This window comes from Sphingobium wenxiniae, from assembly GCF_007830065.1.
GTDB lineage: Bacteria > Pseudomonadota > Alphaproteobacteria > Sphingomonadales > Sphingomonadaceae > Sphingobium > Sphingobium wenxiniae.
In genome coordinates this window covers 1-57075 of sequence record NZ_VLKK01000002.1, presented here as the reverse complement: position 1 = coordinate 57075, position 57075 = coordinate 1, and the positions used below count along the sequence as shown (strand labels likewise).

52 protein-coding genes are annotated in these 57075 nt (G+C 64.4%); 24 read left to right on the top strand and 28 right to left on the bottom strand.

Translation table 11 applies throughout. The annotated features are described in order from the left end of the window. Window positions 1-28 precede the first annotated feature (28 nt). The 3 genes from IQ35_RS02695 to IQ35_RS02685 are packed head-to-tail and all read right to left on the bottom strand — an operon-like array spanning window position 29 to window position 4788. Window positions 29-1717 carry a GMC family oxidoreductase gene (locus IQ35_RS02695; RefSeq protein ID WP_145071906.1) on the bottom strand — a complete coding sequence of 563 codons (1689 nt, stop codon included), beginning with the start codon at window positions 1715-1717 and terminating at the stop codon, window positions 29-31. A 10-nt stretch (window positions 1718-1727) separates the two neighbouring features. Beyond that, window positions 1728-3119 (bottom strand): FAD-binding oxidoreductase, encoded by a 1392-nt coding sequence (locus IQ35_RS02690; RefSeq protein ID WP_145071905.1) that lies wholly within the window; start codon window positions 3117-3119, stop codon window positions 1728-1730. 7 nt (window positions 3120-3126) lie between these two features. Then, window positions 3127-4788 carry a thiamine pyrophosphate-binding protein gene (locus IQ35_RS02685; RefSeq protein ID WP_145071904.1) on the bottom strand — a complete coding sequence of 554 codons (1662 nt, stop codon included), beginning with the start codon at window positions 4786-4788 and terminating at the stop codon, window positions 3127-3129. A gap of 475 nt (window positions 4789-5263) precedes the next feature. Here IQ35_RS02685 and IQ35_RS02680 point away from each other — a divergent pair, with 475 nt between their 5' ends. From IQ35_RS02680 to IQ35_RS02635, 10 genes are all read left to right on the top strand, one after another. Then, window positions 5264-6307, top strand: a complete 1044-nt coding sequence (locus tag IQ35_RS02680) for a hypothetical protein (RefSeq protein WP_158636568.1) — start codon at window positions 5264-5266, stop codon at window positions 6305-6307. Then, window positions 6304-7431: a phosphotransferase family protein gene (locus IQ35_RS02675; RefSeq protein ID WP_021246071.1), complete on the top strand. Its 1128-nt coding sequence runs from the start codon at window positions 6304-6306 to the stop codon at window positions 7429-7431. The genes IQ35_RS02680 and IQ35_RS02675 overlap by 4 nt, the downstream gene beginning before the upstream one ends. Window positions 7432-7622: 191 nt before the next feature. Beyond that, window positions 7623-8498 (top strand): TauD/TfdA dioxygenase family protein, encoded by an 876-nt coding sequence (locus IQ35_RS02670; protein ID WP_021246072.1) that lies wholly within the window; start codon window positions 7623-7625, stop codon window positions 8496-8498. Next, complete coding sequence (locus tag IQ35_RS02665; RefSeq protein WP_158636567.1) at window positions 8498-9877, top strand: FadR/GntR family transcriptional regulator; 1380 nt, start codon at window positions 8498-8500, stop codon at window positions 9875-9877. Before IQ35_RS02670 ends, IQ35_RS02665 begins: the two co-directional genes overlap by 1 nt. A gap of 315 nt (window positions 9878-10192) precedes the next feature. Then, a complete protein-coding gene (locus IQ35_RS02660) occupies window positions 10193-11191 on the top strand; it encodes an NADPH:quinone oxidoreductase family protein (protein WP_236614799.1) in 999 nt (332 codons plus the stop codon). A gap of 16 nt (window positions 11192-11207) precedes the next feature. Next, window positions 11208-11546: an enoyl-CoA hydratase/isomerase family protein gene (locus IQ35_RS02655; RefSeq protein WP_145071901.1), complete on the top strand. Its 339-nt coding sequence runs from the start codon at window positions 11208-11210 to the stop codon at window positions 11544-11546. Then, window positions 11539-11919, top strand: a complete 381-nt coding sequence (locus IQ35_RS02650) for a carboxymuconolactone decarboxylase family protein (protein WP_145071900.1) — start codon at window positions 11539-11541, stop codon at window positions 11917-11919. The genes IQ35_RS02655 and IQ35_RS02650 overlap by 8 nt, the downstream gene beginning before the upstream one ends. Beyond that, entirely contained in the window at window positions 11919-12854 is a 936-nt protein-coding gene (locus IQ35_RS02645; RefSeq protein WP_021246077.1) for an NAD(P)H-dependent flavin oxidoreductase, read from the top strand. The genes IQ35_RS02650 and IQ35_RS02645 overlap by 1 nt, the downstream gene beginning before the upstream one ends. Continuing rightward, window positions 12851-13648 (top strand): tyrosine-protein phosphatase, encoded by a 798-nt coding sequence (locus IQ35_RS02640; RefSeq protein ID WP_145071899.1) that lies wholly within the window; start codon window positions 12851-12853, stop codon window positions 13646-13648. Before IQ35_RS02645 ends, IQ35_RS02640 begins: the two co-directional genes overlap by 4 nt. Beyond that, window positions 13645-14379, top strand: coding sequence for an enoyl-CoA hydratase/isomerase family protein (locus IQ35_RS02635; RefSeq protein ID WP_021246079.1), 735 nt, complete (start codon window positions 13645-13647; stop codon window positions 14377-14379). The genes IQ35_RS02640 and IQ35_RS02635 overlap by 4 nt, the downstream gene beginning before the upstream one ends. A 142-nt stretch (window positions 14380-14521) precedes the next feature. Here IQ35_RS02635 and IQ35_RS02630 read toward each other — a convergent pair whose 3' ends face one another. Beyond that, on the bottom strand, window positions 14522-15841 hold the full coding sequence (locus tag IQ35_RS02630) for an amidohydrolase family protein (protein WP_021246080.1): 1320 nt from the start codon (window positions 15839-15841) through the stop codon (window positions 14522-14524). Window positions 15842-15924: 83 nt separating this feature from the next. Then, window positions 15925-17124: an amidohydrolase family protein gene (locus tag IQ35_RS02625; protein ID WP_021246081.1), complete on the bottom strand. Its 1200-nt coding sequence runs from the start codon at window positions 17122-17124 to the stop codon at window positions 15925-15927. Between the two features lie 250 nt (window positions 17125-17374). On the opposite strand from IQ35_RS02625, the gene IQ35_RS02620 reads away from it, so the two are divergent. Then, window positions 17375-18178 (top strand): crotonase/enoyl-CoA hydratase family protein, encoded by an 804-nt coding sequence (locus IQ35_RS02620; RefSeq protein WP_021246082.1) that lies wholly within the window; start codon window positions 17375-17377, stop codon window positions 18176-18178. 77 nt (window positions 18179-18255) lie between these two features. Here the strand turns inward: IQ35_RS02620 and IQ35_RS02615 are convergent, their stop codons facing one another. Together IQ35_RS02615 and IQ35_RS02610 are read right to left on the bottom strand one after the other, a co-directional pair. Continuing rightward, window positions 18256-19392, bottom strand: a complete 1137-nt coding sequence (locus IQ35_RS02615) for an acyl-CoA dehydrogenase family protein (protein WP_021246083.1) — start codon at window positions 19390-19392, stop codon at window positions 18256-18258. Between the two features lie 23 nt (window positions 19393-19415). Beyond that, complete coding sequence (locus IQ35_RS02610) at window positions 19416-20618, bottom strand: acyl-CoA dehydrogenase family protein (protein ID WP_031291758.1); 1203 nt, start codon at window positions 20616-20618, stop codon at window positions 19416-19418. 336 nt (window positions 20619-20954) lie between these two features. On the opposite strand from IQ35_RS02610, the gene IQ35_RS02605 reads away from it, so the two are divergent. After that, window positions 20955-22016, top strand: coding sequence for a DUF2889 domain-containing protein (locus tag IQ35_RS02605; RefSeq protein WP_145071898.1), 1062 nt, complete (start codon window positions 20955-20957; stop codon window positions 22014-22016). Next, the gene (locus IQ35_RS02600; RefSeq protein ID WP_021246086.1) at window positions 22013-22786 is read left to right on the top strand and encodes an SDR family oxidoreductase; all 774 of its coding nucleotides are present in this window, start codon (window positions 22013-22015) and stop codon (window positions 22784-22786) included. Before IQ35_RS02605 ends, IQ35_RS02600 begins: the two co-directional genes overlap by 4 nt. A 49-nt stretch (window positions 22787-22835) precedes the next feature. Here IQ35_RS02600 and IQ35_RS02595 read toward each other — a convergent pair whose 3' ends face one another. From IQ35_RS02595 to IQ35_RS21020, 5 genes are all read right to left on the bottom strand, one after another. Continuing rightward, window positions 22836-23066 (bottom strand): biotin/lipoyl-containing protein, encoded by a 231-nt coding sequence (locus IQ35_RS02595; RefSeq protein WP_021246087.1) that lies wholly within the window; start codon window positions 23064-23066, stop codon window positions 22836-22838. 9 nt (window positions 23067-23075) lie between these two features. Then, window positions 23076-24098, bottom strand: a complete 1023-nt coding sequence (locus IQ35_RS02590) for an alpha-ketoacid dehydrogenase subunit beta (protein ID WP_021246088.1) — start codon at window positions 24096-24098, stop codon at window positions 23076-23078. Further along, window positions 24095-25099 (bottom strand): thiamine pyrophosphate-dependent dehydrogenase E1 component subunit alpha, encoded by a 1005-nt coding sequence (locus tag IQ35_RS02585; protein ID WP_031291763.1) that lies wholly within the window; start codon window positions 25097-25099, stop codon window positions 24095-24097. The genes IQ35_RS02590 and IQ35_RS02585 overlap by 4 nt, the downstream gene beginning before the upstream one ends. 189 nt (window positions 25100-25288) lie before the next feature. Beyond that, on the bottom strand, window positions 25289-26077 hold the full coding sequence (locus tag IQ35_RS02580) for an SDR family oxidoreductase (protein WP_021246090.1): 789 nt from the start codon (window positions 26075-26077) through the stop codon (window positions 25289-25291). A 30-nt stretch (window positions 26078-26107) separates the two neighbouring features. Next, on the bottom strand, window positions 26108-26263 hold the full coding sequence (locus IQ35_RS21020) for a hypothetical protein (protein ID WP_158636566.1): 156 nt from the start codon (window positions 26261-26263) through the stop codon (window positions 26108-26110). Between the two features lie 152 nt (window positions 26264-26415). On the opposite strand from IQ35_RS21020, the gene IQ35_RS02575 reads away from it, so the two are divergent. From IQ35_RS02575 to IQ35_RS02555, 5 genes are all read left to right on the top strand, one after another. Beyond that, a complete protein-coding gene (locus IQ35_RS02575; protein ID WP_021246092.1) occupies window positions 26416-27027 on the top strand; it encodes a TetR/AcrR family transcriptional regulator in 612 nt (203 codons plus the stop codon). Between the two features lie 58 nt (window positions 27028-27085). After that, window positions 27086-28468 (top strand): aromatic ring-hydroxylating oxygenase subunit alpha, encoded by a 1383-nt coding sequence (locus IQ35_RS02570; protein WP_145071897.1) that lies wholly within the window; start codon window positions 27086-27088, stop codon window positions 28466-28468. Beyond that, a complete protein-coding gene (locus IQ35_RS02565) occupies window positions 28465-30168 on the top strand; it encodes an FAD-binding protein (RefSeq protein ID WP_145071896.1) in 1704 nt (567 codons plus the stop codon). Before IQ35_RS02570 ends, IQ35_RS02565 begins: the two co-directional genes overlap by 4 nt. A 47-nt stretch (window positions 30169-30215) precedes the next feature. Next, window positions 30216-31379, top strand: a complete 1164-nt coding sequence (locus IQ35_RS02560) for an oxidoreductase (protein WP_021246095.1) — start codon at window positions 30216-30218, stop codon at window positions 31377-31379. 152 nt (window positions 31380-31531) lie between these two features. Next, window positions 31532-32266: a FadR/GntR family transcriptional regulator gene (locus tag IQ35_RS02555; protein WP_145071895.1), complete on the top strand. Its 735-nt coding sequence runs from the start codon at window positions 31532-31534 to the stop codon at window positions 32264-32266. 28 nt (window positions 32267-32294) lie between these two features. Here the strand turns inward: IQ35_RS02555 and IQ35_RS02550 are convergent, their stop codons facing one another. Both IQ35_RS02550 and IQ35_RS02545 read right to left on the bottom strand, forming a co-directional pair. After that, a complete protein-coding gene (locus IQ35_RS02550; protein ID WP_145071894.1) occupies window positions 32295-32921 on the bottom strand; it encodes a cysteine hydrolase family protein in 627 nt (208 codons plus the stop codon). Between the two features lie 224 nt (window positions 32922-33145). After that, entirely contained in the window at window positions 33146-33817 is a 672-nt protein-coding gene (locus IQ35_RS02545; RefSeq protein WP_145071893.1) for a TetR/AcrR family transcriptional regulator, read from the bottom strand. A 146-nt stretch (window positions 33818-33963) separates the two neighbouring features. On the opposite strand from IQ35_RS02545, the gene IQ35_RS02540 reads away from it, so the two are divergent. From IQ35_RS02540 to IQ35_RS02530, 3 genes are all read left to right on the top strand, one after another. Continuing rightward, window positions 33964-35172 carry a cytochrome P450 gene (locus IQ35_RS02540; RefSeq protein ID WP_021246099.1) on the top strand — a complete coding sequence of 403 codons (1209 nt, stop codon included), beginning with the start codon at window positions 33964-33966 and terminating at the stop codon, window positions 35170-35172. A 62-nt stretch (window positions 35173-35234) separates the two neighbouring features. After that, on the top strand, window positions 35235-36143 hold the full coding sequence (locus IQ35_RS02535) for an alpha/beta fold hydrolase (protein WP_021246100.1): 909 nt from the start codon (window positions 35235-35237) through the stop codon (window positions 36141-36143). A 16-nt stretch (window positions 36144-36159) separates the two neighbouring features. Then, complete coding sequence (locus IQ35_RS02530) at window positions 36160-36912, top strand: PH domain-containing protein (RefSeq protein WP_145071892.1); 753 nt, start codon at window positions 36160-36162, stop codon at window positions 36910-36912. A 174-nt stretch (window positions 36913-37086) separates the two neighbouring features. Here the strand turns inward: IQ35_RS02530 and IQ35_RS02525 are convergent, their stop codons facing one another. The 4 genes from IQ35_RS02525 to IQ35_RS02510 all read right to left on the bottom strand — a co-directional run bounded on the left by IQ35_RS02525 (window position 37087) and on the right by IQ35_RS02510 (window position 40417). Then, window positions 37087-37830 (bottom strand): SDR family oxidoreductase, encoded by a 744-nt coding sequence (locus IQ35_RS02525; RefSeq protein WP_158636565.1) that lies wholly within the window; start codon window positions 37828-37830, stop codon window positions 37087-37089. 135 nt (window positions 37831-37965) lie between these two features. Next, window positions 37966-39156, bottom strand: a complete 1191-nt coding sequence (locus tag IQ35_RS02520; RefSeq protein WP_145071890.1) for a thiolase family protein — start codon at window positions 39154-39156, stop codon at window positions 37966-37968. Between the two features lie 4 nt (window positions 39157-39160). Further along, entirely contained in the window at window positions 39161-39577 is a 417-nt protein-coding gene (locus tag IQ35_RS02515) for a Zn-ribbon domain-containing OB-fold protein (RefSeq protein WP_145071889.1), read from the bottom strand. An 84-nt stretch (window positions 39578-39661) separates the two neighbouring features. Next, a complete protein-coding gene (locus IQ35_RS02510; RefSeq protein WP_145071888.1) occupies window positions 39662-40417 on the bottom strand; it encodes a FadR/GntR family transcriptional regulator in 756 nt (251 codons plus the stop codon). 197 nt (window positions 40418-40614) lie between these two features. Here IQ35_RS02510 and IQ35_RS02505 point away from each other — a divergent pair, with 197 nt between their 5' ends. Next, complete coding sequence (locus tag IQ35_RS02505; RefSeq protein WP_145071887.1) at window positions 40615-42015, top strand: aldehyde dehydrogenase family protein; 1401 nt, start codon at window positions 40615-40617, stop codon at window positions 42013-42015. A gap of 78 nt (window positions 42016-42093) precedes the next feature. Here the strand turns inward: IQ35_RS02505 and IQ35_RS02500 are convergent, their stop codons facing one another. Both IQ35_RS02500 and IQ35_RS02495 read right to left on the bottom strand, forming a co-directional pair. Then, window positions 42094-44142 carry a 3-hydroxyacyl-CoA dehydrogenase NAD-binding domain-containing protein gene (locus IQ35_RS02500; protein ID WP_145071886.1) on the bottom strand — a complete coding sequence of 683 codons (2049 nt, stop codon included), beginning with the start codon at window positions 44140-44142 and terminating at the stop codon, window positions 42094-42096. A 31-nt stretch (window positions 44143-44173) separates the two neighbouring features. Next, window positions 44174-44941 carry an enoyl-CoA hydratase gene (locus tag IQ35_RS02495; RefSeq protein ID WP_158636564.1) on the bottom strand — a complete coding sequence of 256 codons (768 nt, stop codon included), beginning with the start codon at window positions 44939-44941 and terminating at the stop codon, window positions 44174-44176. Window positions 44942-45123: 182 nt separating this feature from the next. Between IQ35_RS02495 and IQ35_RS02490 the strand changes: the two genes are divergently transcribed. Beyond that, window positions 45124-46275: an epoxide hydrolase family protein gene (locus IQ35_RS02490; protein WP_021246109.1), complete on the top strand. Its 1152-nt coding sequence runs from the start codon at window positions 45124-45126 to the stop codon at window positions 46273-46275. A 153-nt stretch (window positions 46276-46428) separates the two neighbouring features. On the opposite strand, the gene IQ35_RS02485 is transcribed toward IQ35_RS02490, so the two are convergent. Then, the gene (locus IQ35_RS02485) at window positions 46429-47898 is read right to left on the bottom strand and encodes an aldehyde dehydrogenase family protein (protein ID WP_145071884.1); all 1470 of its coding nucleotides are present in this window, start codon (window positions 47896-47898) and stop codon (window positions 46429-46431) included. 318 nt (window positions 47899-48216) lie between these two features. Here IQ35_RS02485 and IQ35_RS02480 point away from each other — a divergent pair, with 318 nt between their 5' ends. Beyond that, window positions 48217-48720: a 2,4'-dihydroxyacetophenone dioxygenase family protein gene (locus tag IQ35_RS02480; RefSeq protein WP_021246111.1), complete on the top strand. Its 504-nt coding sequence runs from the start codon at window positions 48217-48219 to the stop codon at window positions 48718-48720. Between the two features lie 51 nt (window positions 48721-48771). Here the strand turns inward: IQ35_RS02480 and IQ35_RS02475 are convergent, their stop codons facing one another. The 7 genes from IQ35_RS02475 to IQ35_RS02445 all read right to left on the bottom strand — a co-directional run. Beyond that, window positions 48772-50592, bottom strand: coding sequence for a response regulator (locus IQ35_RS02475; protein ID WP_145071883.1), 1821 nt, complete (start codon window positions 50590-50592; stop codon window positions 48772-48774). Next, entirely contained in the window at window positions 50582-51457 is an 876-nt protein-coding gene (locus IQ35_RS02470) for a CheR family methyltransferase (protein WP_145071882.1), read from the bottom strand. The genes IQ35_RS02475 and IQ35_RS02470 overlap by 11 nt, the downstream gene beginning before the upstream one ends. Then, window positions 51442-54525, bottom strand: coding sequence for a response regulator (locus IQ35_RS02465; RefSeq protein WP_145072054.1), 3084 nt, complete (start codon window positions 54523-54525; stop codon window positions 51442-51444). The genes IQ35_RS02470 and IQ35_RS02465 overlap by 16 nt, the downstream gene beginning before the upstream one ends. A 303-nt stretch (window positions 54526-54828) precedes the next feature. Beyond that, entirely contained in the window at window positions 54829-55434 is a 606-nt protein-coding gene (locus tag IQ35_RS02460) for a helix-turn-helix transcriptional regulator (RefSeq protein WP_021246115.1), read from the bottom strand. Between the two features lie 113 nt (window positions 55435-55547). Further along, a complete protein-coding gene (locus IQ35_RS02455; protein WP_158636563.1) occupies window positions 55548-56408 on the bottom strand; it encodes a sulfotransferase domain-containing protein in 861 nt (286 codons plus the stop codon). 157 nt (window positions 56409-56565) lie between these two features. Further along, window positions 56566-56850 (bottom strand): hypothetical protein, encoded by a 285-nt coding sequence (locus tag IQ35_RS02450; protein ID WP_145071880.1) that lies wholly within the window; start codon window positions 56848-56850, stop codon window positions 56566-56568. Window positions 56851-56855: 5 nt separating this feature from the next. Further along, a partial coding sequence (locus IQ35_RS02445; protein WP_158636562.1) for an ATP-binding protein occupies window positions 56856-57075 on the bottom strand: 220 nt, incomplete at its 5' end.

The window sequence follows — 57075 nt, the reverse complement described above, 5'->3', positions numbered from 1 at the left end:
ATGCCGGGATCGTGGCGGCCTGCCTGGATCAGCCTTCGTCCAATATCGTCTGCGCCATTTTTTCCGCCAGCATGATGGTGGGAATATTGGTGTTGCCGCCGGTGATCGACGGGAAGGCGGAGGCGTCCGCCACGCGCAATCCCGCGATGCCCTTGACCCGGCCATCGGGGAGCAGGGGCGCCATGCGGTCGTCCGGCGCCCCCATCCGGCAGGAGCAAGTCGCATGCCAGACGCCCGCGACGGCCGAGCGGATGAACGCCTCCAGCTTCGCGTCGTCGGTCATCAGCGTGGCGAGCGTGTCGCCCTCCATCACCGCGCGTTCGAGAAACTGCCGGCGCATCCACGCCGGACCGTCGAGGAACAGTGCCGCGATCCGGGTGAGGATGCGGTTCTTCAGGTTGATCGTGCCGATCTGCCGCACCTTCTCGCTATAGCTGGCGGGGAACGGGTCGGAGATCGCATCGGCCATCAGCGGCGACATATGGACCGCCGCCATGCGGCGAAAGCCCGCCATCAGCCGTTCGACATCGCGGCTGTCGGACAGCAGGCTGAAATCGACCGAAGCGGGCGCGGCGGGGTCGGCGGACACCAGCCACACCCGCCCGTCTTCCGACATCGGCCGGTTGATCCAGATGGCGAGCGTGCCGAGCCGCTCGCCCACCGCGTGCCATGCCGCCTTGGTGGACACGATGCCGGTCATGTCGCCGGCCGGATACCGGGCCGCGTCGGTGGAGAAGCGCAGTCCCAGCGTGATGTGCCGCCGCTCGCCCCGCAGGCGAGAGGCGGGCGGCAGGAAACTGGCGATCGCGACCGAAGGATGGTCGGACAGGCCCCGTCCCACGCCGGGCTGGTCGGCACGCACATCGATGCCGATTTCGCGCAGATCGGCCGCCGGGCCGATGCCTGCGCGCAGCAATATTGCCGGCGTGAACAACGCGCCGGCGCACAGGATGACGGTATTGCCCGCGATATCCTCGCCCCGCACCCGCACGCCGGTGACGCGCGCGCCGTCGAACAGCAGGCTCTCGACCGTGGCGTCCGTGCGGATCGTCAGGTTCTTGCGCGCGCGCACCGCGGGCGTCAGCCACGCCATGGCGACACTCACCCGATGGTCGTCTATGTTGGAAATGGTCGTCGGATAGTGGCCGTCCTCGAACTGGCCGTTCTGGTCGGCGAGGAAGGGCAGCCCTGCTTCGGTCAGGGCGGCCGAGAACGCCTTGGCCTGGCCGGGCCAGCGGTCGACCGGGACGCGGCGGATCGGGAGCGGCCCGTCATTTCCGTGCAGCGATCCGCTGAAATCCCGGTCGTTCTCCAGCTTGCGGAAATAGGGCAGGACATCGTCCCAGCCCCAGCCGGCCGCGCCGCGCCTGACCCATTCCTCATAGTCCCATGGCACGCCGCGATTGGCCATCTGCCCATTGATCGCCGAACTGCCGCCCAGAACCCTGCCCTGTTCGTAGCGGCGCAGCGGCGGGGACGCGCCCGGCGGATTGTTGCCGCGCGGCGCAACCGTCACGCGCCTGTCCGTCCACACGAAGCGCGCGTCGAGATAGGCGCTGCCCGGATAGCTGTCGAGAATGGTGGCGGGCTCCTTGCCCGGCGGCGTATCGGGGCCGGCTTCCAGCAGGAGAACGGTGTTGGCGCTCCGTTCGGACAGGCGGCTCGCCATGACGGCGCCCGAGGACCCGCCCCCGACGATGATGTGGCTATATGTCATGCGGGGCTGCTCAGTCGAATATCTTGCCGGGATTGAGTATGTTCAGCGGATCGAAGGCGCGCTTGACCGTCCGCATGGCTTCCACGGCGCCCTCACCGAACTCGACCGGCGCCCACTTCTTCTTGGCGAGGCCCATGCCGTGCTCGCCCGAACAGGTGCCGTCCATGCGGATCGCGCGCTCGATCAGCCGGTCCATGAACCGATGCGCCTGCTCCTGTTCCCTGTCGCTCTTGGGGTCGAGTAGCAGCAGGACGTGAAAGTTGCCATCGCCGACATGGCCGGAGATGGGGCCGGGGAAATCCACCTTTTCAAGGTCGGCATGGGTTTCGCTCAAACATTCGGCCAGCCGGGAGATCGGGACCGTGACGTCGGTGGCCAGGACGAGGCTGCCGGGGCGGGCGTGCAGCGACGACGCGCCGTTATTGTGGCGCGCGGTCCATATCTGCTCCCGCTCGCCGCGATCGGTCGCAAAGACGAAGCCCTGGCCGCCGAAATCCCGCGCCACGCCTTCCATCAGATCGGCATGGGCGCGGTTTGCCTCCGGCACGCCGTCGAACTCGATGAAGAGGTGCGGCAGATTGGGCAGGCCGAGATTCATATATCCGTTGCAATATTCGATCTGGAGCGCGTCCATGATCTCGATCTTGGCTATGGGCACGCCTAGCTGGATGGTCGCGATCACCGTGTTCATCGCTGCTTCCAGGTCCGGAAAGGCGCAGGTCGCGGCCATGATCGTCTCGGGTATGCCCTGAAGACGCAGCGTCACCTCGGTAATCACGCCCAGCGTACCCGCCGCGCCGACGAACAGATGGGTGAGGTCGTAACCCGCCGCCGACTTGCGCGCCCGCCCGCCCGTCCTGATGACCTCGCCATTGGCGAGAACCACGGTAAGGCCCAGCACCTGTTCCCGCATGGTGCCGTAGCGGATCGCCGTGGTGCCCGACGCGCGCAGGCTGGCCATGCCGCCGATGGAGGCATGGGGGCAGGCATCGATGGGAAAGAACAGGCCCGTGTCGCGCAAATAGCTGTTGAGCCCATCGCGCGTGATCCCGGCCTGCACCGTGCAGTCCTGATCCTCCGCCGACAGCCGCAGCACCGCGTCCATCCGCGACAGGTCCAGCGAGATTCCCCCAAGCAGCGCGGCCGTATTGCCGTCGACGGACGTGCCCGCGCCCCAGGGGATCAAAGGCATGCCATGGTCGCGACACAGGCGCAGCGCCTCCACGATCTCCTGCGTCGTGCTGGCATAGAGCACCCCGTCGGTCGGCAGGCGGATGCCGCTGCTGTTGCCGTGCAGGCCGCACACGCTGGCGGAGGTGGTGAACCGATCGCCGAATGCCGTGGCGAAGGCGGCGACACCGGCGCTGTGGTCGGGGCGGGGCGGAAAGGACAGGTCGGTCATGGCTGCGTCACTGATCCTCGAAACCGACCGGCATCAACAGGGCGTTGGGACCGTTGGCCGAATCCGCCCATGCCTCCTCCACCGCGGCGCGCAGGTCGTCATCCGGCGACAGGCGGCGGCAGGGTATGCCAAAGCCCCGGATCATCTCCGCCAGATCCGGGCCTGTCTCGCGCATGTCCATGTTGAGATAGCCGGGCTTTTGCGGACTGGCGTCGCGTCCCAGCTCCGCGAGATATTGCCGTTCATAATTACGGGTCGAACCATAGCCGTGATTGTCGAGAACGATCAGCGTGACGGGCAGGTTCATCGCCTTCAGCGTCCACAGGCCCGCCATGCCGAACCGCACGCTGCCATCGCCCAGAACGCATGTCACCGGCTCGCCCGAGGCCAGTGCAATGCCTGCCGCCGCGCCGGTCGCCCAGCCCAGCGACGCGCCGTTGGTCCCGGCATAGCGCCGCCCGTCCCTTGCGGTCTGCGCATTTATGACGAAGCCCGATGCCATGACCGATTCGTCCACCAGCCAGCCGCGCTCCATGGCGTCATGGAGCGGCGCGACGCATTTTTCAAAGCCGTCGAACAGGCGGGCCAGGGCATTGCCGGGCCGCCGCGCGGCCACCCTGGGCACGCACCAGTCGGCCCGCGCGGCGATCAGCGTCGCGGCCGGCGGCGCCGCGTCGAGAGCTTCCAGCAGGGTGGCGGTGAAAACGGCCGGATCGCTCGCCGATATCCAGTCGAAACGGCGCATCGCCTCCAGCCGCTTGGGATCGACATTCACCTGCGCCACGAAGCGCGCCTTGGCGAAATACTCGCCCTTGCGCGGGCTTGCCTCGGTCATCGCCCGGGTGCCGAGCAGCAGCACCACGTCGGCATCTGGCTCAAGGCCCGACATCGCCATGCCGCCCCGGCAATGGCTGTGCCCCGGTGCGATGCCCAATGCGTCGATCAGGCCGCTTTCGTAGACAACCGGGATGTTGTGGCGCTCGGCCAGCTGTTCGAGCGCCTGCGCGCCGCCGAGCCTGCGCACCTGTCCGCCCACCACGATCAGCGGACGCTCGGCGGTGCGCAACTGATCGGCCACGGCGCCGACATCGGGCACGGACGGCGCGCCATGGCTCGAATAGCGTTCCGTCTTGACCGGGGCGGGATCCCGCAACACATCCTCGCACATCGACAGGAAGACGGGACCGCCCGGCGTCCCTTCCGCCACGCGCTTGGCATGTTCCAGCCAACTGCGCGGCGACGCGCCCTTGGTCAGTTCATGCGCCAACCGGGTGAAGGGCTTGACCAGAGGCACTGTGTCGCCTTCGCAATAGGCGCCCAGCTCCGTGCGCGCGGTCGATACCTGCTGCGAGGACAGCAGGATCAGCGGTGAATCGTCGCGTCCGGCATTGTAGATGTTGGCGAGCCCGTTGGCGGTGCCCGGCAGCATGTAGAGCATTGCCATCGCCGAGCCCTTCACGCGCGCATAGCCGTCCGCCGCGGCCACCGTCACCGATTCGTGGATGGTGGGCACGAAGGTGATGTCGGTCCTTTGCAAAGTATGGAAGATCGAGACGAGCTGGCTGCCCGGAAGCCCGAATATATGGTCGTAGCCATGGTCGACCATGAAATCGACGATCTCGTGGGCGCCGGTTTTTCCAGGCGTCGCCTGCGTCTCTCCGTTTTCCATATTCAGTCCTTATGGTGTGCAGGCCGGTCGGCCGGGCAGGTAATTAACCCAATTGCCTTAATTATGCCGAGGTCAGGGGAGATGAGTCAACCAGTCCGACGGGACAACATAGGTGAGATGATATCTTGTCCATCCGGCACGCTGTCCTTTCGGCTTGTCCATGGCGATCGTCATATCAGGCATATAGGTTCCCATAATGCTGTCGCGGGCGTGCCGGGCGAGGCATTATGGGGCAACGGCGTCCAAGCCGCTTGGAAGCCCGCCGTAATCGCCAGGGCTATCATACGCCGCCTGCTGCTGCGCTTTCTATTGCTTACCCGATGCCGCCCCCTTATGGGTGACGAGACCCTAGGTATCCACTTATGGATAACAGTTGAGGTGGCGGCGGGGCGCGCAATACCGGCTATCCCCAACCCACGCGAATGACAAAAAGCCTGGCCTGTGGAGTCAGGAAAGGAGAGTATAAGAGATGGTCGTGACAGATTTATCACTCGGTTTTGATCCCGCGCGTGAGCGCATGATGGCCGAGTCGACCGGGCAATATCGTTTCGCCGAGAATGTGATGTTCGCGCTGAGCGATCCGGCGCTGGGCATCTCCATGTGGCTGCATCTGGGCACCTGGCCGGACGATTTCGGCATTTGGGAAGATTATGTGCAGTTGCACCTGCCGAACAATCAGGGGACGCTCTGGTCGAAATCCTACATGCGCGTTCCGGCGGATATGCGTCCGGCCGGCCCCAATCTGCGGGCCCAGTGCCTGGAGCCGTGGAAGCGCTGGCGGCTGACCTATGACGGCATCGCCTATCGGACCGCGCCAGAGGCGCTGCGGACGGGCTTCGCTCAGGACGGCGCGCGCGAGATCCTCGGGTTCGATTTGCAACTCGACATGGCGGGTCCGGTATGGGACGCCCATTCATCGGCGGAAAGCAAGCATGGCGGCGGATCGATGGCCGATCAGGCCTGGGCCAAGGATCATTATCAGCAACTCTATACGGTGAGCGGCACGATCACGATCGACGGCGAGACGAAGCCTTTCAACGGCACGGGCGTGCGCGACCATTCGCGCGGCCAGCGCGGTGTCAGGATGGACCAGTTCGCGGGCCACGCGCTGATAAGCGCACTCTACCCGAGCGGCAAGGGTTTCGGCATGCAGCGCATGTGGAACCCGGAGGGCAAGGTCACGCTCGACACCGCCTTCGTTTATATCGACGGACGCTATGAATTTGCGAGCGTCGTTGAGTGCCCGCGCCTGGGACGGGAACTGCAATATGCGGGAGAAAAGCTGAAATTGGTGCTGCGATCCGACATTGGCGAACATCATTTTGAGGGCGAGGTCGTGCATTCGGGCTTCTCGACCATGGCCGATGAGATGCAGGGCCTGAATATCGGGGCGAAACCGGACAATCCCACCGGCTATTTCGTACCCGCCTTCGCACGCTGGACATGGGACGGGGAGGAAGCCATCGGCCTCACGGAGCGATCCGAACGCGCCTTCCGCAATCCCCCGGTGGTCGCATGATCGAGTCCCGGGAGGGGCGCGGCATCGCCGTGCCGATCAGGGCCGTGACGCTCGGCATGGAGGAAACCAGGGCTGGCCTGACCCGCTGGCTGGCGGAGCGGTTCGACGCGCCCGATCTTGCCATCACCGCGATGAAATCGCCGGAATCCGCCGGCGTCAACAATGAGACGCTGATCTTGTCGGTCTCCGGCTCCTCGCCGGAATTACAGGATGTCGCCGGCCTGGTCGTCCGTCTGGAACCCAGGACCAGCCTGTTCACCGCCGTCGACATTTCCCTGCATCATCGCATCTATGACCTGTTGCAGGGCGAACCGAGCGTGCCGACGCCGCGCGTCTTCGGCTTCGAGGAAGATGAGAGCATCGTGGGCCGGCGCTTTTTCGTGATGGAAAAGCTGGAGGGCCTCATACCCGCCGACAATCCGCCTTATCACCAGTCCGGTTGGCTGGCGGACATGGATGAGCAGGAGCGGGCGAAGCTGTGGACGGATGCCATCCGGACCATGGCGCGGTTCCATCAGTTGCCGGCCGAACGGTTCCAGTTCCTCAAGGAGCATGGGATCGGCACGGCGCGGCAGCAGATGGATTATGCGCGCCGCTATTATGACCACGCGCGCGGTGAGCGCGACTATCCAGTCCTGGAGCAGGCCTGGGAATGGCTTGAGGCCAATTTCCCGCAGGCGCCGGCGGAGGGTTTTTCCTGGGGCGACGCGCGGTGCACGAACATGCTGTTCCAGGGCACGCGCTGCGTCGGCGTGCTGGACTGGGATATGGTGAGCCTGGCCGGGGCGGAATGCGATCTTGGCTGGTGGCTGCTCCATGATTGGGTGGGCAGCGTCGGGGTCGGACGTCTCAGCGGGCTGCACGGTCCGGCGGAGACGCTGCGCATCTGGGAGGAAGCCGTCGGCCGAGAGGCGCGGGACATGGAATTCTGGTTGATGTTCAACCTGTTCCGGCTTGGCGGCATCATGATCCTCCTTAAGGCCTTCCTGATTGAAGGCGGCACGCCGGCCGAGGCCGTGGCCGATATCGACCGGCGCAATCCGGCCATATCGATCCTGCAATCGCGCTTTGGCACGGGCGATCCTCTCGATATGGGCACATGGGCTGACATCTCTCCCCTATGATCGCGGCGCATCGGCAAACGGCCGCATGCGCTCCGTTCGCGCGCGTATGATGATTTTATAATAGGATCATAAAAAGAAGGCGGCATCCCGTATTTTCATGGATATCGCCGATTGAAGGAGTTTATCATACAAATCCTCTTGCATGCTACGCGATATTGGTATCATATTATCGCGGAAGGAGAGAATGTCCCATGCACATCGCCAAGCTGCACCCGCATTTCGCCGCCGAGGTCACGGGGCTGACGCTGACCACTAATCTGCCTGACGCCGTGATCGAAGCGCTCAAGGACGCTCTGGAGGAATATGCGGTCATCGTGATCCGCGACCAGCAGGCACTGACCGACGATGTGCAGATCGAATTCTGCAAGCGTTTCGGCGCGCTGCAACGGTCGATCACCGTGCATCGCGAGGATACCGCGCGGCGGCTCAAGCGCGACGAACTCAGCGACATCTCCAATGTCGACGAGAAGGGCGAGCGGATGAGCGCCGACGACAAGCGGCGGCTGTTGCAGAAGCCCGCGCGCCTCTGGCATTCGGACAACAGCTTCCGCAGCCCGCCCGGCCTCTACACCTTCCTGGCCGCGAAGATCGTGCCCCCGGAGGGAGGAAATACCGAATTTGCCGACATGCGCGCTGCCTATGATGCGCTGGACGACCGGATGCGGCGGCGGATCGCCGGGCTACAGGTGCGCCATTCGCTCGGCTGGTCGCGCGAGCAGGCGGGAGCCCCCCCGCTCAGCGAGAGCGAGAAGGCGAACATTCCCGAATCGGTGCAGCCGCTCGTGCGGTTCCATCCGAAGAGCGGGCGCACCAGCCTCTATCTGTCCTCGCATGGGCGCGACGTGCTGGGCATGAGCGATCCGGAGGGGCGGGCGCTGCTCGCCGAACTGACCGCTTTTGCGACCCGGCCGGAATTCGTCTACAGCCATAAATGGCGCGAAGGCGACCTCGTCATCTGGGACAATCGCGACACCATGCATCGCGCGACGCCCTTTCCCGAGGACAGATACCGGCGCGACATGCGGCGCACCAGCGTGGAAGACGATCAGGTCGCGATCGCAGGCTGATGGCGGGCGGCGCCGCGAAACTCGGTGAACAGGTGGCGGCGCGGCTGGAATCGGTGATCCGCTCCAACGCCTGGCCGGCGGGACATTATCTGGGTCATGAGGAGCAGCTTTCGCGGGATTTCGGCACCAGCCGGTCGGTGATCCGCGAAGCCATCGCCATCGCCGAATGGAATGGGGTGGTGGAGAGCCGCCGGGGCCGCGAAGGCGGCCTTTATGTTCGCGAGCGCGCGCTGGACCCAGCCATTGCGCTGCTGCGCAACTATCTTTTCCTGAGCGGCGCGGACCTTCCCAGCCTGCTGCGCGCGCGGCGGCTGATCGAGGGACGCATCCTGGAACTGGCGACGGAGCGCATAGAGGCCGACGACGCGGCCGGGCTTGCCGGGTTGCTCGCCGATCCCGCATCCCCGCGGGACGACAGGGTTCATCTGAGCCGCCTCAAGCAGATCGTCGACCGGATGAGCGAGCTTGCCGACGCGCCCTTGCTGCGGTTGTTCGGCGGCGCGCTGCGGCATTGTTATGTCGACCGCGTCCGCACGACCACTCTGGACGACGGCGCCTATCTGCGGGCGAGCCGCGCCGTGGCAAAGTGCCGTATGCTGCAAATCCAGGCCATTCTCGACTATGATCGCGGCGCGGTGCGCGACCTTCAGACGCGCGCCATGGATATATGGGAGGCATTCGCCGCGGAGCTTTCACCCGCCCGGCTGAGCGGCGCGGCCATTGTGGATCGCCTGACGGCGACGGGAAACGGCGCCCTCATTTATGAGTTCGTCCAACCGGCAAAAAAAGCCGAGGCGGTCGCCCGCGCCATTGCGCAGATGATCGCGAACCGGAGCCTGGACGTGGGCGAGAGGCTGGGAACGGAGGCGGAATTGCTCGCGGATTTCGGGGTCAGCCGCCGTGTCTTTCGGGAAGGCGTGCGCATCCTCGAACGCTTCGGCATCGTCGAGCCGGGGCGCGGCAAGCTGGGCGGCCTGATGGTCGGCAGTCCGCGCCGGGACATGCTGATCGCCTCGCTAGGCGGTAATGTTCCTGCTCTGGCCGAAACCGCGGTGCGGGATGATGGGCTTCTGCCGATGCTGCTGACCGATGCGGTCCGCGCCCTCGTCGCGCAGGACGAATGCCGCCGGGACGCCTTCGTCCGCGCGGTCGGAGCGGCGCAACCGCCATCGGCGTCCGGGCTTGCACGGCTCGTCGCGATTCATGCTCCCGACGCTTTGACGGGATGCCTGATCGAGATCACGCTTGATTGCGGCCGCCGGTCCGATGAGGGGAGGCTGGACAGGCGGCAGCTATCGGCCCTGCTCAACGCCATAGGGAGCGCGGATCGCTTCGCCGCTCCCCGGATGCTCCGGGGACTCTGTCCGCCAGCGGCTTAGATATCGACGCGATTGGCGAGATCCGACCCGTCATCCTATTCCTATGGACTTTCTGTCCTGATTGGATAACTGTCTAATGAATAGAGGATAATTTGGTCAATCAAGCGGCCTCGCGGCACGATCAGCCGGTGGCGGATGTGGAATTGGCCTGCCTGCCCGCCGCCGAGCTGCCTTCGCGGAGGCGGGCAGAGTGATTCCTATTCATCATCCTTGCGATGGGCTTTCGGATGGGCAGGCGGATGCCCGCTTGTTATCCGCCGAGAGGGATTATCGGTCGGCGGAGTCGACCGATCGGCTAAGCGATAAGGTTTTCCCATGATACCTGAAACCAGAATGCGGACGATCAGCGCGGATACGCTTGGCCCACCGGATCATTATACGATGGTCGAGCAGCCGATGCCGAATCCCGGCGGCAACCAGATTCTCGTTCGCGTGCATGCCGCGAGCCTCGGTTATGCGGACGTGCTGCTGGCGGCAGGCGGCTATCAGGTGAAACCCCCTCTGCCTTTCGTGCCGGGAACCGAAGCGAGCGGCACGGTCGTTGCGGCCGGCCCCGGAGTTGCCGGCATCGCGACGGGGGACAAGGTTGTCGTGGCGCGTTTCGGCGGATGCCTCGCCGACCATATCCTTGCCGGAAGGGACGAGGTCTTTCCGATGCCGGAGGGCATGAGCTTCGAGCAGGCGTCCAGCTATCGCTCCAACTATTCGACGGCCTTGCACGCGCTGAAGGATCGGGCCGCGCTCGGGGCCGGCGAAACGCTGCTGGTGCTGGGCGCGGCGGGCGGTGTGGGAACCGCCGCCGTGCAGATCGGCAAGCGTCTGGGAGCACGGGTGATCGCGGGAGCCTCCAGCGAGGCGAAGCGCGCCTTCGCCCGCGCGCAGGGCGCCGACGACGTGCTTGACTACAGCGTCGGCAACTGGCGCGATTCGCTCAAGGCGCTGACCGGCGGGCGCGGCGTCGATGTCGTGTTCGATCCGGTCGGCGGCATCTTGTTCGAACCGGCCTTCCGCAGTCTGGCGTGGGGCGGGCGGCATCTCGTGATCGGCTTTGCGGGCGGCGACATTCCGCGCCTGCCCGCCAATCTGCCGCTGCTCAAGGGTGCTGCCCTGGTGGGGGTCGACATCCGGCAATTCCATATCAAGGAGCCTGACAAGGCGCTCGCCAATGACGAACAGATTGCCCGCTGGTGCGCGGACGGACTGCATCCCCCGGTCGGCAGCATCTTCGACTTTGCCGATTTCCGGGCGGCGATGACGGCCGCGTCGAAGGGCGCTTCGCTCGGTAAGGTCGTCATCCGCATCGGTCAGGATTGAGGGCAGGAGGACAAGCATGGCAGCGGTCGAATTTTCCACGCCCGGGCCGGGCATCGGCGTGATCACTCTCAATCGGCCGGAGCGGATGAATGCGATCAACCGGGAGTGGATCGACGATTTTCACGCCATATGCGATGCGCTGGTCAATGATCGATCCGCCCATGCGGTGGTGTTGACGGGGGCGGGGAAGGGGTTTTGCAGCGGCTTCGACCTAAAGGCACCGCATGAGTTTCCGGAAGAGCCTGGCGGCAGCGTCGCCGCGGCGAGTCCGGACTTTCAGGAAAGGCTGGCGAGCATTCCGGAAAAGATGCTGCGCGCCCCCCCGTTTTTCGAACTGAGAGGCAGCTATGGGTGATTTCAGCTTTTCCCCGGAGAATCCCGAGCGCGCCGCGCGCGGCGATGCGATGGTGCAGGCCCTGCTCGGCATGGAGGCCCTGCCGCCCGTGACGCCCCTGCGCGCAGCGGGCCGCGATTTCGTCTTTTCGGAAGTGTGGAGCCGTCCGGGCCTCGACCGCCGTTCGCGATTATGGATAACCTTGGCCTGCGTCTGCGCCGCTCGTTCGCCGATCGCCATGCAGACCTATGTGCGCGCCGCCTTGCGTGCGGGCGACGTGACCATGCCGGAACTGCGCGAATTCGCGCTGCATTTCGCGGTCTTCCAAGGTTTTCCCAAGGGCGCGGAAGTCGACGCGATGCTGGACGGGCTGGAAACCGAGGCGGCGGGCTGATGCCGATCCCCGCCCCCCTGCTGCCCAATCTGAAGGTGCCCGTCGTGGCCGCGCCGATGCTGATCGCGTCGAGCGCACGGCTTGTCATAGAGACTTGCCGGGCAGGCGCGATCGGCACCTTTCCCGCGCTCAACGCCCGGTCGGCTGACGAATATGAGGGCTGGCTCGGGGAGATTGAACAGGCGCGCGGGCCGGACGATGCGGCCTTCGGCGTCAACCTGATCGTCGCGAAGATCAACACCCGCCTCGCCGACGACCTGGCCGTCACGGTGCGGCGCCGTGTTCCGCTCGTCATCACGTCATTCGGCGCGGACCGGGAAGTCGTGAAAGCGGTGCACGACTATGGCGGGCTCGTCTTCCACGATGCGGCGAGCGCGCGTCATGTCGAGATCGCGGCGGAGGCGGGGGTCGACGGCATCATCCTGCTGACCGGCGGGGCGGGCGGCCATACCGGCTTCCTCAATCCATTCGCGTTTCTGGCTGATGCGCGCAAACGATATGACGGCGCGCTCCTGCTGGCGGGGGGGCTGTCGACCGGGCGCGATGTCGCCGCCGCGATTGTCGCGGGCGCGGATTTCGCATATATGGGAACGCGCTTCCTCGCAACGGACGAGGCGAATGTCGATCGGGACCACCGTTCGATGATCGTGGAAGCAGGCGCATCGGACGTGACCGCGACGGCCGCCATGAGCGGAACGCCCGCCTCCTTCCTCAATGCGTCGCTGCGTCGTCACGGCCTTGATCCCAAGGCGCTCGATCTGCGTCATCCAAAGCTGGATGCCGCGCCGGACGGATCGCCTGTCAGGCCGTGGAAGGAAATCTGGTCGGCGGGGCAGGGCGTGGCGGGGATCGACGACATACTGCCCGCCGGAAAACTCGTCGAGCGTCTGGCGCGGGACTATCGCGCCGCCATTTCAGGAGTGACATTGCCATGACCACCCTTTGGGAACGGGTGCTGAAGCTGGATGCCGTCCACAATTTTCGCGATTATGGCGGATGGCGTGCGGCGGACGGCGCCCGCGTCGCCACCGGCAGGCTGTTCCGCTCCGCCCATCATGCGCACGCGACCGAAGGCGATGTCGAAAGGATCGGCCGCCTCGGCATCCTGACCGTCACCGACCTGCGCCATCCCGAGGAGCAGCGGGAGGAACCGAGCGCCTGGATCGGCAAGCTCGCCTTCGGCGTGATCGAGGAGCCGGAGGAAGATCAGGGCGTCAAGGGTGAGGCGCCGCATATCGCCGCCTTCCGCAACAGCGATTTCAGCCCCCAGTCGATGCGGGCGTTCATGATCACGCACTATGGCGAAATGCCTTATGATCCGCGCCATGTCGCCATGTTCCGCCGCTATTTCGACGCGCTGGCGTCGCAGGATGGCGGCATCCTCATCCACTGTGCGGCGGGCAAGGACCGGACCGGCATCCTGGCGGCGCTGACCCATCATGTCCTGGGCGTCCATCCCGACGATGCGCTGGAAGATTATCTGCTGAGCAACGAGGCGGGCAACATCGCCAAGCGGCTGCCCCGTCTGCGCCGCAACATGGAGAAAAGATACAACCGGGTCATCGCCGAGGAGGCCATGCACGCGCTGCTGACCGTGGAGGAAGCCTATATCGCACGCTGCTGGGCGGCGCTGGGGGAGAAATCCGGCTCGGTCGACGCCTATCTGACCGACATGCTCGGCGTGGACGAAGGCAAGCGCCGGCTTATCCGCGAAAAGCTGCTGTCATGAATATGACGGAAACGACGATGGCGGATGGTATCGCTATCATTCGCCTGGACCGGCCCAAGGTTCTCAACGCCATCAACGAAGCGATGGTGGACGAGATCGAGGATGCGCTGGATCGCTTCGAGGAAGACGCGGCTGTCCGCGCGCTGGTGATCATAGGCACCGGCCGCGCCTTCTGCGTCGGTTCCGACCTCAAGGAAGGCGGCGGCGATCCCGATGCGCGGATCGCGCGGATGCATCGTCTCATGCTGCGGCTTATCGCCTATCCGAAGGTCAGCGTAGCGGCGTTCAACGGGTTGGCATTGGGCGGCGGGCTGGAGATCGGAATGGCCTGCACCTTCCGCGTCGCCGCGCCGGACGCCCGCCTGGGATTGCCGGAAGTCACCCATGCGCTGATGCCCGCCTATGGCGGCACCCAGTTGCTCCCCCGGCTGGTGGGCGTCGGCCGCGCCTTGCACATGGCGTTGACCGGCGAAATGATCGATGCCGCGCGGGCGGAAGCGATTGGCCTGGTCAACGGCGTGGCGGAGGATGTGCAGGCGGCCGCCGTCGCGCTGGCGGATCGCTGCTCGCGCGGCGGCAGGGCCGCGCAGTCGGAAATCCGGCGCGCGATGCTCGGCGGTCTCGACCTGCCGCTTTCAGAGGGTCTTGCGCTGGAGGCGGAGGGGGCGTCCCGCGTCGCGGCGAGCGAGGAGGCGCAGGCGGCTGTCGCTGCGTTCGCCGTCAGGCACTGATCGGTGCCTGACCGGCTCGGCCGTCGCCAGGAAGCGGCCGCCGCTCACGACCGTGCTTATGGTAGAGCGCCCCGTATCGAGCTTGACGTTCCCATCTCGCTCATACGGGCGCGCGGCCTTTCAGGCCGGAATGTGCGGTCGATCAGGCTTCGACTTTTTCGTTGCTCTTGGCATTGACCGACGCGAACATCGCCAGGATATCGCCCGACGTGACGGGGCGCGGTTCGGCGCCTTTCTCCACCGGTGCCGCGCCGGCGAGCGCCACTTCGTCCGTGTTCACATGACCGGCCTGCGCGCGTAACGCCTTTACGGTGCAATTTTCGCGGCCGCCCATCTTGTCGAATGCATCGTAATTGTAGAATTTCAGAGCATTGAGATGCGTAACCTTGTCGATCTGCGCGTCGGACAGATGTTTGACGGTGTCGTAGAGATGTTCCGGAACGCGCGGCCACTGCGTGTCGGAATGCGGATAGTCGCATTCATAGGCCACGATATCCTCACCGACCGCACCTAGATTATCGAGACCGAATTTGTCCTCGATGAAGCAGGTCAGAAAATGTTCGCGGAAGATTTCGGTCGGAGTCTTGCCCCCGAAATTGGCGTGCGTCCAAGCCTTGTGATGATTGTGCGTATATTCCGCACGCTCGAGGAAATAGGGAATCCAGCCGATGCCCCCTTCCGACAGCGATATCTTCAGCGGATATTGATGCAGCGCCTGAAGGTGCAGCCAGTCGGCTGCGGAATTGACGATGGAGATCGGCATGGTCGTGATCCACGCCTCGATCGGCGTCAGCGGCGAGGCATGGGGCGCCTGCGCGCCCGAGCCGATATGGATGTTGATGACGACTTCATTGTCGGCGCAGGCCTTCCACATCGGCGCCCAATGCGCGTCGTGAATGCTCGGCTGCCCCTTGGCGGTGGGATTGTCGGAAAAGGTGATGGAGTGACAGCCCTTCTTCGCCACGCGCTCGATCTCGGCGACGGTCGCGGGGATATCCCAATAGGGGAGGATAGCATTGGGGATGTTGCGGCCGGGATAGGACCCGCACCATTCGTCGATATGCCAGTCATTATAGGCCGACACCAGGATGCGGGCGGTTTCCTTGTTCTCGAAGCTCAGGAACAGGCCGCCGTCGAAGGTGACGATGCTGGGGAAGTTGAGCGACGTCAGGATGCCGTTGACGTTCATGTCCTCTATGCGCGCGTCTATGTTGTAGACGCCCTTGCGCATCTGGTCGAGCGCGACCGGCTCCATCCCATATTCTTCCTTGGGCCGGCCGACCACGGCGTTGAGTCCGCCCTGCGCCGCGCGCCGGCCTTCGAACACCCAATAGTCCGAACCGTCCGGGTCGCGCAGCATCTTGGGCGCGAGATGCTTGTGCTGGACGCTCAGATGCCCATCCCACATATCGCCCGGCTCGACGATGTGATCGTCAACGCTGACGATGATCAGATCTTCCATTTTCATAACAGGCTGCCTCTCTATTTGTTCTTTTACGCGGTCCGGCCTCTATCCCGCCCGCCGAGGCGGGCGGGTAGCTATAGTCACGCCGCTTCGTCGCGCGCTCCTTCAAGCAGGCCCTTCAGATTGCTGTGGAAGACCCGCTTGATCTCATTATCGTTGTAGGTAGGGAATTCTTTCACATACTCCAGCGGATCGGCCAGGCCTTCCGGATGCGGGTAGTCGCTGCCGAACAGGATGCGATTGGCCGGCACGCATTTCTTCAGCTCTTCCGTATCGTCCTCGTAAAAGGGCGCGACGAAGATGTGGCGGCGGAAAGTCTCGTGCGGATGCTCCTTGAAGGATTTGGGCATCTGACCATAGACATGGTTGAGGCGATAGAAGAGCGGCGCGACCCAGCTCGCCCCGTTTTCGACCGACACCACACGCAGGTTCGGATGGCGCGCGAACACGCCATGGCAAATCAGCGCCGATAGCGAATCGGCGACTGCGCGGCCGAGCGTGTCGAGCGTCAGCTTGTGCGGATCGTTCTGGAAGGCGACGAATTCCGTACCGCCGCCGGACCACATGCGGTTGATCACGTCATAGCCCGAATCGGATGCATGGAGGTTGACGAAAATTCCCGCCTCGGCAACCCGCGCCCAGAAAGGATCGAACTCAGGATAGCCGAAGGAGCGCGTCACGCCGCGGCTGTTCGGCACAGGCGCGGGGCGGACGCCGATGGTGCGAGCGCCGGCCTTCATCACGAATTCCAACTCGGCAATGGCGGCGTCGATGTCGGCCAGGTTGATCATCGGCACGGAGAACAGGCGGTTCTCGCGGGCGAAACCCCACTCCTCACGCGTCCACATGTTGAGCGAGTGGAACAAGGCCGCCATCACTTGCGGCTTGTGATTCAGGCGGTCCTCGATGACCGAGGCAAGCGTCGGGAACACCAGGCACGCATGCACCCCCTGCCGGTCCATGAGCGCGATTCGGCCGTCGCCTGAACGCCATTCGGCCGGAGGACGGAGCGGTTCGCCCGCGAGTTCGCGCATCGTCAGGCCTTCCACATTGGCGCCGCGATACCATTTTTCGTGCGTGCCGGGGGCGGCTACGACCTCGAAGGTCGGATTCGGGATATATTCGGACAGCATCCCTCCGATGACGAGTTTCGTGCGATTGCCCTTCTTCACGAAATAAAAGTCATCCTGGAATTCTTTCGGCAGGTGGCGGGTGAACGCCTCCTCAGGCTCGTACAGATGATGGTCGGCATCATATACGGTGTAGGGCAGGGTAGCCATAGCGTCTCTCCTCGGCAGCATGACCCTGGGCGTGATTCACAAGATTCGCAGGGTCTGTCTGAAATTACATAATGCAATCCTCATTTGTCGAGGACACCAGCGAAAACAGGGCGGACCCGTGCATTTATCCCGATGGTGATCGAATGGTCTCCGGCCGCGACGGATGCGCCTGCGGAATGTTGCGGACCGGCGCGAACTGGCGCATGAGGCGCTATCGGCGGTTTAGCCGGATCAGCCATGGGGAAAGCATTTGGGCGACTATGTGAAAATAGAGCGGCAAGGCCGCATCGCGATCCTGACTCTCAATCATCCCGACACGATGAACGCCATCGCGGAGCATGAGGATTGCAGCGATCTGGTTAACGCGCTGGAGAGCCTGAACGAAGACGAATCCGTCAGCGTAGGCATCCTCACCGGGGCGGGACGGGCCTTTTCGGCGGGCGGCAATCTGCAAAGCATGAAGGATCGCAACGGTATCGGTCCGCTGGACACGCCGCTGGGCACCCGATCCAACTATCGCCGCGGCGTGCAGAAGATTTCGCGCGCCTTCTACGAAAGCGAAATTCCCTTGATCGCCGCGGTGAACGGCTTTGCCATCGGGCTGGGCAATGATCTGGCCTGTTTCTGCGACATGCGCATCGCCGCGGACACGGCGAAATTCGCGGCGGGCTTCATCAAGATGGGTCTGGTGCCCGGCGACGGCGGCGCCTGGGCATTGCCGCGCGCCGTGGGTTATGCCCGCGCTGCTGAGATGCTGTTCACCGGCGATACGCTGAGCGCGCAGGAAGCGCTTGAATTCGGCCTGGTGTCCCGCGTCGTACCGGCGGAATCGCTGATGGACGAAGCGCTCAAGCTTGCGAAGCGGGTCGCGGCAAATCCGCCGCGCTCGCTGCGTGTCGCCAAGCGGCTGCTCATCGATGCGCAGGCCATGCGCCTGACGGAGGTGCTGGAAATGTCGGCCGCGCTACAGGCGCTCGTGCATGAAACGCCCGATCATCATGAAGCGATCGATGCGTTCCTGAGCAAGCGCAGTCCGGAGTTCACGGGCGCCTGAATAGGGCGGCGGAGCCGGGCCGCATTCCTGTGGCACGGTTCCGCTGCTCCTGTTCGTGACGCTGTTTCGCGGGCTTTTTATGCGTCGGCGCGATCGAACATATGGACGGCCAGACGCCGCACATGATGGTCGATGTCCCCGAACAGCTTTTCCAGCGCCAGCAGGCGGCGGTAGTAATGGCTGACGATATATTCGTCGGTCACGCCGTAGCCGCCATGCAACTGGATGCCGGACCGCGACACGAGTTGCGCGGCCGTTCCTACCAGTACCTTCGCGGCCGAGACGGCGGCTTGCCGGTCCTCCGGTGAGGCGTCGAGATGGGCGAGGGCGTAATAGACCATCGAGCGCGCCTGATGGGTGGACACGAACATGTCGGCCATGATGTGCTGCAAGGCCTGGAACTTGCCGATCGGCTGGCCGAATTGCTTGCGCTCCTTGATATATTCCGCGCTGACATCGTTGCAGCCTTCCATCGCGCCGACGGCCTGCGCCATCAGCGCTATCGCGGCCCGGTCGCTCGCTTCCGACAGCAATGTCTCCGCCGCGCTGCCGCTCGCGATCAGCGCGCCGGCATCGACTTGCACGCCGTCCAGAAACAGGTCGGACGCGGCCGCGCCGTCAACCAGCGCATAGCTCTCGTCGCTGATTCCGCTTGCATCGCGAGGCGCGAGGAACAGCCCCATGCTGCCGTCATCCAGCGTGGCGGAGACGATGATATGCGTGGCGGAGGGGGCATCAAGCACCAGCATCTTCCTGCCCGTGAGCGCAAAGCCGTTGCCCGACGGCACAGCCTGGGTCGATCGCGCGCCGCCGTCGCCGAACCGCTCGCCCGGCTCGCCATGCGCCAGCGCGATCCGCGCCGCTCCGGTCGCGACCTGGCCGAGCAGCGCGTTGCGCGCATCCTCATCGGCCAGGGCGCCGACGATATGACCGCCGACCACCACGGTGCTGACATAGGGTTCGACCGCCAGGCCGCGGCCCAGCGCGGTCGACAGGACGACGACATCCTCAAGCCCGCAGCCAAGTCCGCCGGCATCCTCTGGAATGGGCAGCGCAAGCCAGCCCAGTTCAGCGAACTGCGCCCAGTTCTTCTCATTCAGGCCGTTTGCGATCGTGCGCTGATGGCGGATATCCTCCAGCGTATAGGTGTCGGCGATCAGTTTGCCGGCGCTGTCGAGCAGCATCTGCTGCATGTCGGAATAGTTGAAATCCATGGAATCTGACCCGTCCTGTTCGTTCAGAGGCCGAAGGCCGCCTTGGCGATGATGTTCTTCTGTACCTGCTTGGCGCCGCCGAAGATCGTGGCGGCGCGCGTCAGCAAGGCCATGTTGGTCCGGTTCACCACATGGTCCGGCCACAGGGTGCCGGCGTCGCTCAGCAGATCGTGCACCGAATAGACGCGCAGCGACTTCTCCCCGATCAGGTCGACCTGCGCCTCGGTGATGGCGTGTTGCAGTTCGGACCCGCGCACCTTGAGCACCGAGGATGCGGCCGCGGTGCCATAGGTGAACTCCTCGTCGGCGAGCACGCGCAGCACCGACCATTCCAGCGCCGTGAGTTCCGCCTGAATCGCGGCCAGTCGGGCGCGAAAGGCCGGATCCTGTGCGATCGGGTTGCCGTTCAACTTTTCCGCTCGGGCCATGTCGAGGAGACGGCGCATCTCGCGCTTGTTCCAGAAGATATAGGAACTGCCCGTCCGCTCACCCTCCAGCAGCATCTTGGCATAGGTCCAGCCCTTGCCCGCCTCGCCGATCAGGTTGCCGGCCGGGACCTCGACATTTTCGAGGAACACCTCGCACAGATGATGCTCGTCATTGTTGATCTGCGGGATCGTGCGCACGGTGATGCCCGGCGTCTTCATGTCGACCAGCAGAAAGCTCATGCCCAGTTGCGGCTTGCACGTCGTGTCGGTCTTGACCAGGAAGAAGCCCCAGTCGGCCTCATGAGCGCCGCTGGTCCAGATCTTCTGCCCATTGATGACATATTTGTCGCCGACGAGATCGGCGCGCGTACGCAGCGAGGCGAGGTCGGAACCGGACCCAGGTTCGGAGAAGCCCTGCGCCCAGGAGACATCGCCGTGACGCATGAGAGGCAGGAAATGGTCCTTCTGCTCCTGCGAGCCCAGCTTGTAGATGATCGGCCCGATCATATGGAGCGTGTTGAAGGACAGGGGCGGTGCAAAGCCCTTGTAGAGTTCATCCTCGAACACGAAACTCTTCATCGCGTTCCAGCCGCAGCCGCCCAGTTCCACGGGCCAGGAATAGACCTGCCAGCCCTTCTTGGCCAATATCTTGGCCCAGGCCCTCTCATCGTCATGACTGCAAAAGATCGATCCGGCCGCCATCTGCCGGGCCTTCATGTCCTCGGGCAGATTGTCCCGCACGAATGCGCGGACCTCCTCGCGAAAGGCCTGCAGTTCCGGGTCCAGTTCAAAATGCATCGCAAATCTCCAAAGCGATCCCGCGCGCTCTATCGCATTCTGCATCGAGCGCCCTTGTCCTCTGCCGTTATCGCAAGCATGATCTGGCGGCCGGGGCAAGCGGTCCTTTCGATGCCATCATATCCGACAGCCGCGTCATCATATGAGCGATGGGAAACGCGGCATTGCTGAATTAGCTTATCGAACGGATGGTGTCGTGCCACTGCTTGGCGACACGACCGACGGGCCGGCGGTCAGCGCCCCGGCCGGCCAGCCGCAGGGACGGCGGCAGACCGGCCATCGGCGTTCGGCCCAAGGGTCGGCCATCTCATCGTCCCCGGGAGAACGAAAGTTTCCATGAACGATACGGATTTGCCCATAGTCAATGGACCGGCGCCGCCGACGCCGCCGCGCGCGCGCTTCTCCATCCGTCGCACATCGACCATCGATACGACCTGGCCGGACGGCCGGGAGGCGCCGATGGTCCAGCATGGCCGCGCGCGCGACCTGATGACCCTTGCCGACGTGGACGCCCCCCTGATCCTGGGAGAGGACCGTTTCACGGCGCGGCTCAGCAGCGCGCGGGAGATACTCGCGATTTCGTCCGATGCGGCGCGGCCCGGTATCGAGCGGCTGGTCGGGGCTCGGGCGGGCGGGCAGCTTCGTGCCGCCATCATCGAGGCGCTTCCCGAAGAGCGCGCGGCCGGCACGCCGCTATACCTGCTGCTCGACGACATAGCCGGCTCCAGCCTGGTCGCGGGATGGGCCTGGTCCCACTGGCTTCCCGACTGGGAGGAGGCGTTTATGAAAGAACCCGGCGCACGCGAGCGGCGCATGCGCATGGCTGGGGTCTGCCTTGGGTTCCGCCCCGGCTCCTCCGCCCTGTCCGAGGGCGATTCCCGGCCGCAGCAAAATTCCATGCCGGTGGAACCGCTGGACGATGGGCGCGACGCTTTCTCCTGGCATGTCCTGGCGGCGCAGGAGGGGCCTGCAAGCCGGCGCGCGCGGCGGATCGACGTCCGGCTGGGCGAACGGATCGTCATCGACGTGCATTTCCAGGATAGCGCTTCAACGCCTTCGGGGCCGCGCATGGCGGTGCATGAATATCTCATCACCGCGACGGCTGACCGGAATAGCCAGACCCTGCTGTCGATCGAGGCCGATCCGCGCATCCTGCCCTTCGACGAATGCCCCGGAGCGATCCTCAATCTGGGGCGGCTCGTGGGGACATCGCTGAGCACGCTGCGTCAGACGGTGCTCACCGAACTCGCGCGGACGGAGGGCTGCACGCATCTTAACGACATGGTGCGCTCCCTGGCCGAGGTGCCGCAGCTCGCTGCCGCGCTTGCCAATGCAATGGGTGAGGAGGCGGGCGGACCGTCCCGGACCCTTTCCACTCTGGATGGAGACAGCCTGTGACACTCGACATTGGAAACCTGTTCAACGTGCGCGGCAAGGTGGCGCTTGTCACAGGGGGCAGCAGCGGCATCGGCCGGATGATCGCCGCAACCTTCGCCGCGAACGGCGTGAAGGTCTACATCACTGGCCGCAAGCTCGACCGGCTTGAGGAGGCTGCGCGGGAAATAGGCGCTTTGGGGGAGTGTCTGCCGCTTCCCGGCGACCTGTCCAAAATGGCCGAGATCGATCGGATCGCGGCGGAGTTGGCGGAACGCGAACCGGCCCTCCATATCCTGGTCAACAATGCTGGCACCAGTTGGGGGCAGGCGATAGAGGAGTTTTCGGAGGCGGCGTGGGACCGGGTCATGGACCTTAATCTCAAGGCGCCCTTCTTCCTCACCCGCAAGCTGCTGCCCCTGCTGAGCGCCGCGGGCACCGATGAGGATTATGCGCGGGTCATCAACCTGAGTTCGGTTGCTGCCACCGTGGTCGCGACGGACTCCGTGGCCTATGGGCCGTCCAAGGCGGGCGTGGAGCAGCTGACGCGTATCATGGCGCGCGCGTTCGGCGATCACCGGATCACGGTGAACGGCATCGCGCCGGGCTGGTTCCCGTCGCGCCTGAACGGCCCGCTGCCGGAGGAGTATCGCGAGGCGTGGCGGCTCAACACGCCGCTCAAGCGCCTGGGCACGATCGAGGACATGGGCGGCCTCGCCATCTTCCTGTGTTCGCGTGCGGGCGTCTTCATCAATGGCCGCACCATCGTCACCGACGGCGGCGAAACGCTATAGGACGAGACGCTATAGGGGATGCCTGCCCGACACCGCCGGGCAGGCGCAACTAGCCGATCGTCGCGATGACGGTGCCGACCTCATGGGTTTCGCCCGGCTGGGCGATGATCTTCAGCACGCCCGATGCCGGGGCCTCGATCTCGGTCGCGGATTTGTCGCTTTCCAGCAGGAACAGTGGCTGGCCCTCCACGGCCTCTCCGCCATCGGGCACCAGCCATTCGGCAAGCGTGCCTTCGCTCATCGAGAAACCGATCTTGGGAAGCAGGACTTCGGTCGTCATTCTATTCCTCTAGGCACAAAGAGACTTGGCCGCATCGACGATGCGGGCGGCGTCGGGCGCGAAGGCCGTTTCGAGCGGACGCGAGAAGGGCACCGCGCAAAACGCGCCGCCCAGACGGTGGACAGGGGCCTTGAGCCTGCCGAACAGTTCATGGTTCACCGTCGCGGCGATCTCGGCGCCGGCGCCGAAAGGTTTGGTCGCTTCATGCACCACCAGGAGGCGGCCCGTCTTCGCGACGGATGCCAGGACGGCCTCCTTGTCCCAGGGCTGTATGGAGCGCAGATCGATCACTTCCGCGGAGATGCCGTCCTCGGCCAGCCTGGCCGCCGCTGCCTGCGCCTCGACCGCCAGCCGGGAATAGGAAACGATGGTGAGGTCGCTGCCCTCGCGCCGGATCGCCGCCTTGCCGATTTCGACCTTGTGCCCGGCTTGCGGCGCCGGTCCCTTGGAGCCGTAAAGCAGCAGGTTTTCGATGAAAATGCACGGATCGGGATCGTCGATGCAGGCGCGCAGCAGGCCATAGGCGTCCTCCGGCGTGGAGGGCGCGACGACCTTCAGGCCCGCAACATGGGAGAACCAGGCTTCCAGATAGTCGGAATGCTGGCCGCCCGATGCGATGCCCGATCCCGTCATCATGCGGATGGTGATCGGCACGCCGGTCTGTCCGCCCGACATGAAGCGTAGCTTGGCGGCATGGTTGACGATCATGTCCATGGCGACCGTCGAGAAGTTCATCAGCATGATCTCGGCCACCGGCCTGTATCCGATCAGGCTGGCGCCGATCGCCGCGCCGACGATCGCCTGTTCCGCGATCGGGGTGGAGCGCACGCGATGATTGCCGAAGCGGGTCGAGAGGCCCTTTGAGATGCCGACGACGCCGCCATCTTCCGGATCGGCCACGTCCTCGCCCAGCAGCAGCACCTTCTCGTCTGCCTCCATCGCGTCGACGAAGGCGCGGTTGAGCGCTTCGACGATCGTGATCTGTGCCGTCTTCTCCGCCTGCGGCCTGGTCTGTGTTGCGGCGTCGGTCATGCGAAGCTCTCCTCGGGAACGATGCTGTCGTCGGCGAACACGTCGCGCCGGAGTTCATCTGTGCTGGGGAAGGGGGAGGCGAGCGCGAACTCGACCGCTTCGTCTATGGCTGCTTCGACATCGGCCTCGATCTTCGCGAGTGTCGCCTCGTCCGCGACATTGTCCGCGATCAGTTGCGCGCGGAAACGCGGATAGGGATCGGCCGCGATCGCCGCCTGCTTCTCCGCCTTGTCCATATAGCCGTCGGCATCGCCCATCACATGCCCGTGGAATCGGAAGGTCATCGCCTCGATCAGGGTCGGCCCTTCGCCGCCTCGCGCCCGCGCAATGGCTTCGGCCGCCGCGGCATACATTGCGTGCGGATCGTTGCCGTCCACCCGCACGCCGGGAATGTCGTAGCCGACCGCGCGGTCGGCGATGCGCTTGGCGGAGGTCGCCGTGGCATAGGCGGTATGCTCGCCATAGCGGTTGTTCTGGCACACGAACACCACCGGCAGCTTCCACACGGCCGCCAGATTCAGCGCTTCGTGGAAAGCGCCGATATTGGAGGCGCCGTCGCCGAAATAGGCGACCGTCACGCGATCATTGCCGTCCAGCTGCGAGCCCCAGGCGAGCCCGTTGGCGATCGGCATGGAGGAACCGACGATGCCCGTCGTGACCATGATGCCCTTGGCCGGGTAGGTGAGGTGCATCGGCCCGCCCTTGCCCTTGCAGGTGCCGTCCTCGCGTCCGGCGACTTCCGCCCACAGCTGCTTCAGGGGCATGCCTTTGGCCAGCATGTCGTGGATGCCGCGATAGATGGTGCAGATATAGTCGTCGTCGCGCAGCGCGGCGGAAACCGAGGAGGGAATGACCTCCTGTCCGCGATAGCTGTAATAGGGGGCGACCACCCGCCCGGTGGCGAGCAGCTTGCGCGACCGCTCGTCATTGCCCTTCAGAAGGGCCATCCGCCGGAATATGTCCATCAACGTTCCCGCGTCCGGCGCGTAGCTGTTCGTCACCCGATCCACTCCCAAGATTTGCCGGGCCTGGCAGCCGGCGGCCCTTTCGATCCGCATTTCGCGGCAAGGCGCCCCTTCTGCCGGGCCTCAGGCGTTGCCCTGTTCTCGTCTGTCCGCTCCTATGATGGCGCCGGACTCGAGTCAAACCTTAATGTGACAGCCATGCCACACCAAAGCGGAAGCCATTCTCTACATGATAGAGAAGTGATTGCCGCCGTCCACCACCAGCCACGTGCCCGTGATGTAGCCAGCCTGATCGGAACAGAGATAGGCGACTGTCGCGCCGATCTCCTCCGCCTTGCCGGGCCGTCCGGCGGGGACGCCGATCGTGTCCTTCAACCATGCGTTGGCCTGTTCCATCGACCAGCCATGTTCGGAAAAGAAATGTTCCATGCCCGGCGTGTAGATCCAGCCTGGAGCGACCGTATTGACGGTAACGCCGTCGACCGCGACTTCGAAGGACAGCGTCTTGAGGAAGCCGCTCGTCGCGGGACGGGCGACATTCGCCACCGCATGGGGAAAGCGGGCCTCGGGTTCCTTGGCGGTGCCCGACCCGATATGGACGAAGCGCCCCCATTTCTTCGCCTGCATGGCGGGGACCGTGGCCTGCGCCAGATAGACCGCGCTCATCGTCACCGTGCGGAACATGTCTTCCACCTGCTCCGGGTCCATGTCGATAGCGCGGCCTTCATGATATTGCTTGGTCTGGCTGACGACGATATCGGGCATGTCCCAGTGCGACCGGCAGATATCGAGCGCCTTGTTTATGCCCTCGCGGCTCGTCAGGTCCGCCGACACGCCCTGCGCTGTTCCGCCCTGGCTCCGAATGTCCGCCACGGCCGCGTCGATCGCTTCCTGCCCGCGCGCCACGATCAGCACCTTGCATCCTTCAGCGGCCAGCGCCAGCGCGGCCTCGCGCCCCATGCCCTTGCTCCCGCCCGCGACGAACGCGACCTTTCCTGCGATTCTGAAATCCATTGCCTTCTCTCCTGAAAGGGGACCGTGCGGTCAGATGCCGGGCGCGACGCCCCGGATGCGGCGCAAGGATGTGCCTTGCCGGCGCATCTCGATTGCCTGCGGATTGTGCTTTATCGCCTGTCCCGCCGACCAGAAGCGCGCGAAGCCGCCCGTCAGGTCGAACAGCGAATGCCGCATCGTTTCCATCTCCCGCCGCATTTATCTTCGTTTCAAGCAAGCAAACATGATGTAAGCTTCCCGTCCACCGGCCCCCTATTTTATTGCATATGTGATCCGGCGTCTTTGCGCCTCCATCAGCATCGCGCTTGATAAGGTTGCCTGAAATGGGCGCAACTGGCATGGCAATGACGATGGAAGACGCGCAGGTACAGCGAAAGACGCGCATTAACGGGCAAAGGACGAGGCGGCGCCTGCTGGCCAGCGCCGTGTCGTTATGGTCGCAGCGGGGGCTGCTCGGCGTGACGGTCAGCGCCGTGGCGGAGCATGCAGGCACGACGCGGCGCACCGTCTATCATCATTTCCCGACGCAGGAGATGCTGCTGGAGGAAACGGAGCGATTCGTGGTGACGGAGCTTGCCGCGCTGGCGGGCGGCGACACCAGCTATCTCTCCCAGCCTTACGGCCTGGTCGCCGGCCTCGCCGCAGACAATCCGGACCTGATCAGGTCGGTCCTGCTCGGCATGCTGCGCGAGGACCCGCGCGAAAACGCGATGTTCAAAAACGGCGTGCGCTACTGGTCGGAGGTCGCCGCCGGGGGAGGTTTGCGGGATGGCATTCCGCCGGAACATGCCGCCGCCGTCACCCTCGCCATGTGGCTGGCGGCGACGCTGGTCGTATCCACCGGAGCCACCGAGAAAGAGCGGCGAGCGGCGGCACGCAGCTTCGCCGCCAGTTTTGAAGCGCTCCTCACGCATGGTATCTTGACAAGCCCGCCTCAGGGGAACAGTTAAGTATCCATTGCTGTATAAGGAAGTGTGACAATCGCGCAGCAGCAGGTGGAGAGAATCTATGGCCGTCGAAAGCCCCAGTCCCGCTGTCAAGCTCAGCCCGCGCCGGACGCCCGGCGCGCCCGGCACATTCCTCGACAAGAGCGTCTATCATTCGGAAGCTTTCGCCAGGCTGGAGAATGAGCGTCTCTGGCCGGCGGCGTGGCAGATGGTGTGCCGTGAGCAGGATCTGGAATCGCTCGGCAGTTTCGTCACTTACGACATTCTCGACGAAACCGTCGTCGTGCTGCGATCATCGGACACGGAGATCAAGGCCTTCCACAATGTCTGCCAGCATCGCGGCCGCCGGCTGCTCGAAGGCTGCGGCAAGACGCAGCGTCTGTTCTGCAAATATCATGGCTGGCGTTGGAAGCTGGACGGCAGCATCGACCGCATCCCATGGCGCGACGATTTCACGAATGTCGCGGACGCCGATGTCGCGCTCGAGCCTGTAAAGGTCGGCCTGTGGCAAGGGTGGGTGTTCATCTCCCTCGACCCCGACGTCCAGCCGCTTGAGGATTATCTGCGCCCCATTTCCGCCGCGCTGGCGCCCTTTCGGCAGGACCAGATGCGCTATCGCTGGCGCAGGAGCGTCATGCTGGATGCGAACTGGAAGGTCGCGCTGGAGGCGTTCATGGAAGCCTATCATGCCCAGTGCACGCACAATCATATGGAACCCTACACCGACGGGCGCACCGTCTGCGACATCCATGGCCTGCACGGCATGTTCCGCGACAGCGAGATCCGCCTGCCGCTCGGCGTTCCCAGTCCGCTGACGGATTTGCCGACACCGGACGATCTGCGCCCCAATATCGCAAAGTTCTTCGAGCAGCTCGATGTCACGCTGCAAGCCCTGGTGACGCCGGCCGATGCGCGCGGAGCGCAGCGCATCCTGACCGAGGTTCCCGAGGATGCGGAGTTTTCCGAAATCATGGTGCGCCTTGGCGCATTCCAGCATGAGGAAGCGCTGAAGGAAGGCATCGAACGCCCGCCCATCACCTATGACGATGTGCGCCGCGCGGGACAGGATTGGCACATCTTTCCGAACATGGTTCTGCTTCCCGCGCCGGACAGTTTCCTGGTCTACCGATCGCGGCCCGATGGCCGTAATGTGGATCGCTGCCGCTTCGACGTCTTCGTCCTTCAGCGTTATGGGCCGGGACAGGAGCCGGATATCGATGCCGTGACCCAGGTGGTCGAGGATTGGCGGGACGCCGACTGGCCCAAGATCTTCGAACAGGATTTCATCAACATCGCTGATGTGCATTCGGGCATGAAGTCGAGCGGTTTTCGCGGATCGGTCACCAATCCGATCCAGGAAGCGGTGGTGGCCAATTTCCACCGGCAACTCAAACGGGTCGTTGTCGACGGCGAAGCCGTTGTGCAGGGAGAGATGAAGGCATGAGTCAGGATGTGACGGGAGCCGCGGCGGACTTCCCCTATTTCAACGACGAATGTTCGACCTCGATCCCGGTATCGGAGGCGCGGAAGGTCGATGACGCCGATGCGGAAGCATGGGACGAGACATGCGATGTGCTTGTGGTCGGCTGTGGCCTGGCGGGGACATCGGCGGCGCTCCGGGCCGCGGAAGATTCCACCCTGTCGGTGCTGGCGGTGGACCGGGGGGAAGGCGGCGGGGCCAGTGCGCTGAGCGGCGGCGTGCTCTATCTTGGCGGCACGCGCGTGCAGAAGGAATGCGGGGTCGAGGATTCCGCCGAGAACATGGCGGCCTATCTCGCGCATGAGACGGGGACGCTGATCCGGCCGGAAACCGTGCGCCGCTTCGCCGACCAGAGCGCGAGCTTCATTCCCTGGCTGGAAACCCACGGCGCGCGCTTCGGCGGGCCTCTCAGCGAGGCGAAGACCAGCTATCCCGGCACGAAATTCCTGTATTATTCCGGCAACGAGAAGACGCTGGCCGCGCGCAAGCTGGCGACGCCGGCGCCGCGCGGGCACCGCACGCTGCCCGCCAACCCCGCCGATGTGACCGCGATGAGCGGCGGCGAACTGATGCGTCCGCTGCTCGCCTCGCTGACATCCAAGCCCAATATCCGCCTTTCACCCCATACGACCGTGCGCCGTCTCGTCGTCGATGGCGAGGGGCGCGTCGTCGGGGCGGAGATGTGGCGCCTGCCGGCCGGTCCGGCGCGGAAGCATCGCTTCCTCATGCGGATGGGCCGCAACATGATGGCGACGATCCTGGGCGCCGCAGCGCGGGCCTCGCGCGCCGCGACCCGGATCGAGCATGAGCAGGCGCGGCTGGTGCGCGTGCGCGTCCGGCGCGGGGTCGTGCTGTCGGCCGGGGGATTCATCTTCAATCCCACCATGGTGGCCAATGCCGCACCGAAATATGTCGGCGTTGCTGGAATCGGTACGATCGGCGACGACGGGTCCGGCATCAAGCTGGGCGCCAGCGTCGGCGGGGGCACCGACCGCATGAACATCGTGTCCGCCTGGCGTTTCCTCTATCCCCCCGCGACCTGGGTGAAGGGGATCGCCATCGGCCCCGATGGACGGCGCATCGTCAATGAGGAAGAATATGGCGCGCGCACCGGCGAGGCCGTTTTCGAGCGCAACCAGGGCCTTGGCTGGGTCATTGTCGACCGTCCTCTTCAGGAAAGCGTGGAACAGGACGCCAAGGACCCCGAGCTGCTGTCGTTTCAGAAGCTGACGACCAAGGCGGCGCTGCGCCTCTATACCAAGGCCGCGCCGACGCTGGAGCGTTTGGCCGAGAAGATCGGCGTGCCCGCCGACGCGCTCGTCGCGACGGTCGATGCGTATAACCGCTCCATCCGAGATGGGGAGCCCGACGCCTTCGCAAAGTCCGATGCGTCGCGCAAACCGATCGAAACGGGGCCTTTTTTCGCGACCGATATCAGCTGGAAGCCCAAGCTCAATCCGATTTCCGGCGTCACCATGGGCGGGCTGACCGTGAATGAGGAGACGGGGGCCGTGCTGAACGCCGATGGGCGGGAGATTGCCGGACTCTATGCCGCGGGCCGCAATGCCGTCGGGCTTTGTTCCAATTTCTACGTCAGCGGGCTTTCGCTGGCGGACTGCGTCTTTTCGGGATGGCGCGCGGCCGAGAGCCTCAAAGCCCGATAATCCCCCACGACGAAACTTATGGCCATATTGCACCTTCGAGGAAAAAGATGACCGATCAGACCGAAACGATGATTGCGCCCGCATCGCTGGCGCCCCTGTTCCAGCCGATCACGATCAATGGCTGCGTCATTCCCAACCGTATCGTCATGGCGCCCATGACCCGCATGTTCGCCGTGGACGGCGTGCTGGCGGAGAGCGCGGTCGACTATTATCGTCGCCGCGCAGCGGGCGGTGTCGGGCTTATCCTGACCGAAGGCATCGCGATTTCACAGATCGCCGCGCACACCAAGAATGTGCCGGAAATCGCCACGCCCGAGCAGCAGGCGCCATGGCGCCGGGTGACCGACGCCGTGCACGAGGCGGGAGGGCGAATCATGGCCCAGCTCTGGCACACCGGCCTGGGGCGCATCCGCGACATGGCCGCCGATCCCGACCAGCCGTCGATCGGCGCGATGGACTATTATCTCGATCCCGCCTCTCCCCTTGTGGAGATTGGCGGCAATCATCCGCAGGGCCGCGCCATGACCGAGGCGGAGATCCTGGCCGTGATCGAGGAATATGCGGCCGCGGCGGCAAACGCGCAGGCTGCCGGGTTCGACGGCGTGCAGTTGCATGGCGCGCACGGCTATCTCATCGACCAGTTCCTCTGGCACGAAACCAACCGCCGAACGGATGGCTGGGGCGGCGGCATTGCGGCGCGGACCCGCTTCGCCGTGGAGATTATCCGCGCCATCCGCGCGCGCACGGGACCTGACTTTCCCATCGGCTTCCGGTTTTCCCAATGGAAGCTGCCGACGCTCTACGACGTCAAGTCCTGGGCGAATCCGGAGGAATTGGAGCAGGCGCTGCTGCCGCTGGTCGATGCGGGCGTGGATTTCCTCGACGCATCGACCCGGCGCTACTGGGCCGTTGAATTCGAGGATAGCCCGCTGACCCTGGCGGGCTGGGCGCGCAAGATTACGGGCCTGCCGACGATGGCGGTCGGATCGGTAGGGCTTGATGGCGCGCTCGATCCCACCAATGCCGGCCGCACCGATGCGCCGCAGCGCAACCTGGGCCAGGCGATCGCGATGATGGAGCGGGGAGAGATCGACATGCTGGGCGTCGGCCGCGCCGTCATCGCCAATCCCGATTGGGCAAACAAGGTGCGTCAGGGCCGCGACATGGAGCTTCAGGCATTCGACGCGGCGATCCTCGCGCAGCACGTCTGATAGAGGAGCGCGAGCGGATAAAGGGCGCATAAGCTGTCTTCGACATCCGCTCGCGCTTCTGCCGGGGCTGCGATATCCTTTGGGAACTGCGCGGCCGCACCTGAACCGGCATGCAGTTGACGGGCTGCTCCCAAAGCCTTGTATTCAGGGCGATGACCGATAATAATCTCACGCGGCTGACCGCGCATAAATTGCGGGAACTCGCCCTTTCCGTGCCCGAAGGGCAATTCCTGGGAACCGAAAAGGATTTGCTGGCCCGTTTCGGCATCAGTCGGCCGACATTCCGCCAGGCGGTTCAACTCGTCGAGGCCGAGCGGATCGTCGCGACGGTTCGCGGACTGAATGGCGGGTTGTTCAGCCGCAACCCCGACATGGAAGGGGTGGTGTCATCCGCGGCGTCCTATTTGCGGTCGCGCGAGACGACGCTTGGCGACGTGCTGCTGGCCGCGAACTCCGCGATTGCCGACGCGGTGGGCATCGCCGCTGAATGCACGGATGCCGGCTTGCGCGAGGAATTGGCTCATCTGATCGGGGAACTGACCGCTAGGCAGGCGGGCCCGCAGCCGTTTGCGGCATTTCGGGACGATGAGCTTCGTGCCATCGACCTTTTTTGCCGGATGTGCGGCAATCCTGCCCTGGATTTGATGATCCGCGTTCTTTTCCGGGTCGGCATGGCGGCTTTCGAGGAGATTTTCGAAGGCCGTGAGAAACTGATGCAGCAACGCCGGACGGCGCGCCTCCACATTCTGAGCGCCATTCACGTGCACGACCGCGCAAGAGCGCTGGAGATCTGCCGTCGGAACGGCGATCTTTCCAGAACGCGCCTCGCGCCCAAGCTGTTGGAGCGGCGGATGCAGGCGATGCCGCCGGCCGTGCCGGAGGACTGAAAAGTCTTCGGCACGCTTCCGGCGACCGTCAGCCTCGCTTGGACAGAGCGGCGATGATCTCGTCCTTGCTTGTCACGACGCCCAGCAACCGCAACTGCTCCCGGACGATCATGTCGTGCACCTCGGGATCGGAACCGGCGGTGCAGTCCTCCGCGATGACGACGTTATAGCCGAAATCGACCGCGGCCATGACGATGCCGGGAATGCCCAGATTAGTGGACACGCCTGTCACGACAACCGTCTCCACGCCCATCCGGCGCAGGCGGAGATCCAGGTCGGTGCCCAGGAAAGCGAAGATGCCCGAGCTTCGCGTGCTCACATAATCTTCCGGCCTGGGTTCCAGACCCGGCATGAAGGCTGCTTCCGGCGATCCTTCCGTCATGCCCCGATGTTTGAGCGACATGGCCGAGATCAGCGAATTGCGTTTCACGTCGCCGAAATCGCGCCGATGAATGCACGGCAGATGAAAGACCGGTTGCCCCGCCGCGCGGAAAGCGTCGGCCAGAGCGATGATATTCCCGGTGACTCCACGTTTCTGGGCTTCCTGGGGCATTGCCTTGAACATCGCATGGTCGGGATGGCACACGCCGAGTTGCATCTCGTTTATGAGCAGCGCTGTCCGGGTCTGCGTGATGAGCGAATCCAGCATCGACATTCTCTCCTTTTGCTGCCGCACAGGTAACGGGCAGATGGAAAACTGTATATCGTTTCAGTCCCCTTGCTCTTGCGGGACGGCGAAAGCCCACACTCTTGATCATGGTCCGCCAAGGCTGTCCGGCGGCGGGATGACGGGAGAGGGGTGGGCGGCGGCCGATCTCCGTGCCGGGCGCAGGCGCGACATGCCGGGATGGGATGACACTGCCGAACTGAGCGGTGGAATCAGGTGGCATAGCCGTGGAGGAATATGTCGACGACATCGCGCGTGTGCCGGCGGATTTCCGTGTCGTCAGGCGCGGCGCCTTCGTTGAACAGCATCTTGCGCCGCAGGGAGCCGGCGCACATTTCCGCGAAATGCCCGATGGCGCTGATCGGGTCGCAGGGGCGCATCTCTCCCTCGGCGATGGCGCGTTCCAGCCGGGGAAGCAGCAGTTCGAACGAGCAATCCACGGCGATGGTTTGAAAGATCCGCCCCAGTTCCGGAAAGCGCAGCGCCTCCGCGATGACCAGCCTTTCCAGCGCGGTGACGTCCGGCAGCAATACCTGCTGCGCCAGAAGCTCGGCCAGTTTCAGCAGCCAATCGGAGAGCCTCGTCGAAGGGTCCAGGACACTCAGATAGTCGTGCCGGATGGGACGCACGACCTCTTCGACGACGGCCATCAACAAATCTTCCTTGGACCGGAAATGGCTGTAGACCGTCGCCTTCGATACGCGGGCCTGCGCGGTGATACGGTCCACGGACGCGCCTGCATAACCTTCCTGGAAGAACATGTCCTTCGCCGCCGCGATGATGGCATCGCGCTTGGGACTGCGCCGCCGGCGCTTCTCTGATAGCGGCGATGAATCTGAACTGGTCGGTTTAGTTTTGCGTTGACTTGCTATCTGGAGCGCCATATTTGAACCATATCGTTTAATCCCCGGTTGCCAATAGGGCCTGCGGAATCGCCTTGGCAACAATCGAGGGGCCACAGATCATCGGCAGTCGCAAGCGGTGGCGGTCGTCTGGCGGCGGATTTCGTTTTTGAGAGAGGACGAGGGCAATGAACATCATGGCGCAAATCGCCATTCCGGATCATGTCGATCCGGATCATGTGGTGGATTTCGATTTCTACAATGATCCTCGCTATGCGCCCGATGTTCACGAAGGGATAGCGAAAATCGTGGCTGAAAGCCCGCCGGTCTTCTGGACGCCCCGTTATGGCGGCCACTGGATCATCGCCGGCCATGCCGCGATTTTCCAGGTCGTGCGCGATACGGAGACTTTTTCCAGCGCTAAAATGGGGATTCCCGCGCCGGAACAGGAATTCAAGCAGGTTCCGATCAACAGCGACCCGCCGGAACACGCCCAATATCGCGGGCCTCTTAACAAGGTATTCTCGCCCAAGGCGATGATGGCGATCCAGGACGAGGTGCGCGCGCTCGCGGCGGACCTGATCGAAAAGGTGCGCGCCGACGGCCATTGCGATTTCGCGCATGCGGTCGCGGAGCCGCTGCCGGTCTCGATCTTTCTCAAGATGATGGGCCTGCCGCTCGACATGCTCCCGCAATATCGCCGCTGGGTAGGGGAAATCCTGATCAGCAACGACGTGCAGGTGCGCGGGCGTGCGTCGGGAGAGGTTATTGCGTCGATGTCGGAGATCATTCAGGCGCGGATGATTGAACGGCGCAACGACATTATCTCCACGCTCCTCGATACCCCGATCGACGGGCGTGAAGTGACGTTCGAGGAGATGCAGAGCTTTTGCCTCCTCCTCTTTATCGCCGGGCTCGACACGGTCATGAACGGCATGAGCTTCGGCGTGCGTCATCTCGCGAAGGACCCCGCTCTCCAGGCGGAGCTGCGCGCGAATCCCGCGCGTATTACGGATGCGATGGAAGAGCTGTTGCGGCGCTACACCTTCACCATGCCGGGCCGGATCATCGCGCGGGACCATGAGGCGTTCGGCGTCCGGTTCAAGGCAGGGGAACGCGTGCTTATCATGCTTCCGGCGGCCGATCTGGACGCGCGCGAGTTTCCCGATCCCCTGAAATTCGACATGGACCGCGAGAACAAGGTGCATATCGCCTTCAATTCCGGCCCGCACCGCTGCGCGGGATCGCATCTTGCCCGTATAGAACTTCGCATCCTATACGAGGAATGGCTGAAGCGGATGCCCGAGTTCCGGCTCGATCCGGACAAGCCGGCAAAATTTCATGGAGGCCATGTGATTGGCGTCGATTCCCTGCCATTGGTCTGGGATCCTTCCTGATCGGGAGCCTTGAGTGCGAATGCCCTCAAGGAGGGCGTTCGCATTGTAAGGAGCTTGACTGGATGAAGAATGATGGTGGTTCAACGGCGCCTCTGCGCGGGTTGAACGGTGCGGTGCCTCCGGCGCCCGAATGGTTTACGCAGGCCGTCAACACGCCGTTCGAAAGCGGCTTCGTGGACGTGGACGGCATCCCCATCGAATATCGCAGCTGGGGCGATCGGGGAAAACCCGGTCTTCTCTTCTTCCATGGCAATGCGGCCCATCTGGGCTGGTGGAGTTTCCTCACCCCCCTGTTTGCGGCCGAATATCGCGTTGTGGCGCTGTCCTTCAGCGGCATGGGGCTGTCCGGCTGGCGCAGCAGCTATTCGATCGACAATTTCGTTCGGGAAGGGTTTGCGGCGGCTGAAGCGGGGGGCGCTTGTCTGGCGGGGCCGCCCACCATCATCGGCCATTCGCTCGGCGGGTTGCCGGTGCTGCGCGCCGCCGCGCGCCATGCCGAACGGATGCGCGCCGGCATCATCGTCGATTGCGCGCTGCCCGGCCCGGAAATGTCGGAAGCCGCGCCGCAAAGTCCGCAACGCTCCTATCCCGATCTGCCGTCGGCGCTGGACCGTTTCCGCCTGTCTCCGCTCCAGCCCTGCGAAAATCTCTACGCCGCCGATTATCTGGCGCGCATGGCGCTCAAGCAGACCGAAGACGGTTCATGGACCTGGCGGTTCGACCGTAATCTGTGGCGCGGCATCGACATTGGAGATCCCTGGGCGGACCTGTCCGGCGTGAAGGTGCCGATGGCGCATATCCGGGGCGACCATTCATTTCTGACCGCAGGCGCGATGCACAGGCGCATGCGCTCGACGGCCCCGGAGACCATGCCTTTCATCGACATACCGGCGGCCTATCATCATGTCATGGTCGATCAGCCGCTGGCTCTCGTCGCATCCCTCCGCACATTGCTTGCGGCGTGGGCGTGACGGCGGCGGGCTGACGATGGGGATCGCACCCTTCGAAATCCGGCGCGGCGAGCCGGGTTGCCGCCGCAACCAGCTGATCGATCCGCGCCCCGGCGTGGTCCGCGCCGATGTGGAGGACGATTTCCATCATTTCTGGGTGGAGATCGAACATGATGGCGCGCGCGTGCTCGACCTCCGCACGGGCGCGGAGCGCTGGCCCTGGACGACCTGTCCCACCGCCGGCCTCTACCTTGCGGAGCGGATGAGGGGCGCGCCGCTGGCGGGGCTGGCACAGGTGGACAGCGCGCTATCGCACTGCACGCACCAGCATGATCTGGCGCTGCTCGCCGCCGCCCATGCCGATGATCGGGAACCCACGCTCTACTCCACCTTTTGCAGCGACCGGATGGAGCCCACGCGCGTCGCCGAACTCCATCGCAATGGAGAAGCCGAACTGCTGTGGGAACTGTGCGGATCGGATATTGTGTCCCCCGGTATCGGCCACGGGCTTTCCCTGCGCCAGTTGAAGCAATGGGAAGCGCCTCTGACGCCCTATCAGCGGGAGACGGCCCGGGTACTGCGCCGCACCATATTTATCTCCGGCGGCCGCTTCTTCGACTATGGCGGAACCGTGACGGCCGACAAGGTGCGGCAATCGGTCGGCGCCTGCTATACCTTTCAGCCGGAACGCGCCGCCGGGGCCGCGCTGACGATGGAGCGGCGCGACTTCAGCAATGGCGGCGTGCCGCTGCGCGGACGCATAGAAAATGTCGCAGCGGCAAGAGCGTGAGGACATTCGAGCGAAGACAAGGATGAGGGAGGTCAGCGGCTGGTATGGCGCGCAGCATCCGGGGCGATGCGCTGATCCTTGCCGGCGCCTTTGGGCGCACCCTATCCTCCGCGCCTCCGCGTGAATCGGTCAGATCAGTCGGCTGCGCAGGACGATCCCTGAATGTCGATCGCCTTAGTTCACCGCGCGCATCTGGACCAGCTCGAACACGGCATCGCGCGGACTTTCGATCATGTGCACAATCGTCGCCGCCAGCGTCCTGGCGGTCGCCGCATCGCGCGCCAGCGGGCCGGAATAGCCCAGTGTTTCGAACCGCCGCATAAATTCCTCGACCATTTCCGGCGGCCAGTGCTCACCTGCGGAGCTGCTGTCGATCCGGCCCGTTTCGAAGATCATCGGACGGATGCCGCTGTCGTGCAGTTCCCGGCGCAGTGCCTCATGTATCTTGGCGAGTCCCGCCTTCGCCGCAGCATATACCGAGAGCAACGGGGCGGGATAGCGCACGCTTTCGCTGCTTATCGAAACGATGTCGCCCGAGCCGTGCGGCCGCATCCGTCGAATTGCCTCCCGGATGCAGTAGAGCGCCGAGACGAGCGAGCCGTCGATCGTGGTGCGGATCTGCTCGTCCGTCGCATCCGCGATAAGGAAAGGGACATAGGTCGCGGCATTGTTCACAAGCACGTCGAGAGCGCCGAGACGGTCCTCGACTTGATTGAAGGCCGCGCGCACCGCGTCAGGATCGGTGAGGTCCAGCGCGATGGGGAGGGTGCCGCCGCCGATGCGGGCGGCCACGCGCTCGATCTTGGCGGCCGTGCGTCCGAACAGCGCCAGCTTGTAGCCGCGCTCGGCAAGGGCGACGGCGATCTCCTCGCCAAGGCCCTGCCCGCTTCCTGTTACGATGGCGATTCGATCCGACATAGCCTCTCCCATGTGCCGTTAATTCGACCAACAACTGAATTTCGTCTGTCGCCGAAGTCCAATGCCGCCATCGCGTCCAGGAAGCTGCGAGAGAGGCCGACGGCCTCCTCGCGATTGCGCCTGTGGTTTGCCACCTTATTCCCTGACCAGCATCATGCAGCCCGAGAGCGGCCCGCCCGCCGTGGTGTTGATGCTGACGGTGAGATCCTTCTGCACTTGCCGGTCGCCGCCGCGGCGCCAGAGCTGCGTTGCCGCCTCGTGCAACTGGCCGTAAGCGTGCATCCGGCCGAGCGAGAGCTGCCCGCCCCCCGTGTTGATCGGCAGGTCGCCTTCGAGCGCGATGCGGCTGCCGTCGCCTACAAAGTCATTCTCTTCGCCCGGCTTGCAGAAGCCGGCGGAGGAAAGCCAGGCGGCGGTGTGGTAGGTGAAGCCGTCGTAAAGTTGCGCGATGTCGACGTCGGAGGGCTTGAGATCGGTGCGCTCCCACATCATGGCGGACGAGGAGATGGTTGCCTGCCGCGCCAGCGCCTCGCCGCTGATCTGGTCCCAGGAATAGCGCACCTTCTGCGCGGAGCCGACCGCTTCCACCCGTAATATGGGGTTGCGGCAATCGCGCGCGGCGTCGATATGCGAGAGCACCACCGCGACCGAGCCGTCACACGGCACGTCGCAGTCGAACAAGCGCAGCGGCGTGGCGATGATCTCCGACGCAAAATAGTCGTCGAGCGTGATCGGCTTGCGATAGATCGCCGCCGGGTTGAGCGAGGCGTTACGGCGGTTGTTGATCGCGATCCGTCCCGTCGTCTCGGGCTTGAGGCCATAATCATGGGCGAAGCGCTGGAAATAGAGCGCCTGCTGCACCGACGCCGTCATTGCCCAATAGGGCGCGAAGTTCATCAATTGCCCATGCGCGCGGCCGCCATCGAACAGGGCGTTGGCCTGTTTGGACATCTTGCGCGCGCTTGCCTCATAGACGGTGCGGAAGACAAGGACGTGGCGGCAATAGCCCGCCGCGATGGCGCCGATGGCGTTGAACACGGCGCCCAGCTGCCCCGGCACTTCACCGCCGCCCGAGAACCAGTTGACCTTCAGGCGCAGCGCGTCCTGCAATTGCGGCGCGCCGATCGGCGAGAAGCCCGAGGCATTATTATCCGCCCCCGGATAAGAGGAGAGGCCGTCAATGTCGGAACGCTTGAGGCCCGCATCCTCGATGGCTTGCATGCAGGCATCGATGGTGAGCGCCATCGGCGTCTTCGTCGCGTTGCGTGAGATGTCCGACATGCCGACGCCCGTGACGGCGACCTTCTTTTCACCATAATGCGCCATCGGATCAGCCCTCCACCGGGCGGAAAAGGGGGACGAACACCTCCTCGACCTGCTCGAACAGGACTTCGACGGGCATGTCGATGGCGACCTTTTCCGGCGCGATGCCCACGATGTTGGTTGGAATGCGCACGGTCGGGTCTTCGTCGATCTCGACCAGGGCGAGGACATAGGGAACCGGCAGGCCCGGCATCCACTGCTTGTGGTTGATGGTGAAGGTCGTGATCCTGCCGCGTCCCGACACGGCTTCCGCGGCGACGTTGCGGCTCTCGCAGGCGGGGCAGAAGGGGGTCGGCGGATGGACATAGGCGCGGCAGTCGCCGCAGCGGTCGATCATCAGCTTTCCTTCGCTTCCTCCGGTCCAGAAGGCCTGATTGTCGTCGTTGAGCGCCGGCAAGGGGCGCGGCGGGGCAGTGGGTTCCATCTCCATCTCCTGTCTCTTTTCCAGATACCTACAAGGCATCGTCCGCTTTTGTCGACATGCGATGCATCCCGGGGCGATCCAGCATCAGCGTGATGACGCCGCCACCGACAATGGTTCCAGCGCAAGACGCCGTTCGAGGCTGTGAACCGGGATCAAGGCGGAATAAGCCTCGAACTGCTGCCGGATGATCGCGCTTGCCATATCCGCGTCGCCCGCAAGAATCGCACGGCCTTGACGCGCTATCGCTCCCCGGCGCGCCCGCACCATCGGCGGTGTTCCCTTGAGCGCGACGGAGGCGGGATCGGTCGCGAGGAAGCGGGCGACAACGTCGTGCATCAACGTAACGATAGGGTTGTCGGCCATCAGCGCCATCAGCGCCCCGAACTGCCGCTCGGTGCAATCATCCGGCTCGCCTCCCACGTCCGGGGCGGTTTCCAGCGCCTTCACCAGGGTCTCCAGCGCTCCGCGCGCAGGCGCGCTGCGATTCTCGCAGGCGAGAACCGCGGAAAAGCAGTCCAGCTCGCACGATATGCGCAGCGCATCGAGCAGCGTGGCGTGCCTGAGGTGAAGGAACATCGCTGCGGAACGAACCACGCTGTCGCCGTTGGGACGCCGGGCGTAGCAGCCGCCATGCGGCCCCATGCGAATCTCGACAAGCTGGTCATGCGCGACGAGGCGAGCCGCCTGGCGGAAGGTCGGGCGGCTGACGCCCAGCAGTTGCAGCAGTTCCGTCTCCGAACCCAGAAAGTCGCCGTCCGCCGCCGCCAGCGACAATTTGCGCAGCCCCGCCGCGGCCCGGCTCCTGGGGGATCGTTTCTCTGTCTCGCGAGGGTCAGCCATAATCCCGTCATGTCTAGAAGGCGCTGCTCCGCCCCACAAGTGGTTATCTAGTTACAGCGTTTCAGGCGCGCGGGCGCCCCGGACGGCGCCAAGGTTGTGATACTGTTCGACTGGAAGTGCCGAATGTCTTGGCCATCGGCCCGTGCGCGCCCATATATCGATTACGGCGACCGATGATTCAGGCGAGGTTCTGCACTATGACGTTTCAGCTTTTGATTGACGGCCATCTGGTCGACGGCGCGGACAGGCTGGAGGTCGTCAATCCGGCGACGGGCAAGCCGCTGTGCAGCGCCCCCCGCGCCGATGCCGATCAGCTTGAGCAGGCCATAGCGGCGGCGCGGCGGGCCTTCCCCGGCTGGGCATCGGCCGGCTATGCGGCGCGGCGTAGCGCGGTGGAAGCGCTGGCCGATGCGCTGGAGGCCCGGCGCGACGAATTTGCCCGCCTGCTGACGGAGGAACAGGGCAAGACGATCAAGGAAGCGACGGGGGAAATGATCGGCGCCATCGCCGGACTGCGCTATTTCGCCGCGCAGGAACTGACGCCCGAGACGCTGCGCGACGACGGCGGTTCCCGCATCATCGAGAAGCGGCAGCCGCTCGGCGTGGTCGCGGCGATCATGCCCTGGAACTACCCGATGCTGATGCTGGCGCTCAAGATCGGCCCGGCGCTCATCACCGGCAACACGGTGATCGCCAAGCCCGCGCCGACCACGCCGCTGACCACGTTGCTGTTCGGCGAACTGGCGGCGGAGATATTGCCGCCCGGCGTCCTCCAGACGATCGTCGATCAGAACGATCTGGGCAAGGTGCTGAGCAGCCATCCCGGCATCAACTTCGTCAGTTTCACAGGTTCCACCGCGACGGGGCAGAAAGTGCTGGCGAGCACGGTCGACACGTTGAAGCGCTTCTCGCTGGAACTGGGCGGCAATGACGCCGCCCTGATCCTCGACGATGCGAGCGTGGAAGCGGTGGCGCCGCACATCTTCCATGGCGCGACCAAGAACGCCGGCCAGATCTGTCTGGCCATCAAGCGCGTCTATGCGCCGCGCGCGATGATGGAGCCGCTGTGCGCCGCATTGACGAGGCTGGCGGCGGAAGCGGTGGTCGGCGACGGTCTGCACCAGGGCACGACCATGGGCCCGATCAACAACAAGGCGCAGTATGAAAAGCTGCTCGACCTGATCGCGGATGCGCGTGCGAACGGCACCATTATCGCGGGGGGCGGCGCGCCGGAAGGGGGCGGTTATTTCATCGAGCCGACCATCGTGCGCGACCTGCCCGAGGAATCGCGGCTGGTGCAGGAGGAACAGTTCGGTCCCGTCCTGCCGGTGCAGGCCTATGACGATCTCGACGAAGCCATCGCGCGCATCAATGCCAGCGACTATGGGCTGGGCGGCAGCGTGTGGACCGGCGATGTCGAGCGCGGCATCGACGTCGCGTCGCGTATCGAGAGCGGCACCGTCTGGGTCAACAAGCATTTGGACCTGCCCTTCGACGTGCCGATGGGAGGCGCGAAATTTTCGGGCATCGGGCGGCAGCAGGGCCTGGAGGGGCTGAAGGAATTCACGCAGCCGACGATCATCAACGCCGCGGTTTGATAACGACCGGCAGGATAGGGAAAGGGCGTCACGCTAAACTGGCGTGACGCCCTTTTCCATGACAGCGAAATCCGGCGTTCAGCCGTTGAACTTGCCGCCTTCCGCCGCGCGCTTTTCGAGAAGCGGCGACAGGGTGATGCCCGGCATTGCGCGCAGCGCCTCGACGACCTTCGGCAGCCCGATCTGGTCGGCATAGAACATGGGGCCGCCCTTGTGGCTGGGCCAGCCATAGCCGGTGATCCAGACCATATCGATGTCTGACGCGCGGAAGGCGATGCCTTCCTCCAGGATCTTCGCGCCCTCGTTGATCATGGGGTAGAGAAGGCGGGCGAGAATGTCCTCGGGGCTGATCGTCTTGGAACCCGGCGTGGCGCCGGTGACTTGCGTGATGATGTCGAGCGTCGCCGGGTCGGGCTTGCCCTGTCGTCCGCCTGAATAGTCGTAATAGCCCGAGCCGGTCTTCTGCCCCTTGCGGCCCGCCGAGGCCAATGCCTTCCGCACGGGATCGCGGTCGCTCTCGCCGATGTCGAGGCCCGCCAGGTCGAACATCTGGAACGGCCCCATGGGAAAGCCGAAATCGACCAGGGCGGAGTCGATGTCCCACGGCAGGACGCCTTCGGCCAGCATGGCGTTGGCCTGGGCCTGCCGCTCGGAGAGAATGCGGTTGCCGATGAAACCGGGACAGACGCCGGAGACGACCGCGATCTTGCCGAGCTTCTTGCCGAGGTCCATCGCGGTTGCGAGGACGGCGTCCTCCGTCTTCTCGCCGCGCACAATCTCAAGCAGGCGCATGACATGCGCAGGCGAAAAGAAGTGGAGGCCGAGCACGCGCTCGGGATGGGTCGCGCTCGCCGCAATCGCGTTCACGTCCAGGAAGCTGGTGTTGGTGGCGAGGATCGCATCCGGCCGCGCGACGGCGCTCAGCTTCGCGAACAGATCCTTCTTCACGTCGAGATTCTCGAACACTGCCTCCACCACCAGATCGGCATCGGCGGCGGCGGACAGATCGAGCGCGGTCGAAAGGGCGGCGATCCGTGCGTCCGCCTTGTCCTGCGTCAGCTTGCCGCGTTCGGCGCGCGAGGTGAACACGCCCTTCACGGCTGCGGCGCCGCGATCGAGCGCGTCCTGGTTCATCTCGATCATGGTGACGGGGAAGCCCGCGTCGAGGAAGGCGGTTGCGATGCCGCTGCCCATGGTGCCGCCGCCGATGACGGCCACCGTTCTGATCGGGCGCAGCGCCAGATCCTTGGGCAGGCCCGGAATCTTGGCCGCGGCGCGTTCAGCCATGAAGATATGGCGCAGCGCGGCGGATTGTGCGCCGTTGAGCAGGGGGCCGAACTCGCTGCGTTCGACGGCGATGCCTGCCTCCCACGGGCCTTTCACGGCGGCGGCGACGCAGCGGAAGATCGCCTGCGGGGCGGCCAGGCCCTTCATCGCCTTCGCCCATTTTTCCCGCAGACGGTCCATCAGGCCCGGATCGGCGCGGTCGGCGGCGACCTTTTCCTCGATGTCGCGGATGCGCTGCGGCGGTTTCCCGCTTGCGATCAGTTCGCGCGCGAAGGCGACCGCATCGGCGCGCAGCGTATCCTCACCGCTCGCAATCCGGTCGACAAGGCCGATCGCCAGCGCTTCCTTCGCGGGAACCTGACGTCCGGTGAGCAACAGGTCGAGCGCCGCCTCCGCGCCGACGATGCGCGGCATGCGCTGGGTGCCGCCGCCGCCGGGGAGCAGGCCCAGCTTCACCTCGGGCAGTCCCATGCGGGTGCTCGGGGTCGCGATGCGGTAATGGAGCGTCATCGCCGTCTCCAGCCCGCCGCCGAGCGGCGTGCCATGCAGCGCCGCGATCGTCGGCTTGGGCGAATTTTCGATGGCGTCCTGCAACCCGAAGAAATCGACCTTCGGCTCGACCTTGCCGACCGACTTGAGGTCGGCGCCGGCGATGAACGTGCGGCCGGCGCAGATGAGGACGATAGCCTTGACCGCCGGATCGTCGAGCGAAGCGGTCAGCGCATCGTACAGCCCGTCCATCAAGGCGGGCGACATGGCGTTGACGGGCGGGAAGTCCAGCGTGACGACGGCGACGCCGTCCTCGACGGTCAGGTCAGTACCTTCGTTTATGGCAGTCATTCAATCTCTCCATGCATGTGTCGGCGCAGCATCAGCGCGGCCGGGTGAGTGAGGCGACGTCAACCCGTCCACGCTCGAAACGCTGATTGGCGTCGCGCGACCGGATATGTTCATTGTCGAGGGCATCGGCGAAGCTCATGCCGAAATTCTCGCTGATCAGGTGATTATAGGTGCGCAGCGTATCGCCGTCGACAGCGGCGATCTCCTGCGCCAGCGCCATGCTCGCGGACATCAGCTCGTCCGGCTCCACCACGCGGTTGACGAGGCCCCAGCGGTCGGCGGTGGCGGCATCGATCATCTTGCCGGTGAGCGACATTTCCTTCGCCCGGCCAAGTCCGATCAGGCGCGGCAGCAACGCCGACATGCTGCCTCCGGGAATGACGCCCACGCGCGCATGCGTGTCGGCAAAGCGCGCGGTAGCGGATGCGATGCGCATGTCGCAGCACATCGCCAGTTCCAGCCCGCCCGTGATCGCGGCGCCATTGATCGCGCCTATGACCGGACGATCGAAGACGGCCATGCCGAACCGGTTGTGGCCTGCGCCGCGCACCTCGTCCGGCGCCTGGAGTCCGGCTTCGCCGCTGGCCAGTTCCTTAAGGTCCATGCCAGCGCAAAAAGCACGCCCGGCGCCGGTCAGGATGGCGACCTTGACGTCTTTCATCGCCTGAAGCGCGTTGAACACGCCGGCCAGCCGCGCGGTCAATTCCCCGGACAGCGCGTTGAGCGCTTCGGGCCGATTGAGCGTGACCGTCGCGACCGGCCCGTCGACGGCAAGCAAAACGGTTGTACTTGTCTGCATGGCTTCTTCCTCCTCCATCCAATGGGGCCATGCGCTTTGCGAGCGCAAGAGCAGGGATGGGAACAGCATGGAGTCGATGGCAGGCATCGCATGGATGTTGAAATAGGGTTATGGTCGATCATCTTGCTGCGCATCGCACTATAAGGCAATAACGCCCGGCCGGCCTTAAGGGAGAGAGTGGCATGAAGCCTTTCAGCGTGACGTGGACGGAAACGGAAATCGATGCGCTCAGGCGGCGTCTGGCGGACAGCATGGTGCCGGCCGCTCCCGAAGGAGCGGGCTGGACGATCGGCTGCGACCGCGATTTTCTGCTGCGCTTCCGCGACTATTGGATCGATGGCTACGACTGGCGGGCGGGCATGGCCTCGCTCAACCTTTATCCCCAGTTCATCGCGGAGGTGGACGGCCTGCCGATCCATTTCATCCATGTGAAGGGCGAGGGGGAAGGGAACCGGCCGCTGCTGATGACGCATGGCTGGCCTGGTTCCCATTATGAATTCTGGGACGTGATCGAAAAGCTGGCATTCCCGTCGCGCCATGGCGGCCGGGCGTCCGATGCGTTCGATCTGGTGATGCCCAGCCTGCCCGGCTATGCCTTCAGCGGCAAGCCCGCCCAGCCGATGGGGCCGAAGGCAACCGCCGCCCTGTGGGACAAGCTGATGACGCAGGTGCTCGGCTATCCCGCTTATCTGGCGCAGGGCGGCGATTGGGGCAGCGTCGTGACCGCCAATCTCGGCCTCAATCATAGCGCGGCGGTGCGCGGCATCCACCTCAACATGGTGGCGCTCCGCTCCGAACTGCCGCCGCAGAATGACGCGGAAAAGGCGTGGGCGCAAAAGTCGATGCTCGCCTACCAGATGCTGAGCGGATACAGCATGGTGCAGATGATGAAGCCCATGTCGCTGATCTATCTGGGGGCCGGCAATCCCCTCGGGCAGGCAGCGTGGATATTGGAACGCTTCCATGACTGGGCGGATCTGTCGGAAGGCGATCTGGAATCGGTCTTCGGTCTCGATCACCTCGTCACCAACATCATGCTGTATGTGATGACGGGCAGCTTCGAAAGCGCGATTCTGTACTATAACGGCCTGGCCCGGGAAGGTCGGCTGGATCTTCCGGCGGGCAGCAAGTGCAACGTGCCGCTGGGCATAGCGGCCTTCCCCGGCGACGCGCTGCTGCCTGTTCCGCCGCGCAGCCGGGTGGAACTCGTCGCCAGCGACCTGATGCATTGGACCGATATGCCAGGCGGCGGCCATTTCGCCGCCATGGAAAAGCCCGACCTGTTCGCCGCCGATGTCGCGGCGTGGGCAAATAAGGTCTGGCCGGTTTCCTGAACTTAAACGGCTCGGTGCAGATCGTCGGCCTTACAGCCCGCCGGACGCGGGCTGGTGCGGTTGGATCAGAATATCAGGACAAGCCGGGCCGGATCAGATCATCAATCGCATCGCGGGGGAACTCGAAGCTGTCCGGGTTCCCCCCCCGCGCGATCAGGCCGGTTCCGCTTCGAGGGACACCGTCTTGGTCTGAAGATACTCCTCGAAGCCCTCCAGCCCCATTTCGCGTCCCAGGCCGCTTTGCTTGTAACCGCCAAAGGGAGCATCGGCGCCGAAATAGGCGCTCTTGTTGATGGCGACGGTGCCGGTGCGGATACGCTTCGCAACGGACAGGGCGCGCTGCGGATCGGCGGACTGCACCGCGCCGCTGAGGCCATATTTTGAATCATTGGCGATCCGCACGGCATCATCGTCGTCATCGAAGGGAATGACCACCAGCACCGGGCCGAAGATTTCCTCCTGCGCGATCCGCATCCCATTGTCGACATCGGCGAACAGCGTGGGCTGGACATAATAGCCGCCGGTTTCGGTCAGCGCGGCGCTGCCGCCCGCCACCAGTCGCGCGCCCTCCTGCTTGCCGGTTTCGATATAGTTCAGAACGCGGTCATATTGCGCCCTGGACACAAGCGGACCCATGATCTGTTCCATCGAATCGGGGTCGCCATAGGGCATCGCCTCGAACATCGCCTTGAGGATGGCGACGGCTTCGTCATAGCGTGAGCGGGGAACGAGCAGGCGGGTCGTGAGGGCGCAGCCTTGCCCGGCGTGGAAGCAGACGCCGACGCCGCCTTCCAGCGCCTGCGGAAACTGCGCGTCGTCGAGGATGATGTTCGCCGACTTGCCGCCCAGTTCCAGAAAGACGCGCTTCAGCGTCGGCGCTGCCGCCTCCATGATGCGCTTGCCCACGCCGGTCGAACCGGTGAAGGAAATCACGTCGACGCGTGGATCGGCAACGATCTGTTCTCCCGGCGCCGCCTTGTCGCCGCTGGTGAGAACGTTGAATATGCCGGCGGGCAGCCCGGCCTTTTCAGCGGCCTCGCCCATGAAAGCCGCGGCCCATGGCGTGTCGGGCGCCGGCTTCAGAATGACGGTGCAGCCCGCGGCCAGCGCCGTCACCACCTTGGCGACATTGATCTGCATCGGCACGTTCCAGGGCGTGATCGCGCCGACGACCCCGGCCGCTTCCTTCAGCACGAGACGGCGGCTCGGCATGCCCAGGGTGGAATCAACGCCCAGGTCGCGCTGCCATTCGAATTGCTCCACCATGCCTATCGTCCATCCGATCATCTCGATGGGCTTGTCGAGGTGGAGCATGTGCGACATGAGGCGCGTGCAGCCGGACTCCGCCATGATACGGTCGCGCCAGTCGTTCGCGCTGTCCTGCATGGCCTTCTGCCAACGACGCAGCGCCTCGATCCGCTTGGGCAGGTTGGTCGGCCAGTCGGTGTCGTCGAACGCCCGCCGGGCGGCGGCGATTGCCTCATCCACGTCGCTGGCGGTCGCGTCCGCCGCCTGACCGACGATCTTGGCGTTGACCGGCGATTCGACATCGAAGGTGCGGCCGCCTTCGGCCGGTCGGAGCTTGCCGTCGACATACAGCAGCGATGTGGGGAAATCAGGCATCGGACATCTCACCATTGGTTGTTGGCATGTGGCCCCGGTATCGGCGGTATGCGGACCCGAGATTCTCACGAATGATGGAGGGATATCGCTGGACGGGGAAAATACAACCTGCCGTCTACCCACGCCTGCCATGGCAAAAAGATCGGGTACAGCCTATGATGGCCGCATTTCAAGGCGAACGGGTCAGTTCAGCTTTTGGAAGAGCCTGCCCCCGCATGTTATCGATCACATGGGTGATAGGGTTGCCCGATCGAACACAAGGAGCTTCGCGCGCGGGAAGACTAGGCGCTAGGAGCGGAGCCGATAGAGGAGACGCACATGAACAAGGTTGCGAAGGATTTCAAGCCGACCGGCCTGGCCGGTCTGCACCTGCCCAAGGACGTGGTTATCAAGATCCCCGAGGCTGACAGCCCGCAGTGGGTCCAGCGTCCGGCCGGCCACTGGTATCTGCCGCTGATGTTCGATGTCGCGGGCGGCGTCACGGTGAACGTGCTGCGCTATCCGACGCCGGGCGTGGTGGGCCGCCACGTCCATGACGGCCCCGTTTACTCCTACACGATCGAGGGGAGCTGGTATTATCCCGAGCATAGCTGGACCGCGGAGGCGGGCAGCTTCGTCTGGGAACCGACCGGCGACATCCATACCCTCACCGTCAAGGAATCCATGATGGCGCTCTACGTCATGCACGGCGGCCTCATCTCGGTCGACGAAAATGACAAGCCCATCGCCTATGACAATTGCCTCAGCCTGCTCGGCTATTGCGACCAGTGGTATCGCGACCATGGCATGGGCGAGGATTATATCAACCAGTTCATCCGGTAATATGGCGCGGTGGACAGGCGGGTTGCGGCCTGCCCGATCCACCGCCTTCTCTCATGCCGAACATCGGTCGCCGCGAAAGAGCCGGGCTATCGCGCCGAGCAGCTGCTCCCTGTCGAAAGGTTTGTCGACGACCGGGATATGCCGGAAATCGGCGGGCAGATGATCGCTGCCATAGCCGCTGACGAACAGGAACGGAATGGAACGCCCGGTCAGGGCCCGGGCGATTTCGTCCGCCGGTTCCCCCTGCAGATTCCCGTCGACAAGCGCACCGTCGAGATCGGCGTGCGCGATGATCTTCAGGGCCTCCCCGACGCTGGCTGCGGTTCCCGTCACCTCCATCCCCGCATCCTCCAATATCGCGGTAAGCTCGAAGGCGATCAGCGTTTCGTCTTCCACCAGAAGAAGGCGCTTGCAGGTCCGATCCGCCTTGATCCTTTCGGGGGCCTGCCTGTTCTTCTCCACGCTCGCCGCAGGCGGATGGTCCTTCGCGCCTTTGGGCGATGCGAGATAGGGGAGGGTCAGCGTCCATCCCATTCCTTCGGAGCCATAGCGCGGCTCCGCATGGCCCCCGTCGGCCCGCAGGCTCCGTTCGATAAGGGCGGTGCCAAAGCCCTTGCGCCGCGGCGGCGCCACCGCCGGCCCGCCGCTCTCGGCCCAGTCGAGCGTCAGCCGCCCCTTGGCCACCCGCCATTCCAGACGCACCCGGCCTTCGGGCACTGACAGCGCCCCATATTTGTGGGCGTTCGTCACCAGTTCATGCAGCACCAGCGCCAGGTGAAGCGCGGGTTCGGGCTGCAAATCGATATCCGGCCCGGCTGCTTCGAACCGCTCCGCGTCGATGGAGCCGATGGACAGCTGGCCCTCGATCAGCCCCTTGAGGCTCGCGCCCTGCCAGGTGGCCCCGCTCAGCAGCGAATGGGCGCTGGCCAGCGAATGAATCCGGCCCATGAATGTGGAGGCGAACTCCGAAGGCCCCGCCGAATGGCGCAGCGTCTGGCTGGCGATGGCCTGCACCGAGGCAAGCGTGTTCTTGACGCGGTGGTTCAGCTCTCCGATCAGCAGCTTTTGCGTTTCCTCCGCCCGCTGCCGGTCGGTGACGTCAAGGATCTGGAGGTTGATGGAAAACAGGCGTCCCTCCGGATCGCGCAAGGCCGAGCAATAGCATTCGCAAACCAGCGGCAGGCCCTCCGCCGTATGGAAACGCAGCGTGCGGATGGTGCGCGGCAGCGCGCCGGCGATCACCTCCTCCATGAGGGTGGAGAAACTGTCCGCCTCGTCATCATGGAGCCATCCGACTTCACCGGCGTCGAAGCCCGCTATCTCGGCGGTACGAAAGCCGAACAGCCTTTCGGCGCTTTTCGACCAGCTGATGATGCGCTGCTCCGCGTCCAGTTCGACCAGCGCGAGCGGCGAATTGTCGCCATGGGCGGTGAGGCGCGCCAGCGCGGCGGCATGTTCGTCGCGCTGGCGCGCCAGTTCCAGCCGCTGGCGGAACAGCTCCACGAAAATGTCGACCTTGTTGCGGACGATCTGCGGATCGACAGGTTTCAGCAGATAGTCCACCGCGCCCGTCTCATAACCGCGAAAGCGGCGCCGTTCATCGGTCGCGACGGCGGTCAGGAAGATGATCGGCACGCGCCGGGTCCGTTCCGTGCCTCGCATCAGTTCGGCCAGCTCGAATCCGTCCATCCCCGGCATCTGGACGTCGAGCAGCGCCAGCGCCACGTCATGGACCAGCAGCAGTTCCAGCGCTTCCATGCCCGAACGCGCCTTGAGCAGTTCCAGCCCGTCGCGCTTCAGCAACGCCTCCAGCGCGGCGAGATTTTCCGCGACATCGTCGACGGCGAGCACTTTTACGGCGTCAGGCTGCACGGCTGGCCTCCATGAGAGCGCGATTGTTCCGGCGGAATATCTTCTCCGCTATGTCGAAATCGGCAAATCCGTCCGAATGGCGGGAAAAGCGCAACGTCTCCTTGGCGCCCAGTCCCAGAAAGCCGCCCCGCACCAGCGAGCGGCCGAACAGGCCCAGAGCGCGATCCTGGAGATCCCGGTCGAAATAGATCAGCACGTTCCGGCTGGAGACGAGCTGCACTTCCGAAAAAACCTCGTCGCTCGCCAGATTATGCTCGGCGAAAACGGTGCGGCGTCGCAGCGACTTGTCGAACACCGCCGCGCCATAGCCGGCGGTATAATAGTCCGACAGCGATGAGCGGCCGCCCGACCGGCGATGGTTCTCGGTAAAATGAGCGATATGGTCGAGGCTGTATATGCCCGCCTCCGCCCGTTGCAGGGCCGCCGGGCTGATGTCCGTGCAGTAGAAGATGGTGCGATCCTCCAGTCCTTCCTCCCGGAAGAGGATGGCCAGCGAGTAGAATTCCTCGCCATTGGCGCAACCGGCGATCCAGACCTTGAGCGAGGGATAGGTGCGCAGATGAGGAATCACCTTTTCGCGCAGGGCGCGGAAATAGGCCGGGTCGCGGAACATCTCACTCACCTGTATGGTGAGGAAGCCCATCAGTTCGGCAAAGGCCTTGCGGTCGCGCAGGATGCGATGCTGCAATTCCGACAGGCTCGCGCAATCGAAGCGATGCTGCGCACGGAGCAGGCGGCGTTGCAGCGAGCTGCGGGAATAGCCGCGGAAATCATAGTGATAATGCCGCCAGATCGCCTCCAGCAGCAAATCGAGTTCGATTTCCTCGTGCGGCTCCACGGCCCGCTCGATCAACGCGGCATCCATACCCGCACCAGGCTGAGCAGCTTGTCGACGTCCAGGGGCTTGGCCAGATAGTCATTGGCGCCCGCGCTGAGGCATTCCTTCTGGTCGCGCTCCATCGCCTTGGCGGTCAGGGCGATCACGGGAAGGTTCGCTCCCCAGGGACGCGCGCGAATCTCGCGAGTGGCGGTGAGGCCGTCCATTTCCGGCATCATCACGTCCATCAATACCAGATCGATCGGATGGCCGTCGGCGCGCGCGGCTTCGTCGAGCGTGCTGAGCGCTTCGCGGCCATTGCGGGCGATACGGACATTGACTCCATGCGGTTCGAAAATGCTCGTCAGGGCGTAAACGTTCCGGATGTCGTCCTCGACCACCAGAATATTCCTCCCCTCCAGCGTCTGATCGCGGTTGAGGGATTTGGCGATCAACTGCTGCTGCGATTCGGGCAGCTCGGACACGACCTGATGCAGGAACAGCGTCACCTCGTCGAGCAGCCGTTCGGGCGACTTGGCCCCCTTGACGATGATGGACTTGGAATATTTGCGCAGCCGCAGTTCCTCGTTCGGGCCAAGGTCCCGCCCGGTATAGACGATGACGGGCGGGAAACCGACATTCTCGTCGACGCTCAGCCGTTCCAGCAGATCCAGGCCCGACGCGTCGGGCAGGTTCAGGTCCAGCACCATGCAGTCGAATGTGTCCTGGCCCAGCATGTCGAAACATTGCGCGGCGCTATGGGCCTCCACCGTTTCCACGTCGCGTGAGGCAAGCAGCAGCTTGATGCTTTCGGCCTGTTGCGCGTCGTCCTCGACCACCAGGACCCGGCGCATCCGCTGGGCCATCTGCGCTTCCAATCCCTCCAGCATGTCGACCAGCTGCTCGCGTTTCACCGGCTTGAACAGATAGCCCATCGCGCCGCTCGACAGCGCCGCCTGGCTGTCGTCGTCGACCGACACGACATGCACCGGAATATGACGGGTCCGCACGTCGCGCTTGATCCGGTCCAGCACGGACAGGCCCGTGTGATCGGGCAGGTTCATGTCCAGGATCACCGCGTGCGGCACATATTGCCGGGCCAGCAGCGCGCCTTCGTCGGCGGTGCCGGCGATCAGGCACTGGAATCCCTGCTCATGCGCGATCTCGCACAGGATGCGCGCGAAGACCGGATCGTCCTCCACGATCAGGATGACGCGGCTGTCGCCCGCCAGCCGTTCCCGGTCGTCGGACGCCGCCGGCCTGGAGGGCGGACGGACCGGCGAAATCCCTGATGGGCGGGGTTCGGCCGGAGCGCGCGGGTGTATCCGCGAGGACGCGGAATCGAACCGTTCGGGCAGCAGCAGGGAAAAGACGCTGCCCGTTCCTTCCGTGCTTTCAACCATGATCTCGCCGCCCAGAAGGCGCGCCAGTTCCCGCGAGATGGAGAGGCCAAGGCCCGTGCCGCCATATCTTCGGCTGGCGGTGCCGTCCGCCTGACGGAACGCTTCGAAGATCAACTGCTGCTGATCCACCGGGATGCCGACGCCCGTGTCGCGGACGCTGAAAGCCAGCCGCCCATCCTCGCGCCGGTTGACCGAAAGCGTGATTTCGCCCCGTTCGGTGAACTTGACCGCGTTGGAGAGGAAATTCTTGAGCACCTGCTCCAGCCGCTGCGGATCGGTTTCGATCTCCGGCGCGTCGGCGCTGATCTCCGTGCGGAAGGCCAGTCCCTTGTCCGCGGCCGACGGGCCGAACACCGCCTGCAACTTTTCGGCGATCGGAGCCACGCGGACGCGGCGGGGCTGAAGCTCCAGCTTTCCCGCCTCGATCTTCGAAATATCCAGGATGTCGTTGATGAGCGTGAGCAGGTCGTTGCCCGACGTCTCGATCGTCTCGGCATGGCGGACCTGCTCGGACGTCAGGTTGCCCCCACGATTTTCCGCGAGCAGCCGCGCCATGATGAGCAGCGAATTGAGCGGCGTCCGCAGTTCATGGCTCATGTTCGCCAGGAATTCCGACTTGTAGCGGCTGGCCTGTTCGAGTTCCTCGGCTTGGTTCCGGAGCGAAGTCTGGGTGCGGGTGAGGTCGTCGCGCTGGATTTCAAGCTGGCGGGCCTGCTCCTCCAGCCGCGCATTGCTTTCCTCCAGCTCGCTCTGCTGCGTCTCAAGCCTGGCGGCGGCCTCCTGCAACTGGCGGCTTTGCGTTTCCAGTTCGTCATTGTTGGCGCGCAATTCCTCGCTCTGCGCCTGCAATTCTTCCGCCTGCTGCTGCGTTTCTTCCAGCAGTTCCTGCAAGCGCGCGCGATATTTGCCGGACCGGATGGCGACGCCAAGCTGATCGCCCACCCGCGCGAGCAATTGCCGCGCGGGCCGGGCGGCGTCCTTCGGCAGGCCAAGCTCGATCACGCTGTTGACCATGCCATCGGCCGTGGCGGCGACGATCAGCAGGTTTTCCGGCTTGGTCTGGCCAAGGCTCGATCCGTAATAGAGATAATCGTCGGGTACGCTTTCCAGAAGGAAGGACCGCCCCTCCCGCGCCGCTTCGGCAAGCAGGCCGTCGGCTTCCCCGAAGCGCTCCGGCACCGGCGCTCCGGCAGGCACGCCATAGGTGGCATAGCGGCGAAAACCGTCCCCGTTGCGAATGAACAGCGCCCCGGCCCGCGCGCCCAGATAGTCCGCCAGAAAGCCAAGGGCGCTGTGTCCCAGTGCTTCCAGCGGCTGTTCTCCGCCGACCGCTTTCGCCAGTCCGACCTGTCCCTTTTGCAGCCATTCTTCCTGGCCGACCGCATTGCGATTGCGGATGAAGAAAAATCCCAGGACGCCCAATATCCAGGTGACGCCGACGCTCAATATCCGGTTCAGCAACGCCACCGAAGGATCGATCCCCGTCGGCGCCATGGAAAAACCGACGAACGTCAGCAGCGTCGCGAGGGCGGCGACGGCCAGCGGCGCCTGCGGGCGAAGCGCAAGATAGGACAGCACCGCCGGCAGCAGATAGGCGACCCACACGGCCGTCCCCAGCGGAAAGACCAGATCCGCCAGAAAGGGCAGGACAAGCAGGACAAGGAGAAGGGTGTAAACGGTGGCGGTTCGGGATCGGTCGTTCGCAAAAAACATCGTCACTCTCGTCTGTCTGGCCCTTCGCGGGGATAGCTGCGGCAAAGACGCAATTCGAACAATAGTTCCCTTTGTCCGCTCCCATGGAGCATCCGGCGACCGCCGGCGAAGAATGGACACTGGTTCCGCGGCTCTAACGGCGGGCGAAGAGGATTGCACTGATCCAGGTTAGTTATGTCGGCATGGGGAACCCCCGGTTCGTAGCCGCGATCGTCTGGGATGCGCCGGGGCGGAAGCTTCCGCCCCGGTTTTCGTCAGTCCGCTTTCAGCGCTTCCGTCCGCGCCTTCTACGAAGCCCACCTTCTACGAAGCCCAGTCGCGCAGCTCTCCTGCGAAACCATTTTGTATGGCCCAGATCGCGGCCTGGGTCCTGTTCGCCAGGTTCAGTTTTCGCAGGATGGTCTTTGCATGGACCTTGACGGTCGCTTCGGTGATGTTGAGTTCGCGGGCGATACGCTTGTTCGCGTGGCCATGCGCCAGGCAATGCAGGATTTCGATCTCCCGCGTCGACAGCGGGTTCTGGCCGGCTTCTCCCTGCCCGGCCGCTTTTCCTCCGGCGGCGGACGCGTCCATGGCCTTGGCGGGGCGTTCCCGGCCGAGACAATCCAGCAGCGGCGTCAGCGAAGCGGGAAGCATCGATCCATGGGAATAATCATATATCAACAGCAATCGGGTGCTGGTGAGATGGCGAAGCAACAGTCGGCAGGCGAAGATGCTCTGCTGTTCGTCCGTCAGGATCAGGATGACGATCTGGTCGGGAACCTTCCCGACATCCGCCAACAACGCAAGGACCTGCGACAGGGACCAGACGGCGATCCGATGCGCGCCGCCTCCCAATTGCGTCTGGAGGCTTTTGCATTTTTCCTCTGGCCCAATGACGGAAATCTTGAAGTGGCTGCCCCAATACATGTCGCCAGTTCCAATATCGTGCCTCGTGTCAAATAGTAGTTTGAAAACAAGGACGGAACAACGATATTTTTACTGGCCGGCGGGCATGTCCCTTCCGGGATTTTCTGCCGCTTTCATCCGGCCGTCACGGCATGCTTGTATCGGGCAAGTCGGGGGTCGAGATGCCGGGCGATATAATCGTCCAGAAACGCGCAGTCCCGCGGGGAAAGGACTTCCCGATAACCGCCGATCCTGCCGCTTCGCACCTTGTAGGATTGGGGGTCGGCCACATCGCCGGGCCGCAGGCGGACATGCCCGACCTCCCCCGCCCGTTCCATCCGGCGCATCGCCTCGAAGGAAGACAGACGGATCGCCTCGGCGATATTGTCCTCGCTGACATCCCCCGCGCCCACGAATGCCAGCGCCGCGCGGACAGCCGCGTGCGGCTGGGCGTGCAGATCCTCGTAGGTCAGCAGCAGCGATTCCCGTATCTGGTGCAGGTTGCGCATCCAGCTGTTGAGAAAAGCCACCAGCGAGGCGATGCCGCCCGCCTCCTGCCGGATGAAGGCATCGATTGGCCCGTCATAGGCGCGGACCCGCTTGGTCATTTCATAATAGAGCGATACGATGGTGTCGCGCGGATCGCGCACGAGCAGGATGGTCTTCTTGTTGCGGTATCTCTGCCCGTCCCAGCCTATGGCGTCCACATGGTTGAGATGGGCGTTCACGTCATGGGTGAACAGCAGTCGGGGAACATTGGGATCGAGCATCCACATCAGGTGGACGGACGTGGGATCGACCGCCCGCGTCCCGAACTGGAGCTGTAAGGCGGTGCCCAGCATGGTGCGGAACCAGGTGCGTCCGCTTTTGGGAAAGGACACGACATAGGCGTCGGTCGTCCAATGCCTGTATCTGTCCACGACCCATTCGGGCGCCAGCCGGCCAATGCTCTTGCCGAAGGATCTGTGAAGCGATCGGATGCTGTTCGCCGGCACGTGCGAGTCTCCCTGTCCGTCTGCGTTCAAGGTTGTTGCGGCGATCACGCGCCGCCATCCGCAGGCTAGCCAAGGGTTCGCCCCGCCGCGAGCGCGCCGACGGGCTACCCCCTTTGCACAGGCCCCCTTTGCACAGGCCCCCTTTGCACAGGCCCTGTCATTTGGCCCCCAGCAGCAGGGTGATGTTGGACGGCTCGGCATCGTCCATGTCGCCCGCGTCCCTGGCCTGGATCACGCGATGCAGCGTCGGCGCGATGCCATAGGCTTTGTGCGCCTGGGAACCGGGGAAAATCACGACGTCGTCCTGGCTTATGGGCAACGGCAGCCACTGCCCGTCGACGAAAATCTCGGTGTGTTGATTTCCACTGAGAGTTGACCCGGGATTTTCATCGAGAAGTGACCCGGTTGGAAGGTATGTCCCGCTATGCGGGTGGTGGGTCAAGCGGGTTATTTTTCCTTTCGTGATTTGGGGTCCGCGGCGCTGGCCCTGAACCGAAAGCTGTCATTGCCGGTCTCGAGGATGTGACAGTGGTGGGTGAGCCGGTCCAGCAGAGCCGTTGTCATCTTGGCATCACCGAACACGCCAGCCCATTCGCTGAAGCTGAGGTTGGTGGTGATGACGACGCTGGTGCGCTCGTAAAGCTTGCTCAGCAGGTGGAACAGCAGC

Bases quoted from the DNA above. Each gene is read 5' to 3' on its own strand.
- IQ35_RS02695 (WP_145071906.1), bottom strand. From the start codon at position 1,717: ATGACATATAGCCACATCATCGTCGGGGGCGGGTCCTCGGGCGCCGTC.
- IQ35_RS02690 (WP_145071905.1), bottom strand. From the start codon at position 3,119: ATGACCGACCTGTCCTTTCCGCCCCGCCCCGACCACAGCGCCGGTGTC.
- IQ35_RS02685 (WP_145071904.1), bottom strand. From the start codon at position 4,788: ATGGAAAACGGAGAGACGCAGGCGACGCCTGGAAAAACCGGCGCCCAC.
- IQ35_RS02675 (WP_021246071.1), top strand. From the start codon at position 6,304: ATGATCGAGTCCCGGGAGGGGCGCGGCATCGCCGTGCCGATCAGGGCC.
- IQ35_RS02670 (WP_021246072.1), top strand. From the start codon at position 7,623: ATGCACATCGCCAAGCTGCACCCGCATTTCGCCGCCGAGGTCACGGGG.
- IQ35_RS02665 (WP_158636567.1), top strand. From the start codon at position 8,498: ATGGCGGGCGGCGCCGCGAAACTCGGTGAACAGGTGGCGGCGCGGCTG.
- IQ35_RS02660 (WP_236614799.1), top strand. From the start codon at position 10,193: ATGATACCTGAAACCAGAATGCGGACGATCAGCGCGGATACGCTTGGC.
- IQ35_RS02655 (WP_145071901.1), top strand. From the start codon at position 11,208: ATGGCAGCGGTCGAATTTTCCACGCCCGGGCCGGGCATCGGCGTGATC.
- IQ35_RS02650 (WP_145071900.1), top strand. From the start codon at position 11,539: ATGGGTGATTTCAGCTTTTCCCCGGAGAATCCCGAGCGCGCCGCGCGC.
- IQ35_RS02645 (WP_021246077.1), top strand. From the start codon at position 11,919: ATGCCGATCCCCGCCCCCCTGCTGCCCAATCTGAAGGTGCCCGTCGTG.
- IQ35_RS02640 (WP_145071899.1), top strand. From the start codon at position 12,851: ATGACCACCCTTTGGGAACGGGTGCTGAAGCTGGATGCCGTCCACAAT.
- IQ35_RS02635 (WP_021246079.1), top strand. From the start codon at position 13,645: ATGAATATGACGGAAACGACGATGGCGGATGGTATCGCTATCATTCGC.
- IQ35_RS02630 (WP_021246080.1), bottom strand. From the start codon at position 15,841: ATGGAAGATCTGATCATCGTCAGCGTTGACGATCACATCGTCGAGCCG.
- IQ35_RS02625 (WP_021246081.1), bottom strand. From the start codon at position 17,124: ATGGCTACCCTGCCCTACACCGTATATGATGCCGACCATCATCTGTAC.
- IQ35_RS02615 (WP_021246083.1), bottom strand. From the start codon at position 19,392: ATGGATTTCAACTATTCCGACATGCAGCAGATGCTGCTCGACAGCGCC.
- IQ35_RS02610 (WP_031291758.1), bottom strand. From the start codon at position 20,618: ATGCATTTTGAACTGGACCCGGAACTGCAGGCCTTTCGCGAGGAGGTC.
- IQ35_RS02605 (WP_145071898.1), top strand. From the start codon at position 20,955: ATGAACGATACGGATTTGCCCATAGTCAATGGACCGGCGCCGCCGACG.
- IQ35_RS02595 (WP_021246087.1), bottom strand. From the start codon at position 23,066: ATGACGACCGAAGTCCTGCTTCCCAAGATCGGTTTCTCGATGAGCGAA.
- IQ35_RS02590 (WP_021246088.1), bottom strand. From the start codon at position 24,098: ATGACCGACGCCGCAACACAGACCAGGCCGCAGGCGGAGAAGACGGCA.
- IQ35_RS02580 (WP_021246090.1), bottom strand. From the start codon at position 26,077: ATGGATTTCAGAATCGCAGGAAAGGTCGCGTTCGTCGCGGGCGGGAGC.
- IQ35_RS21020 (WP_158636566.1), bottom strand. From the start codon at position 26,263: ATGGAAACGATGCGGCATTCGCTGTTCGACCTGACGGGCGGCTTCGCG.
- IQ35_RS02575 (WP_021246092.1), top strand. From the start codon at position 26,416: ATGGCAATGACGATGGAAGACGCGCAGGTACAGCGAAAGACGCGCATT.
- IQ35_RS02570 (WP_145071897.1), top strand. From the start codon at position 27,086: ATGGCCGTCGAAAGCCCCAGTCCCGCTGTCAAGCTCAGCCCGCGCCGG.
- IQ35_RS02565 (WP_145071896.1), top strand. From the start codon at position 28,465: ATGAGTCAGGATGTGACGGGAGCCGCGGCGGACTTCCCCTATTTCAAC.
- IQ35_RS02560 (WP_021246095.1), top strand. From the start codon at position 30,216: ATGACCGATCAGACCGAAACGATGATTGCGCCCGCATCGCTGGCGCCC.
- IQ35_RS02555 (WP_145071895.1), top strand. From the start codon at position 31,532: ATGACCGATAATAATCTCACGCGGCTGACCGCGCATAAATTGCGGGAA.
- IQ35_RS02550 (WP_145071894.1), bottom strand. From the start codon at position 32,921: ATGTCGATGCTGGATTCGCTCATCACGCAGACCCGGACAGCGCTGCTC.
- IQ35_RS02545 (WP_145071893.1), bottom strand. From the start codon at position 33,817: ATGGCGCTCCAGATAGCAAGTCAACGCAAAACTAAACCGACCAGTTCA.
- IQ35_RS02540 (WP_021246099.1), top strand. From the start codon at position 33,964: ATGAACATCATGGCGCAAATCGCCATTCCGGATCATGTCGATCCGGAT.
- IQ35_RS02535 (WP_021246100.1), top strand. From the start codon at position 35,235: ATGAAGAATGATGGTGGTTCAACGGCGCCTCTGCGCGGGTTGAACGGT.
- IQ35_RS02530 (WP_145071892.1), top strand. From the start codon at position 36,160: ATGGGGATCGCACCCTTCGAAATCCGGCGCGGCGAGCCGGGTTGCCGC.
- IQ35_RS02525 (WP_158636565.1), bottom strand. From the start codon at position 37,830: ATGTCGGATCGAATCGCCATCGTAACAGGAAGCGGGCAGGGCCTTGGC.
- IQ35_RS02520 (WP_145071890.1), bottom strand. From the start codon at position 39,156: ATGGCGCATTATGGTGAAAAGAAGGTCGCCGTCACGGGCGTCGGCATG.
- IQ35_RS02515 (WP_145071889.1), bottom strand. From the start codon at position 39,577: ATGGAACCCACTGCCCCGCCGCGCCCCTTGCCGGCGCTCAACGACGAC.
- IQ35_RS02510 (WP_145071888.1), bottom strand. From the start codon at position 40,417: ATGGCTGACCCTCGCGAGACAGAGAAACGATCCCCCAGGAGCCGGGCC.
- IQ35_RS02505 (WP_145071887.1), top strand. From the start codon at position 40,615: ATGACGTTTCAGCTTTTGATTGACGGCCATCTGGTCGACGGCGCGGAC.
- IQ35_RS02500 (WP_145071886.1), bottom strand. From the start codon at position 44,142: ATGACTGCCATAAACGAAGGTACTGACCTGACCGTCGAGGACGGCGTC.
- IQ35_RS02495 (WP_158636564.1), bottom strand. From the start codon at position 44,941: ATGCAGACAAGTACAACCGTTTTGCTTGCCGTCGACGGGCCGGTCGCG.
- IQ35_RS02490 (WP_021246109.1), top strand. From the start codon at position 45,124: ATGAAGCCTTTCAGCGTGACGTGGACGGAAACGGAAATCGATGCGCTC.
- IQ35_RS02485 (WP_145071884.1), bottom strand. From the start codon at position 47,898: ATGCCTGATTTCCCCACATCGCTGCTGTATGTCGACGGCAAGCTCCGA.
- IQ35_RS02480 (WP_021246111.1), top strand. From the start codon at position 48,217: ATGAACAAGGTTGCGAAGGATTTCAAGCCGACCGGCCTGGCCGGTCTG.
- IQ35_RS02470 (WP_145071882.1), bottom strand. From the start codon at position 51,457: ATGGATGCCGCGTTGATCGAGCGGGCCGTGGAGCCGCACGAGGAAATC.
- IQ35_RS02465 (WP_145072054.1), bottom strand. From the start codon at position 54,525: ATGTTTTTTGCGAACGACCGATCCCGAACCGCCACCGTTTACACCCTT.
- IQ35_RS02460 (WP_021246115.1), bottom strand. From the start codon at position 55,434: ATGTATTGGGGCAGCCACTTCAAGATTTCCGTCATTGGGCCAGAGGAA.